48 protein-coding genes and 1 riboswitch (1 of these 49 running past the window's edge) are annotated in these 57,671 nt (G+C 72.7%); of the genes, 33 read left to right on the forward strand and 15 right to left on the reverse strand.

Annotated elements, in window-relative coordinates:
• Positions 1 to 176: 176 nt before the first annotated feature.
• The 3 genes from AC07BS_RS30020 to AC07BS_RS30030 all read right to left on the reverse strand — a co-directional run bounded on the left by AC07BS_RS30020 (position 177) and on the right by AC07BS_RS30030 (position 5,730).
• Positions 177 to 1,646, reverse strand: a complete 1,470-nt coding sequence (locus tag AC07BS_RS30020; RefSeq protein WP_478935084.1) for a maltokinase N-terminal cap-like domain-containing protein — start codon at positions 1,644 to 1,646, stop codon at positions 177 to 179.
• A 380-nt stretch (positions 1,647 to 2,026) separates the two neighbouring features.
• On the reverse strand, positions 2,027 to 3,739 hold the full coding sequence (gene treS / locus AC07BS_RS30025; RefSeq protein ID WP_478935085.1) for a maltose alpha-D-glucosyltransferase: 1,713 nt from the start codon (positions 3,737 to 3,739) through the stop codon (positions 2,027 to 2,029).
• Positions 3,736 to 5,730: an alpha-1,4-glucan--maltose-1-phosphate maltosyltransferase gene (locus tag AC07BS_RS30030; RefSeq protein WP_478642316.1), complete on the reverse strand. Its 1,995-nt coding sequence runs from the start codon at positions 5,728 to 5,730 to the stop codon at positions 3,736 to 3,738. The genes treS and AC07BS_RS30030 overlap by 4 nt, the downstream gene beginning before the upstream one ends.
• A gap of 659 nt (positions 5,731 to 6,389) precedes the next feature.
• Between AC07BS_RS30030 and glgP the strand changes: the two genes are divergently transcribed.
• Complete coding sequence (gene glgP, locus AC07BS_RS30035) at positions 6,390 to 9,017, forward strand: alpha-glucan family phosphorylase (RefSeq protein ID WP_478642313.1); 2,628 nt, start codon at positions 6,390 to 6,392, stop codon at positions 9,015 to 9,017.
• Between the two features lie 72 nt (positions 9,018 to 9,089).
• Here the strand turns inward: glgP and AC07BS_RS30040 are convergent, their stop codons facing one another.
• From AC07BS_RS30040 to glgX, 4 genes are all read right to left on the reverse strand, one after another.
• Positions 9,090 to 11,366 carry a M4 family metallopeptidase gene (locus AC07BS_RS30040; protein WP_478935086.1) on the reverse strand — a complete coding sequence of 759 codons (2,277 nt, stop codon included), beginning with the start codon at positions 11,364 to 11,366 and terminating at the stop codon, positions 9,090 to 9,092.
• A 271-nt stretch (positions 11,367 to 11,637) separates the two neighbouring features.
• Positions 11,638 to 13,458, reverse strand: a complete 1,821-nt coding sequence (locus AC07BS_RS30045) for an ABC transporter ATP-binding protein (protein WP_478935087.1) — start codon at positions 13,456 to 13,458, stop codon at positions 11,638 to 11,640.
• Entirely contained in the window at positions 13,455 to 15,257 is a 1,803-nt protein-coding gene (locus tag AC07BS_RS30050; protein ID WP_478935088.1) for an ABC transporter ATP-binding protein, read from the reverse strand. Before AC07BS_RS30050 ends, AC07BS_RS30045 begins: the two co-directional genes overlap by 4 nt.
• Positions 15,258 to 15,310: 53 nt before the next feature.
• Positions 15,311 to 17,560, reverse strand: a complete 2,250-nt coding sequence (glgX, locus tag AC07BS_RS30055; RefSeq protein WP_478935089.1) for a glycogen debranching protein GlgX — start codon at positions 17,558 to 17,560, stop codon at positions 15,311 to 15,313.
• A 184-nt stretch (positions 17,561 to 17,744) separates the two neighbouring features.
• Here glgX and AC07BS_RS30060 point away from each other — a divergent pair, with 184 nt between their 5' ends.
• From AC07BS_RS30060 to AC07BS_RS30085, 6 genes are all read left to right on the forward strand, one after another.
• The gene (locus AC07BS_RS30060) at positions 17,745 to 18,959 is read left to right on the forward strand and encodes a L,D-transpeptidase (RefSeq protein ID WP_478642303.1); all 1,215 of its coding nucleotides are present in this window, start codon (positions 17,745 to 17,747) and stop codon (positions 18,957 to 18,959) included.
• Positions 18,960 to 19,174: 215 nt separating this feature from the next.
• On the forward strand, positions 19,175 to 20,413 hold the full coding sequence (locus tag AC07BS_RS30065; RefSeq protein WP_478642301.1) for a L,D-transpeptidase: 1,239 nt from the start codon (positions 19,175 to 19,177) through the stop codon (positions 20,411 to 20,413).
• Positions 20,414 to 20,503: 90 nt separating this feature from the next.
• Complete coding sequence (locus AC07BS_RS30070; protein ID WP_478642299.1) at positions 20,504 to 21,271, forward strand: enoyl-CoA hydratase/isomerase family protein; 768 nt, start codon at positions 20,504 to 20,506, stop codon at positions 21,269 to 21,271.
• 277 nt (positions 21,272 to 21,548) lie between these two features.
• Complete coding sequence (locus AC07BS_RS30075; RefSeq protein WP_478642298.1) at positions 21,549 to 22,052, forward strand: ATP-binding protein; 504 nt, start codon at positions 21,549 to 21,551, stop codon at positions 22,050 to 22,052.
• Between the two features lie 231 nt (positions 22,053 to 22,283).
• On the forward strand, positions 22,284 to 22,835 hold the full coding sequence (locus AC07BS_RS30080) for an N-acetylmuramoyl-L-alanine amidase (protein WP_478643183.1): 552 nt from the start codon (positions 22,284 to 22,286) through the stop codon (positions 22,833 to 22,835).
• A 38-nt stretch (positions 22,836 to 22,873) separates the two neighbouring features.
• Positions 22,874 to 23,086 (forward strand): EF-hand domain-containing protein, encoded by a 213-nt coding sequence (locus tag AC07BS_RS30085; protein ID WP_478642295.1) that lies wholly within the window; start codon positions 22,874 to 22,876, stop codon positions 23,084 to 23,086.
• Positions 23,087 to 23,129: 43 nt separating this feature from the next.
• Here the strand turns inward: AC07BS_RS30085 and AC07BS_RS30090 are convergent, their stop codons facing one another.
• Positions 23,130 to 23,441, reverse strand: a complete 312-nt coding sequence (locus AC07BS_RS30090; protein WP_478642292.1) for a hypothetical protein — start codon at positions 23,439 to 23,441, stop codon at positions 23,130 to 23,132.
• A gap of 45 nt (positions 23,442 to 23,486) precedes the next feature.
• On the opposite strand from AC07BS_RS30090, the gene cutA reads away from it, so the two are divergent.
• Positions 23,487 to 23,813 (forward strand): divalent-cation tolerance protein CutA, encoded by a 327-nt coding sequence (gene cutA / locus AC07BS_RS30095; RefSeq protein WP_478642290.1) that lies wholly within the window; start codon positions 23,487 to 23,489, stop codon positions 23,811 to 23,813.
• An 83-nt stretch (positions 23,814 to 23,896) separates the two neighbouring features.
• Here the strand turns inward: cutA and AC07BS_RS30100 are convergent, their stop codons facing one another.
• The 4 genes from AC07BS_RS30100 to gcvT form a co-directional block, all read right to left on the reverse strand.
• Complete coding sequence (locus AC07BS_RS30100; protein ID WP_478642288.1) at positions 23,897 to 25,279, reverse strand: L-serine ammonia-lyase; 1,383 nt, start codon at positions 25,277 to 25,279, stop codon at positions 23,897 to 23,899.
• 236 nt (positions 25,280 to 25,515) lie between these two features.
• On the reverse strand, positions 25,516 to 26,778 hold the full coding sequence (gene glyA, locus AC07BS_RS30105; RefSeq protein WP_478935090.1) for a serine hydroxymethyltransferase: 1,263 nt from the start codon (positions 26,776 to 26,778) through the stop codon (positions 25,516 to 25,518).
• A 42-nt stretch (positions 26,779 to 26,820) separates the two neighbouring features.
• Positions 26,821 to 27,201 carry a glycine cleavage system protein GcvH gene (gene gcvH, locus AC07BS_RS30110; RefSeq protein ID WP_478935091.1) on the reverse strand — a complete coding sequence of 127 codons (381 nt, stop codon included), beginning with the start codon at positions 27,199 to 27,201 and terminating at the stop codon, positions 26,821 to 26,823.
• Positions 27,202 to 27,268: 67 nt separating this feature from the next.
• Positions 27,269 to 28,384, reverse strand: a complete 1,116-nt coding sequence (gcvT, locus tag AC07BS_RS30115; protein WP_478642282.1) for a glycine cleavage system aminomethyltransferase GcvT — start codon at positions 28,382 to 28,384, stop codon at positions 27,269 to 27,271.
• A gap of 168 nt (positions 28,385 to 28,552) precedes the next feature.
• A riboswitch (glycine riboswitch) is annotated at positions 28,553 to 28,657 on the reverse strand.
• Between the two features lie 176 nt (positions 28,658 to 28,833).
• Here gcvT and AC07BS_RS30120 point away from each other — a divergent pair.
• The 10 genes from AC07BS_RS30120 to AC07BS_RS30165 all read left to right on the forward strand — a co-directional run bounded on the left by AC07BS_RS30120 (position 28,834) and on the right by AC07BS_RS30165 (position 40,052).
• Positions 28,834 to 29,484, forward strand: coding sequence for an AAA family ATPase (locus AC07BS_RS30120; protein ID WP_478642279.1), 651 nt, complete (start codon positions 28,834 to 28,836; stop codon positions 29,482 to 29,484).
• Between the two features lie 69 nt (positions 29,485 to 29,553).
• Positions 29,554 to 30,327 (forward strand): enhanced serine sensitivity protein SseB, encoded by a 774-nt coding sequence (locus tag AC07BS_RS30125; RefSeq protein ID WP_478642276.1) that lies wholly within the window; start codon positions 29,554 to 29,556, stop codon positions 30,325 to 30,327.
• A 105-nt stretch (positions 30,328 to 30,432) separates the two neighbouring features.
• The gene (locus AC07BS_RS30130; RefSeq protein ID WP_478642274.1) at positions 30,433 to 31,221 is read left to right on the forward strand and encodes an enhanced serine sensitivity protein SseB C-terminal domain-containing protein; all 789 of its coding nucleotides are present in this window, start codon (positions 30,433 to 30,435) and stop codon (positions 31,219 to 31,221) included.
• A 287-nt stretch (positions 31,222 to 31,508) separates the two neighbouring features.
• Positions 31,509 to 32,507 carry an ABC transporter permease gene (locus AC07BS_RS30135; RefSeq protein ID WP_478642271.1) on the forward strand — a complete coding sequence of 333 codons (999 nt, stop codon included), beginning with the start codon at positions 31,509 to 31,511 and terminating at the stop codon, positions 32,505 to 32,507.
• A 133-nt stretch (positions 32,508 to 32,640) separates the two neighbouring features.
• Positions 32,641 to 34,413: an ABC transporter substrate-binding protein gene (locus AC07BS_RS30140; RefSeq protein ID WP_478935092.1), complete on the forward strand. Its 1,773-nt coding sequence runs from the start codon at positions 32,641 to 32,643 to the stop codon at positions 34,411 to 34,413.
• A gap of 161 nt (positions 34,414 to 34,574) precedes the next feature.
• On the forward strand, positions 34,575 to 35,573 hold the full coding sequence (locus AC07BS_RS30145; protein ID WP_478642267.1) for an ABC transporter permease: 999 nt from the start codon (positions 34,575 to 34,577) through the stop codon (positions 35,571 to 35,573).
• Positions 35,570 to 36,643, forward strand: a complete 1,074-nt coding sequence (locus tag AC07BS_RS30150; protein ID WP_478642264.1) for an ABC transporter ATP-binding protein — start codon at positions 35,570 to 35,572, stop codon at positions 36,641 to 36,643. Before AC07BS_RS30145 ends, AC07BS_RS30150 begins: the two co-directional genes overlap by 4 nt.
• Positions 36,640 to 37,704 carry an ABC transporter ATP-binding protein gene (locus AC07BS_RS30155; RefSeq protein WP_478642261.1) on the forward strand — a complete coding sequence of 355 codons (1,065 nt, stop codon included), beginning with the start codon at positions 36,640 to 36,642 and terminating at the stop codon, positions 37,702 to 37,704. Before AC07BS_RS30150 ends, AC07BS_RS30155 begins: the two co-directional genes overlap by 4 nt.
• 251 nt (positions 37,705 to 37,955) lie before the next feature.
• Positions 37,956 to 39,320 carry a M1 family metallopeptidase gene (locus AC07BS_RS30160; RefSeq protein ID WP_478643180.1) on the forward strand — a complete coding sequence of 455 codons (1,365 nt, stop codon included), beginning with the start codon at positions 37,956 to 37,958 and terminating at the stop codon, positions 39,318 to 39,320.
• 63 nt (positions 39,321 to 39,383) lie between these two features.
• Positions 39,384 to 40,052, forward strand: a complete 669-nt coding sequence (locus AC07BS_RS30165; protein WP_478642259.1) for a trimeric intracellular cation channel family protein — start codon at positions 39,384 to 39,386, stop codon at positions 40,050 to 40,052.
• Positions 40,053 to 40,087: 35 nt separating this feature from the next.
• On the opposite strand, the gene AC07BS_RS30170 is transcribed toward AC07BS_RS30165, so the two are convergent.
• Complete coding sequence (locus AC07BS_RS30170; RefSeq protein WP_478642257.1) at positions 40,088 to 40,687, reverse strand: TIGR03086 family metal-binding protein; 600 nt, start codon at positions 40,685 to 40,687, stop codon at positions 40,088 to 40,090.
• A 124-nt stretch (positions 40,688 to 40,811) separates the two neighbouring features.
• Between AC07BS_RS30170 and AC07BS_RS30175 the strand changes: the two genes are divergently transcribed.
• The gene (locus AC07BS_RS30175; protein WP_478642255.1) at positions 40,812 to 41,786 is read left to right on the forward strand and encodes a helix-turn-helix transcriptional regulator; all 975 of its coding nucleotides are present in this window, start codon (positions 40,812 to 40,814) and stop codon (positions 41,784 to 41,786) included.
• A 13-nt stretch (positions 41,787 to 41,799) separates the two neighbouring features.
• Complete coding sequence (locus AC07BS_RS30180) at positions 41,800 to 42,969, forward strand: cysteine desulfurase family protein (protein ID WP_478642254.1); 1,170 nt, start codon at positions 41,800 to 41,802, stop codon at positions 42,967 to 42,969.
• A gap of 99 nt (positions 42,970 to 43,068) precedes the next feature.
• Here AC07BS_RS30180 and AC07BS_RS30185 read toward each other — a convergent pair whose 3' ends face one another.
• Entirely contained in the window at positions 43,069 to 43,743 is a 675-nt protein-coding gene (locus AC07BS_RS30185) for an N-acetylmuramoyl-L-alanine amidase (protein WP_478642253.1), read from the reverse strand.
• 77 nt (positions 43,744 to 43,820) lie between these two features.
• Between AC07BS_RS30185 and mnmA the strand changes: the two genes are divergently transcribed.
• Positions 43,821 to 44,993, forward strand: coding sequence for a tRNA 2-thiouridine(34) synthase MnmA (mnmA, locus tag AC07BS_RS30190; RefSeq protein ID WP_478935093.1), 1,173 nt, complete (start codon positions 43,821 to 43,823; stop codon positions 44,991 to 44,993).
• Positions 44,994 to 45,012: 19 nt separating this feature from the next.
• Here mnmA and AC07BS_RS30195 read toward each other — a convergent pair whose 3' ends face one another.
• On the reverse strand, positions 45,013 to 45,300 hold the full coding sequence (locus AC07BS_RS30195) for a hypothetical protein (RefSeq protein WP_478642248.1): 288 nt from the start codon (positions 45,298 to 45,300) through the stop codon (positions 45,013 to 45,015).
• On the opposite strand from AC07BS_RS30195, the gene AC07BS_RS30200 reads away from it, so the two are divergent.
• From AC07BS_RS30200 to AC07BS_RS30255, 12 genes are all read left to right on the forward strand, one after another.
• A complete protein-coding gene (locus AC07BS_RS30200; protein ID WP_478642246.1) occupies positions 45,290 to 45,601 on the forward strand; it encodes a hypothetical protein in 312 nt (103 codons plus the stop codon). The two genes, AC07BS_RS30195 and AC07BS_RS30200, sit on opposite strands and share 11 nt — an antisense overlap.
• A 219-nt stretch (positions 45,602 to 45,820) precedes the next feature.
• The gene (locus AC07BS_RS30205) at positions 45,821 to 46,390 is read left to right on the forward strand and encodes an LOG family protein (protein WP_478642245.1); all 570 of its coding nucleotides are present in this window, start codon (positions 45,821 to 45,823) and stop codon (positions 46,388 to 46,390) included.
• Positions 46,391 to 46,638: 248 nt separating this feature from the next.
• Positions 46,639 to 47,337 carry an SDR family oxidoreductase gene (locus AC07BS_RS30210; protein WP_478642243.1) on the forward strand — a complete coding sequence of 233 codons (699 nt, stop codon included), beginning with the start codon at positions 46,639 to 46,641 and terminating at the stop codon, positions 47,335 to 47,337.
• A gap of 39 nt (positions 47,338 to 47,376) precedes the next feature.
• On the forward strand, positions 47,377 to 48,399 hold the full coding sequence (locus tag AC07BS_RS30215) for a methionine synthase (protein ID WP_478642241.1): 1,023 nt from the start codon (positions 47,377 to 47,379) through the stop codon (positions 48,397 to 48,399).
• Positions 48,400 to 48,430: 31 nt separating this feature from the next.
• Complete coding sequence (gene ligA / locus AC07BS_RS30220) at positions 48,431 to 50,662, forward strand: NAD-dependent DNA ligase LigA (protein ID WP_478642240.1); 2,232 nt, start codon at positions 48,431 to 48,433, stop codon at positions 50,660 to 50,662.
• A gap of 173 nt (positions 50,663 to 50,835) precedes the next feature.
• Positions 50,836 to 52,929, forward strand: coding sequence for a putative bifunctional diguanylate cyclase/phosphodiesterase (locus AC07BS_RS30225; protein WP_478642238.1), 2,094 nt, complete (start codon positions 50,836 to 50,838; stop codon positions 52,927 to 52,929).
• Between the two features lie 136 nt (positions 52,930 to 53,065).
• Positions 53,066 to 53,362 (forward strand): Asp-tRNA(Asn)/Glu-tRNA(Gln) amidotransferase subunit GatC, encoded by a 297-nt coding sequence (gene gatC, locus AC07BS_RS30230; RefSeq protein WP_478642237.1) that lies wholly within the window; start codon positions 53,066 to 53,068, stop codon positions 53,360 to 53,362.
• A 5-nt stretch (positions 53,363 to 53,367) separates the two neighbouring features.
• Positions 53,368 to 54,861 (forward strand): Asp-tRNA(Asn)/Glu-tRNA(Gln) amidotransferase subunit GatA, encoded by a 1,494-nt coding sequence (gatA, locus tag AC07BS_RS30235; protein WP_478642235.1) that lies wholly within the window; start codon positions 53,368 to 53,370, stop codon positions 54,859 to 54,861.
• Entirely contained in the window at positions 54,858 to 55,112 is a 255-nt protein-coding gene (locus tag AC07BS_RS30240) for a hypothetical protein (RefSeq protein ID WP_478642234.1), read from the forward strand. Before gatA ends, AC07BS_RS30240 begins: the two co-directional genes overlap by 4 nt.
• A gap of 24 nt (positions 55,113 to 55,136) precedes the next feature.
• Positions 55,137 to 56,645 (forward strand): Asp-tRNA(Asn)/Glu-tRNA(Gln) amidotransferase subunit GatB, encoded by a 1,509-nt coding sequence (gene gatB, locus AC07BS_RS30245; protein ID WP_478642232.1) that lies wholly within the window; start codon positions 55,137 to 55,139, stop codon positions 56,643 to 56,645.
• A gap of 206 nt (positions 56,646 to 56,851) precedes the next feature.
• Positions 56,852 to 57,445, forward strand: a complete 594-nt coding sequence (locus AC07BS_RS30250) for an AMIN-like domain-containing (lipo)protein (protein WP_478642230.1) — start codon at positions 56,852 to 56,854, stop codon at positions 57,443 to 57,445.
• A gap of 210 nt (positions 57,446 to 57,655) precedes the next feature.
• A protein-coding gene (locus AC07BS_RS30255) for an MMPL family transporter (protein WP_478642229.1) crosses the window boundary here: on the forward strand, positions 57,656 to 57,671 show its beginning. It continues 2,231 nt past the right edge of the window; 16 of the gene's 2,247 nt are visible here — the first part of the coding sequence; it begins with the start codon at positions 57,656 to 57,658; the stop codon falls past the right edge of the window.

A 57,671-nucleotide genomic window follows, 5' to 3' on the forward strand; every position in this document is an offset into this window, starting at 1 on the left:
TGCCCAGCGGCCACGGAATCGTCGGCAACGGCTGGTACTTCCGCGAGCTCGGCGACGTCCTGCTCTGGCGCCAGCACAACGCCCTGATCGGCGGGCCGGACGGCGGTCGTGCGGTCACGGGGGGTCCTTCCGGTCGTCGGGTTCCGGTCGTCAGGTGCCGGGCGGCGGCACGGCGGTCATACGGGGGTCCCGCCGGGACGGCCCTCCGCGAGCCGGCGGATCGCGGACAGCGGGACGGGCAGCCAGTCGGGGCGGTGGCGGGCCTCGTAGAGGACCTCGTAGACGGCCTTGTCCGTCTCGTGGGCGCGCAGCAGCCGGGGGTCCTCGCGCGGGTCGTCGTGGTGCGCCTCGGCGTAGCCCTCGCAGTAGGCGGTGCGGGCGGCCTCGGCCCAGCCCGGGCCGGGGGCGCGGCCCACCGCCGCCGCGTAGTCGAAGGAGCGCAGCATCCCGGCGATGTCCCGGGCGACCGGCTGCGGGCGGCGCCGCTCGGCCAGCGGGCGCGCGGGCTCGCCCTCGAAGTCGATGAGGGACCAGCGGCCGTCCTCGGGGGTGCGCAGCACCTGGCCGAGGTGGAGGTCGCCGTGGACGCGCTGGGCGTGCCAGGAGGGGCCGGCCGGACCGGGCGCGGTGAGGTCGTCGTAGGCGGCGCGGAGCGCGGCGCGGTAGGGGCGCAGCGCGGGGACGGCCTCGGCGGCGGCCTCCAGGCGCGCCGTCATGGCGGTGGCGAGCGCCGTGCGCCGGGGGGCGTCCAGCACGGTGGTGGGCAGTGCCTCGGCCAGCGCCAGGTGCACCTCGGCGGTGGCGTGGCCCAGGGCGCGCGCGGGGGCGGTGAAGTCGGCCCCCACGGCCAGGGCGCCGAGCGCCAGCTGCCAGCCGTCGGCGGAGCCCGCCAGATAGGGCTGGAGCACCCCGAGGGTCAGGGGTTCGCCGCCGGGGGAGAGCGGTTCGGCCTCGAACCAGGCGGCGGGGGCCGGGACCCGGGAGCAGCCGGCGTTCGCGAGTGCGCGGGGCAGTTCCAGGTCCGGGTTGACGCCCGGGCCGACCCGGCGGAAGAGCTTGAGGATGTACGTTTCGCCGTACACCGCCGAGGAGTTGGACTGTTCGGCGTCCAGCAGCCGGGGCGGGAGGTCCTTCGGAATGACCGCGTCCGGTTCGCGGGCGAAACGCAGCGGACCGAGCCGGCCCGGCATCCGCAGCCGCTCCAGGAGCAGGGCGGCCAGCCGGGGGTCGGTCAGGCCCTCGTAGACCGCGTGGCCGCGCAGCGGGCCGTCGGCGGGGCGGCCGACGAGCGCGGGTGCCAGGTGGGGCGGCAGCACGTCGCGGACGCCGAGCAGGAGTTGGTAGCAGTCCTCGCCGGCGCCCGGCTGCCGGGCGCGCAGCAGCAGGTGGATCAGGCCCGGGGCGCCGCCGGCCGGCCGGGGCAGCAGGTCGGTGGCGGAGACCAGGGCGAGGCCGGCGATGGGGCGGCCCTTCCCGGCGAACCACCGCTGCCGGGGCAGCCATTCCAGGAGCAGCGGTCCCAGGGAGTCGAGCAGCCCCGCGTCGGTGGGGGCGCGGCCCTGGTCGGTGGCGGGCGTGGCGGGGCCCGGCGGCGGCCCCGGGCGGGTGGCGGTGGCCTCCCGGTGCGGCGGTGCGGCGTCCGGCATGGCGTCGCGTCCTTTCCCCGGGGCACACGACGGATGGGGCACAGTGTCCCGGATTGCGGCTTCGGCCGGTGCGTGACGCGGGACGTGTCGGGCGAGGATCGTCCGTACGGTCAGCGCCTCGCGGCCCTGTCGGCGATGTCGTGCGGCGCCCGCGGCCGGGGCCGCGGACCGTGCGGTGCGTACGTACGTCGCCGCGTGCTGGTGCGGGCCGTGCGCCGGTACGAGGTGCCCCGGCGTGCCGGGCGCACGGCGTCCGGGCGGCGGCGGGCGGTCGCGGCGGGACGCCCGCCGCGCGCAGTAGTACGCGTGCCCAGGGCCGGGCGGCGGAAACCGCCGCCCGTGGTGCGCGGCCGGTGGAACGGCCGCGCACGGGGGCGCGCTCAGCGCGCGGTCGCCGCCGAGCCGTCACGGAGCCGGAACCAGTAGAAGCCGTGGCCGGCCAGCGTCAGCAGATACGGCAGCTCCCCGATGGCGGGGAAGCGCACCCCGCCGATCAGTTCCACCGGGTGGCGGCGGTTGAAGGCCCGCAGGTCCAGCTCGGTCGGCTGGGCGAACCGGGAGAAGTTGTTCACGCAGAGCACGAGGTCGTCGCCGTGCTCCCGCAGGAACGCCAGCACCGCCGGGTTGCTGGAGGTGAGCTCGGTGTACGAGCCCAGCCCGAACGCGGGGTTCTGCTTTCGGATCTCGATCATCCGGCGGGTCCAGTGCAGCAGCGAGGAGGGGCTGCTCATGGCCGCCTCCACATTGGTGACCTGGTAGCCGTAGACCGGGTCCATGATGGTCGGCAGATAGAGCCGGCCCGGGTCGCAGGAGGAGAAGCCGGCGTTGCGGTCGGGCGTCCACTGCATGGGGGTGCGCACCGCGTCGCGGTCGCCGAGCCAGATGTTGTCGCCCATGCCGATCTCGTCGCCGTAGTAGAGGATCGGCGAGCCGGGGAGCGACAGCAGCAGGGCGGTGAACAGCTCGATCTGGTTGCGGTCGTTGTCGAGCAGCGAGGCCAGCCGGCGGCGGATGCCGATGTTGGCGCGCATCCGCGGGTCCTTGGCGTACTCCGCCCACATGTAGTCGCGCTCTTCGTCCGTGACCATCTCGAGCGTGAGCTCGTCGTGGTTGCGGAGGAAGACGCCCCACTGGCAGCCGGAGGGGATGGCCGGGGTCTTGGCCAGGATCTCGGAGACCGGGTAGCGGGACTCCCGGCGCACGGCCATGAAGATGCGCGGCATGACGGGGAAGTGGAACGCCATATGGCATTCGTCCCCGCCCTTGGCGTAGTCGCCGAAGTAGTCGACCACGTCCTCCGGCCACTGGTTGGCCTCGGCCAGCAGCACCGTGTCCGGGTAGTGGGCGTCGATCTCGGCCCGCACCCGCTTGAGGAACTCGTGGCTGCGGGGGAGGTTCTCGCAGTTGGTGCCCTCTTCGGCGAAGAGGTACGGCACCGCGTCCAGCCGGAAGCCGTCGATGCCCAGGTCCAGCCAGAACCGCAGGGCGGCCAGGATCTCCTCCTGCACGGCCGGGTTCTCGTAGTTGAGGTCCGGCTGGTGGGAGAAGAAGCGGTGCCAGTAGTACTGCTTGCGCACCGGGTCGAACGTCCAGTTCGAGGTCTCCGTGTCGACGAAGATGATGCGCGCGTCCTGGTACTGCTTGTCGTCGTCGGCCCAGACGTAGTAGTCGCCGTACGGGCCGTCGGGGTCGGTGCGGGACTGCTGGAACCAGTCGTGCTGGTCGCTCGTATGGTTCATGACAAAGTCGATGATGACCCGCATACCACGCGCGTGCGCGGCGTCCACGAAGTCCACGAAGTCCGCGAGATCGCCGAACTCGGGCAGCACCGAGGTGTAGTCGGAGACGTCGTAGCCGCCGTCCCGCAGCGGGGACTGGAAGAACGGCGGCAGCCACAGGCAGTCGACGCCCAGCCACTGGAGATAGTCCAGTTTGGCCGTCAGGCCCTTGAGGTCGCCGATGCCGTCTCCGTCGCTGTCCTGGAAGGACCGTACGAGCACCTCGTAGAAGACGGCCCGCTTGAACCAGTCGGGATCCAGGTCCTTCGCCGGTGTGTCCTCGAAGGTGTCCTGGACGGGCTCATTGACGATCATGGTGTGGGTGACCCTCCGATCTGTGAGGACGGTCGCAGCGAGAACACGTGCGCGGGCGCGATCGAACGGCCCGGCTCCAGGCGCACATAGTTGTCCCTGCCCCAGTGATAGGTCTCTCCGGTGAGCTCGTCGCGCACCGGGAAGGACTCGTGCCAGTCGAGGCCGAGCTCCGGCATGTCCAACGAGACCGTCGCCTCCTGGGTGTGGTGGGGGTCGAGGTTGACGACCGTGAGCACGCAGGAGGGGCCGGACCGCTTGGAGTAGGCGATGACGGCGTCGTTGTCGGCGTCATGGAAACGCAGGTTGCGCAGCCGCCGCAGGGCGGGCTGACGACGCCTCAGCCGGTTGAGGACCGTGATCAGGGGGGCCAGACTGCTGCCTTCGCGTTCCGCCGACTCCCAGTCCCGCGGACGCAGTTGGTACTTCTCCGAATCGAGGTACTCCTCGCTGCCCGGGCGCTCCGGGACCCGCTCGCACAGCTCGTAGCCGGCGTAGACGCCCCAGGACGGGGAGAGCGTCGCGGCGAGCACGGCGCGCGCCTCGAAGGCGGGCCGCCCGCCGTGCTGGAGATGGGCGTGGAGGATGTCGGGGGTGTTGACGAAGAGGTTCGGGCGCATACAGGCGGCGGTGTCCCGCGAGAGCTCCGTGAGGTACTCCGTCAGCTCGTGCTTGGTGTTGCGCCAGGTGAAGTAGGTGTACGACTGCTGGAAGCCGATCGCCCCGAGCGTGCGCATCATGGCCGGCCGGGTGAAGGCCTCCGCCAGGAAGACCACATCCGGATCGGTCCGGCCGATCTCGGCGATGACCCGCTCCCAGAAGACCACGGGCTTGGTGTGGGGGTTGTCCACCCGGAAGATCCGCACACCGCGCTCCATCCAGAAGCGCAGCACCCGCAGCGTCTCGGCCAGCAGCCCGTCGAAGTCCGCGTCGAAGACCAGGGGATAGATGTCCTGGTACTTCTTCGGCGGGTTCTCGGCGTGGGCGATGGTGCCGTCGGCGCGGTGCCGGAACCACTCGGGGTGCTTGTCCACCCAGGGGTGGTCGGGGGAGCACTGGAGCGCGAAGTCCAGCGCCACCTCCAGCCGCAGCTCCCGCGCCCGCGTCACGAAGTGGTCGAAGTCGTCGAAGGTGCCCAGGTCCGGGTGGAGCGCGTCGTGCCCGCCCTCGGGCGAGCCGATGGCCCAGGGGCTGCCGACGTCGCCGGGACCGGCGGTGAGGGCGTTGTTGGGACCCTTGCGATAGGAGGTGCCGATGGGATGGACGGGCGGGAGATAGACGACGTCGAAGCCCATGGCGGCCACGGCCGGCAGCCGGTTCGCGGCCGTACGGAACGTCCCGCTGACCGGCCGCCGGCCCTCGCGCACCACGGCCCCCTCCGAGCGCGGGAAGAACTCGTACCACGCGCCGAACAGCGCCCGCTCGCGCTCCACCAGCACCGGCACCGGGCGGGAGGAGGTCACCAGCTCCCGCAGCGGGTACGCGGCCAGGGCCGCCGTCACCCCCTCTTCCAGCGCCGCGTCCAGCCGGGCCGCCGGCGGGCGCTCGGCGTCCCGCAGCGCGTCGACGGCGGCCAGCACCGCCTCCCGGCCGTCGCTCTTGGGCACCCCGCCCGCGGCCCGCTCCAGCAGCCGGGCGCCCTCCTCCAGCACCAGTTCGGTGTCGAGGCCCGCCGGGATCTTGATCAGGGCGTGCTCCCGCCAGGTGCGCACCGGATCGCCCCACGCCTCCACCGCGTACGTCCAGCGGCCCTCGGAGTCCGGGGTGACCTCCGCGCCCCAGCGGTCGGTGCCCGGTGCCAGCTCGCGCATCGGGGTCCACGGCCCGCAGCGGCCCGCCGGCCCGCGCAGCACCACGTTCGCGCCGACCGCCTCGTGGCCCTCGCGGAAGACCGTGGCCGTGACCTCGAAGGTCTCGCCCACCACGGCCTTGACGGGCCTTCGGCCGCAGTCGACGAGCGGGCCGAGGTCCAGGACGGGGATGCGACCGATCATGGGATCACCTGGAGATGCGACGGGAGTCCGGGCAGGTCAGGGCGTGCGTCCCGGCCGCGGCCGGGGAGGTGTTCCGTTCTTTCTATCCGCTCCGTCACGGGTCGCAAGGGTGCGGGCATGACTGCTCCTGTCCGCTTCACTCGGGTGGGCGGTGGGGCCGTGGAACAAACACTGCTGCCGTGCTGGGGGAGGGGAGGAAACACCCGCGCCCTGAGCAAGGCGTCGGATGGGCGTCTCTGTATACCGGGTGAGCTTTCCCACCGGGCCCGCCCGGGCATGCCCGGACCGTATGAACTACTCGTGCGTAGTTCCCGTGGCACCACGTGCGGAGGCCGGTCGTTCCTCCGTCACCCGTAGGGAGTCTCCCCGCTGGGCCGATCGCATGCAATGCGACGCACCACGGGAAACGCGACCCGGGCGGGGAACGCGCCACCTGACATCACCTTCGAAGGCCGCGACGCCCTGTGGCCTTGGAGTGTGCTGTTGTACGCGGGGCGTAAATTCGCCTCGTACGTTTGGCGGAGCCGTTTCGGTGACGACGGGGGCGGGCGCTCCGCACGCCGCCGCACCCCCCGGGGCGTCCGCCGTCGTGCGGCGGAAGAGGGCACTTGGCCGCGTGGGGCGGCACCGGCCCGCCCCCCGCCGCTACCGTCGTGACCGTGAAGGCCATTCGTCGATTCAGCGTGCGTCCCGTCCTTCCGGAACCCCTACGACCGCTCAGCGAACTGGCGCGCAACCTGCGCTGGTCCTGGCACCCCGAGACCCGCGAGCTGTTCCAGTCCGTCGACCCCGAGGGGTGGCGGGCCGCCGCGGGCGACCCGCTGCGGCTGCTCGGCTCGGTCCCCGCCGACCGGCTGGCCGTCCTGGCCGAGGACCGCCGCTTCCGGCGGCGGCTCGCGGCCGCCGCCGACGACCTGCACGACTACCTCACCGGCCGCCGCTGGTACCAGGAACAGCCCGCCGGACTGCCCGCGGCCGTCGCCTACTTCTCGCCCGAGTTCGGCATCACCGCCGCCCTCCCGCAGTACAGCGGCGGCCTCGGCATCCTCGCCGGCGACCACCTGAAATCCGCCAGCGACCTCGGCGTCCCGCTCATCGGCGTCGGGCTGCTCTACCGCCACGGCTATTTCCGGCAGTCCCTCTCCCGCGAGGGCTGGCAGCAGGAGCACTACCCCCTGCTCGACCCCAACGAGCTCCCGCTGTCCATGCTCCGCGAGACCGACGGCACCCCCACCCGCGTCACCCTCGCCCTCCCCGGCGGCCGCCGGCTGCTCGCCCACGTCTGGCAGGCCCGGGTCGGCCGGGTCCCGCTGCTGCTCCTGGACTCCGACGTGGAGGAGAACGGCCCCGGCGAGCGCGACGTCACCGACCGGCTCTACGGCGGCGGCAGCGAGCACCGGCTGCTCCAGGAGATGCTGCTGGGCATCGGCGGGGTGCGCGCCGTCCGGGCCTACTGCCGGCTGAGCGGCCACCCCGAGCCCGAGGTCTTCCACACCAACGAGGGCCACGCCGGCTTCCTGGGCCTGGAACGCATCCGCGAACTGGTCGAACAGGGCGCCGACTTCGACGCCGCACTGGAGAGCGTGCGCGCCGGCGCGCTCTTCACCACCCACACCCCCGTCCCCGCCGGCATCGACCGCTTCGAGGCCGGCCTGGTCGCCCGGCACTTCGGCGAGGGCGGCGAGCTGCCCGGCATCGACCCCGGGCGCGTCCTGGAGCTCGGCCGGGAGGACTACCCCGGCGGCCAGGAGGGCCTCTTCAACATGGCCGTCATGGGGCTGCGGCTGGCCCAGCGGGCCAACGGCGTCTCCACCCTCCACGGCGGGGTCAGCCGCGCGATGTTCGCCGGGCTGTGGCCCGGATTCGACGCCGACGAGGTGCCCATCACCTCCGTCACCAACGGCGTCCACGCCCCCACCTGGGTCGCCCCCGAGGTCTTCCGGCTCGGCGCCCGCCGGATCGGGCTCTCCCGGGCCGAGGACGCGCTGGCCGTCGGCGGCTCCGAGCGCTGGGACTCCGTGGCCGAGATCTCCGACGCCGACATCTGGGAGCTCCGCCGCACCCTGCGCGAGCAGCTGGTCGACGAGGTCCGCCACCGGCTGCGCGCCTCCTGGCGGGAGCGCGGCGCCGGCAGCGCGGAACTGGGCTGGATCGACGGAGTCCTGGACCCCGACGTCCTCACCATCGGTTTCGCCCGGCGCGTGCCCTCGTACAAGCGCCTGACCCTGATGCTGCGCGACCGTGAGCGGCTCACCGAGCTCCTCCTCCACCCCGAGCGCCCGGTGCAGATCGTCGTCGCCGGCAAGGCCCACCCGGCCGACGACAGCGGCAAGCGGCTCGTCCAGGAGCTCGTCCGCTTCGCCGACGACGCCGGGGTGCGGCACCGCCTGGTCTTCCTGCCCGACTACGGCATGGCCATGGCCCAGCGGCTCTACCCCGGCTGCGACGTCTGGCTCAACAATCCCCTGCGCCCCCTGGAGGCCTGCGGCACCTCGGGCATGAAGGCCGCGCTCAACGGCTGCCTCAACCTCTCGGTCCTGGACGGCTGGTGGGACGAGTGGTACGAGCCGGACTTCGGCTGGGCCATCCCCACCGCCGACGGGGCGGCCGTGGACGACGACCGCCGTGACGACCTGGAGGCGGCCGCGCTCTACGACCTGCTGGCGCAGCGGGTCGCGCCGCGCTTCTACGACCGGGGCGCGGACGGGCTGCCCGGACGCTGGATCGAGATGGTCCGGCGGACCCTGGCCACCCTCGGCCCCAAGGTCCTCGCCGGGCGCATGGTGCGCGAGTACGTCGAGCGGCTCTACGGTCCGGCCGCCGAGGCCCACCGGGCGCTGGAGCCGCACGCGGCGGCAGGGCTGGCCGCGTGGAAGGCCCGGGTGCGCGCCGCGTGGCCGGCGGTGGCGGTCGACCATGTGGAGGCGGTCTCGGAGGGCCCGCTCAACGGCCACGCCGAGCTCGGCGCCACGGTCTCGCTGCGGGTGAGCGTGACCCTGGGGGAGCTGGACCCCTCCGACGTGGAGGTGCAGGCGGTCGCGGGCCGGGTGGACCGCTCCGACCGGCTGACCGACACGGTCGCCTTCCCGCTCAAGGCCACCGGGGCCCCGGGCCTGGACGGCCGCCGGCTCTACGAGGGCCCGCTGACCCTCGACCGTACCGGGCCCTTCGGCTACACCGTACGCATCCTCCCGGCCCACCGGCTGCTGGCCCACGGGGCGGAGCTGGGCCTGGTGGCGGTGCCGTCCGGGACGACGGGCGAGGCGGCGGGGGTGTTGATGCGGTAGCCGAAAGAAGAGGCGCCGTCCGGGGGAGTCGCGCTCACCCCGGACGGCACCTGGTCCTCAGGAGGCCGGAAACTAGAAGCTGAGCTTCCAGCTGTTGATCGTGCCGTCGTCACCGGAGTAGACGTCCCGCACCTGGAGCTTCCAGGTGCCCGTGGCCGAGACGGCCGACGCGTCCACGGTGTAGGTCTCCTTGACGTCCGCGGCGGAGTCCCAGGCGTCGGAGTCCTTCAGGTTCCACGTCTTGCCGTCGGGGGCGACCAGGTCGATCGCCAGGTCACCGCGGTAGGTGTGGGTGATGTCGACGTCCACCTTCAGGGCGGAGGAACCGTTGCCGCTGCGGGTCACGACGATCGGAGAGGTGACCGCGGAGCCGGCGTCGGGGATCGCGACCGGGGTGGTGTTCTCGAAGACGCTGCCGCCGCCGGTGGTGTTCACGGTCCACTTGAAGGACGCGGTGCCGGTTTTGCCGCCCGAGTCCTTCACCGTCACGGTCACGTTGCTGGTGCCGGTGGCGGTCGGGCTGCCGGAGATCAGGCCGGTCGAGGAGTTGATCGACAGGCCGGCGGGCAGGCCGGTGGCCGAGTAGGTCAGGGAGCCCGTGGTGGAGCTGGACGCCTTGATCTGGAGCGAGACGGCGGTGTTGACGATCGAGGTCTGGTCGCCGGGGCTGGTGACCGAGACGCCGGTGGAGACCCGGCTGCCGACGCTGATGGCGGCCCAGGCGTTGGCGACGTTGTTGTAGGTCTCGCTGCCGGTGCCGAAGAGCTCGCCGGCGGCCCAGAGCGTGGCGTCGCGGGCGCCCGCGTAGTTGGTGTTGGACTGCATGCGCTGGGTCAGCGCCTTGAACCAGATCTTCGCGGCGTTGTCGCGGCCGATGCCGGTCACGGGCTGGCCGTCGGCGGTCGGGGAGTCGTACTTCACGCCGTTGATCGTCTTGGCGCCGCTGCCCTCGGAGGCCAGGTAGAACCAGTGGTTGGCCGGGCCGGAGGAGTAGTGGACGTCGATGCCGCCGAGGCCGGAGTACCAGGCGTCCTTGGAGCGGCCGTCCTTGCTGGGCTTGTCCATGTAGCGCAGCGGGGTGCCGTTGCCGTTGATGTCGATCTTCTCGCCGACCAGGTAGTCGCCGACGTCCGTGGGGTTGTTCGCCCAGAACTCGACGGCGGCGGCGAAGATGTCGGAGGTGGCCTCGTTCAGGCCGCCGGACTCTCCGCTGTAGGTGAGGTTGGCGGTGGCCGAGGTGACGCCGTGGGTCATCTCGTGCGCGGCCACGTCGATCGAGGTGAGCGGCTTGGCGTTGCCGGAGCCGTCGCCGTAGGTCATGCAGAAGCACTGGTCGGACCAGAAGGCGTTCACATAGCTGTTGCCGTAGTGGACCCGGCTGTACGCGCCCTTGCCGTCGCCCTTGATGCCGCTGCGGCCGTGCACGTTCTTGTAGTAGTCCCACGTCAGCTGGGCGCCGTAGTGGGCGTCGACGCCGGCCGTCGCGGGGTCGCTGGTGGTGCCGTTGCCCCAGACGTCGTCGGAGTCGGTGAAGAGGGTGCCGGTGCCGGACGTCCCCTTGTTGAGGTTGTACGTCTTGTGACCGCCGCGCGAGTTGTCGGTCATCGTGTACGACGGGGCGGTGCCGATGGTGACCTGGCCGCTGTACTGGCTGTTGCCGGTGCCCTGCTTGACGCCCTGGAACTCGAAGAGCTTCTTGCCGGTCGTCGCGTCCGTGATGACGTGCAGCTCGTTGGGCGTGCCGTCGTGCTGGAGGCCGCCGACGACGGTCTCGTACGCGAGGACGGGCGTGCCGTTCGCGGCCCAGACGACCTTGCGCGGCGCCCGCTCGGCCTTGTCGGCCTTGGAGCCCTGGGCGCGGGCGGACTTGACGGCGTCCTTCTCGGCGGTGGCGGCGGCGAAGGACGGCGCGGTCGTGGAGACGGCCATCCGCGCCTTGCTGGCCTTGGCCACGGTCTTCACCGTGCCGCCCTTGGTGGCGTCGACCACGAGGTCGCCGCCGAGCACGGGCAGGCCGTCGTACGTGCGCTCGTAGCGGGTGTGGACGGTCCCGTTGACGTCGCGGGTCACGTCGCGGACGACGAGCTGCTCCTTGGCGCCGAGGCCGAGGGTCTTCGCCGTCTCCGCCTTGGTGGCGTTGGCCTCGCGGATGAGCTCGGCGCGCTGCGAGGGGGTGAGCTTGGCGGGCGTCGCGCCCGGGTCGGCCTTGGCTATGAGCTGGCGGCCGGCGGTCCTGTCCGCCGCGTCGCGGGCGCCGGCCGTACCGGCCTGGGTTCCGACGGCGAGCATCGCGGTCACGGCCACGAGCGCGCCGGTGGCGACGGCACGTTTTGGGGGGGTGGGTCTCACACTGACTCCTTCTGCGGTGGCCACGACATCGGTGGGTGTGGCCGGTGGGCGGCCGGACGGCGCGGCGCGCCGTCCGGGCAGAGCACGGCAGAACACATGGAGAAAGGGGGGAAGGTGCTGGGGCTGCCGCGGGAAGGGTGGGGAATGTGGGGGTGCGCCGCGCCAGTCGAGGTGAAGAGTGCCACTGCTGCCCGGTGGGTGTCAGGGGCGCGTCAACAAGTTGGCCGGAATATGTCCGTTGGCCAAAGATCGATGTCCGTATAACGGGCGCTCAGACGAGGCTGTCCCGCCAGGCCCGGTGCAGGTCAGCGAAGCGGCCGCCCCCCGCGGCGAGCGCGGCCGGCGCGCCGTCCTCCACGATGCGGCCGTCGGCCATCACCAGCACCCGGTCCGCGATCTCCACGGTCGACAGCCGGTGCGCCACGATCACCGCCGTACGCCCCCGCAGCACCGTGCGCATCGCGCGCTGCACCGCCCGCTCGCCGGGGATGTCCAGCGACGACGTCGCCTCGTCCAGGATCAGCACGGCCGGGTCGGCCAGCAGGGCGCGGGCGAACGACACGAGCTGGCGCTGGCCCGCCGAGAGGCGGCCGCCGCGCTTGCGGACGTCCGTGTCGTAGCCGTCCGGCAGGGCGGTGATGAAGGCGTGTGCCCCGATGGCCCGCGCCGCCGCCTCGACGTCCGCGCGGCTCGCGTCGGGGCGGCCGAGGGCGATGTTCTCGGCGACCGTGCCGGAGAAGAGGAAGGCCTCCTGCGTCACCATCACCACCTCGCGCCGGAGCCGGTCGAGGGACAGCTCGCGCAGCGGTACGCCGTCCAGCAGGACGCGGCCCGCGGTCGGGTCGTGGAACCGGGCCAGCAGCTTGACGAGCGTCGACTTGCCCGCGCCCGTGGCACCGACCACGGCCACCGTCCGCCCGGCCCGCAGCGTCAGGTCCAGGCGCGGCAGCACCTCGGTGCCCGGGCGGTAGCCGAAGCGCACGCCCTCCAGGACCATCTCGCGGCCGGGCCCGTCCGGGCGCCGGGCGGGCGGCGCGGCGGGCACCGCCGGCTCCGGCACCGAGGGCCGCCGGGCCAGCAGCCCGGCGATCTTCTCCAGGGACGCGGCCGCCGACTGGTAGGAGTTGAGGAACATCCCCAGCCGGTCGATCGGGTCGTACAGCCGCCGCAGGTAGAGCACCGAGGCGGCGAGCACGCCCAGCGCCAGGCCGCCGCCGGCCACCCGGTACGCGCCCCACACCACGATCGCGGCCACGGCGGTGTTGGCCACCAGCCGGGACGTGACCACATAGCGGGCCATGGCCAGCGCGGTGTCGGCGTTGGTCCGCAGGTGGTCGGCGTTGAGCCGCTCGAAGCGCGCCTCGTTGACCGCCTCGCGGCGGAAGGCCTGTACGGGCCGGATGCCGTTCATGGTCTCGGTGAACTGCACGATGACCGCGGCGATCGCGGCCGAGCGCCGGCGGTGCACCACGATCGACCGCCGCCGGTAGCCGCGCACCAGCAGCCCCAGCGGGACGAGGGAGAGCAGCGCGGCGCCACCGGTGGCCGGGTCGAGGTACAGCAGCGTCGCGGTGACGTACAACATCGACAGGGCGACGCCGATCAGCTCCTGGAGGCCGTCGTTCAGCAGCTCGCGGATCGACTCCACGTCGGTGGTGGCCCGCGCGATCAGCCGGCCGGAGGTGTAGCGCTCGTGGAAGTCGACGCCGAGCCGCTGGCCGTGCCGGAAGATCCGGCCGCGCAGGTCCAGCAGCGCGTCCTGGCCGATACGCGCCGCCAGCCGGACGGAGGCGTACTGGAGCAGCCCGGCGGCCAGGGCGCACAGCGGATAGCCGGCCCCGGCGACGGCCACCGGCCCGTAGTCGTGCTGCCGTGCGGCGGGCACCCCCCGGTCGATGGCGTACGCGACCAGCAGCGGGCCCGCCTGGACGACGGCCTGCTGGAGCAGCAGCACCGCCACCGCCAGACGGACCCGGCCCCGGGCCGGGGCCAGCAGCGAGCGCAGCAGGGCGAACGAGGCGCCCCGGGGCACCGCGAGGGCGTCGCGGTCGAGCGGGTCGAGCGGGTCGGGGGGTCCGGGAGGGGCCGTCATGGGCGGTGCTCCGGGCCCGACATGAGCGCGGCGTACTCCCGGTTGCCCCTGAGGAGTTCGCGGTGGGTGCCCACCGCGGCGATCCGGCCCCCGGAGAGCAGCGCGACGCGGTCCGCGAGCAGCACCGTGGACGGCCGGTGGGCCACGACGAGGGCGGTGGTGGTGGCGAGCACCTCCCGCAGGGCCGCCTCGACCAGGGCCTCGGTGTGGACGTCGAGGGCCGACAGCGGGTCGTCGAGGATCAGGAAGCGCGGCCGGCCGATCACCGCGCGGGCCAGCGCGAGCCGCTGCCGCTGGCCGCCGGACAGGCTCAGGCCCAGCTCGCCGACCTGGGTGCGGTGGCCGTCGGGGAGGGCGTGCACGAAGCCGGCCCGGGCGACGTCCAGGGCCCGCAGCAGCTCGGCCTCGCCGGCGCCGGCCGCGCCCATCAGGACGTTCTCGCCGGCGCTGGCGGAGAAGAGGGTGGGTTCCTCGAAGGCCACGGACACCAGCTCGCGCAGCCGGGCCCGGGGCAGCTCGGTGATCTCCCGGCCGTCCAGGGTGATCCGGCCGGCGGTGACCTCGTGGAGCCGGGGGACGAGGGCGGTGAGCGTGGTCTTGCCGCTGCCCGTGGCGCCGACCAGGGCCATGGTCTCGCCGGGCCGGACGTGGAGGTCGACGCCGCGCAGGACGGGCGGGGCGGACGGCGGCGCGTCGGGGTAGCGGAACTCCACGCCCGTCAGCCGCAGTCCCCGGTCCGCCGGCCGTGCCCGGAGGGGAGCACGGGCCGGGTCACGGGCCGGCAGCGGGTCGGGCGGGGCGCCGGGGGCGTCCAGCACCTCGAAGAAGCGGTCGGCGGCGGTGGCCGCGTCATTGGTGATGGCGAGCAGGAAGCCGATGGACTCCACCGGCCAGCGCAGCGCCAGGGCCGTCGACAGGAACGCCACCAGCGTGCCCGCCGACAGCGCGCCGTCGGACACCCGCACCATGCCGAGCACCAGCGCGGCCCCGATCGCCAGCTCGGGCAGCACGGTGATCAGGCCCCAGAGGGTCCCCAGCAGCCGCGCCTTGCCCAGCTCGGCCTCCCGCAGCAGGGCGGAGTGGAGGGCGAAGGCGCGCTCCTGGCCGGGGTGCCGGCCGAAGCCCTTGACGACCCGGATGCCCAGGACGCTCTCCTCCAGGACCGTCGTCAGGTCCCCGACCCGGTCCTGGGCGGCGCGCGCGGCGCCGAAGTAGCGCTTCTCGAAGAGGGAGCACAGCACGATGAGCGGCACCACGGGCGCCAGCAGCACCAGCCCCAGCGGCCGGTCCTGCCACAGCAGGACGGCGAACCCCACCACGATCGTCACTCCGTTGACCAGCAGGAAGGTCAGCGGGAAGGAGAGGAACACCCGGATCAGCATCAGATCGGCCGTGGCGCGCGAGAGCAGCTGGCCCGACGGCCAGCGGTCGTGGAAGGCGACCGGCAGCCGCTGGAGCCGGTGGTGGAGCGCGGACCGCATCGCCGCCTCCACACCGGCCAGCGGCCGGGCCACGACGACCCGCCGCACCCCGAACAGCCCGGCCTCCACCGCCCCCAGCAGCGCCACCGCCAGCCCGCCCAGCCACACCCCCCGCGGGTCGCGGGCGGCCACCGGCCCGTCGACGATGCCCTTCAGGACCAGCGGGACGACCAGACCGGCGCAGGACGCCAGCACCGAGGCGAGCGCGGCCAGCAGCAGCCGGCCGCGCACCGGGCGTACGTACGGCCACAGGCGCGCCAGCGAGCGCACGGTGGACCGGCGCCCGCCGGGCGGCGGCCCTTCGCGGTTTCCCGTCATCAACAGGGGAGAGTACGACCGTCCGGCGGCGTCGTTCACGCCCTTTCCGGCCGTCACGGGACGGGCGGCGGCCCGGGCTCCCCGGCGTCGTGCACCACCCGCCACAGCAGCACCGAGCGGGCCCGGACGGAGATCCGGCCGCCGGCGTCCCGGCGCAGGCCGGGGGCTGTGCGCTGGTCCTCCAGGGCGGTGTTCACCAGGAGCTCGTAGGAGTCCGCCCAGGGCGGTCCCGGCAAGGTGAAGCGCAGGGGGCGCGGACCGGCGTGCAGCACGACGAGGAAGCTGTCACCGGTCACCGGCGCGCCCCGGTCGTCGCGCTGCGGGATGTCCCGGCCCGAGAGGTACATGCCGAGGGTCGCGGCGGGCGCGTACCAGTCGGCCTCGGTCATCTCCGTGCCGCTCGCGGTGAACCAGGCGAGGTCGCGCAGCCCGTCCGCGCCCCGCGGCCGGCCGGAGAAGAACGAGCGGCTGCGCAGCACCGGGTGGGCCCGGCGCAGCGCGAGCAGCCGGACGCACAGGTCGCGCACCGCACGCCAGCCCGGGTCGGCCGTCAGGGACCAGTCGACCCAGCCGGTCTCGTTGTCCTGGCAGTAGGCGTTGTTGTTGCCGCCCTGGGTGCGGCCCATCTCGTCGCCCGCCACCAGCATGGGCACGCCCGTGGACAGCAGGAGCGTCGTCAGCAGGTTGCGGATCTGCCGGCGGCGCAGGGCCAGCACCCTCGGGTCGGCGGTCGCGCCCTCGGCGCCGCAGTTCCAGGAGCGGTTGTCGGCGGTGCCGTCGCGGTTGCCCTCGCCGTTGGCCTCGTTGTGCTTGCGCTCATAGCTGACCAGGTCGCGCAGGGTGAATCCGTCGTGCGCGGTGACGAAGTTGACGGAGGCCCAGGGGCGCCGGCCGCCCCAGGCGTAGAGGTCGCTGGAGCCGGAGAGCCGGTAGCCCAGGTCCCGTACGTCGGGCAGGGCGCCCCGCCAGAAGTCGCGCACGGCGTCGCGGTAGCGGTCGTTCCACTCGGTCCACAGGGGTGGGAAGGCGCCCACCTGATAGCCGCCGGAGCCGACGTCCCAGGGCTCGGCGATCAGCTTGACCCGGCGCAGCACGGGGTCCTGGGCGATGACGGCGAGGAAGGGGGACAGCATGTCCACGTCGTGCATGGAGCGGGCCAGCGCCGCCGCCAGGTCGAAGCGGAAGCCGTCCACTCCCATCTCCGTCACCCAGTAGCGGAGCGAGTCGGTGATCAGGCGCAGGACGTTGGGCTGCACCACGTGGAGGGTGTTGCCGCAGCCGGTGTAGTCGGCGTAGCGGCGGGGGTCGGCCTGCAGCCGGTAGTAGCGGCGGTTGTCGACACCGCGCAGCGACAGCGTCGGGCCCAGCTCGCCGCTCTCCGCGGTGTGGTTGTAGACGACGTCGAGGACGACCTCGATGCCGGCGGCGTGGAGGGCGCGCACCATCCGCTTGAACTCGCCCACCTGCTGGCCGAGCGAGCCGGAGGCGGAGTAGCCGGAGTGCGGGGCGAAGTAGCCGATGGAGTTGTAGCCCCAGTGGTTCCGCAGACCCCTCCTCAGGAGGTGGTCCTCGTGGGCGAACTGATGCACCGGCAGCAGTTCGACGGCGGTCACGCCCAGGCGGACCAGGTGCTCCACGGCGGCCGGGTGGGCCAGTCCGGCGTACGTGCCGCGCAGGCGTTCGGGAACGCCGGGGTGACGCATGGTGAAGCCGCGCACGTGCAGTTCGTAGATGACCGTGTCGGGCCAGGGCGTCGCGGGCCGGTGGTCGTCGGACCAGTCGTCGTCGTCCGCGACGACCACGCCCTTGGGGACGTACGGCGCCGAGTCCCGCTCGTCGCGCACGGTGTCGGCGACGTGCTGCTGGGGCCAGTCGCGCACATGTCCGTAGAGCTCGGCGGGGAGCGGGCCGCGGCCGCCGCGGCCGGTGAACTCGCCGTCGACCGCGCGGGCGTACGGGTCCAGGAGCAGCTTCGCCGGGTTCCAGCGGGCGCCCGTCCAGGGGTCCCAGCGGCCGTGGACGCGGTAGCCGTAGCGCCGGCCGGGCAGCACGCCGGGCACGAAGCCGTGCCAGATCCCGTGGATCGGCTCCGCCAGCGCGTGACGCGTCTCGCCACCCCCGTCGGCGTCGTCGAACAGGCACAGCTCCACGGCCTCCGCGCCGCCGGCCCACAGCGCGAAGTTCGTCCCCGGGACGCCGTCGGCGCCCACGGTGAAGCGGGCCCCGAGCGGTTCAGGGACGCCCGGCCGCACGCCGGTGAACTCGTGGTCGTCACGGGGCTCCTGCTGGGCAGCGCTCGACACCTGCTCGCCTCCGGCGGCCTCCGGGCCGGCGCGCCGGACACCCGGCGTCCCGGGGCCGGGTGTCCGGCGTTTTCGTCCTTCTCCCCGTTCTTCCCAGATCCGCGCATGCGCTCACACGTGTGATCGGGCGCAGCATGCGAGTGCAGCGACGTTTCCCGCGGGCGGGCCGATCGTTGGGCCGGGTGTGACAGTTGCCCTCTCGCGTGCCCTCTCGCGTGCGGCACGGGGACTCGCCCTGCTGGCGACCCTGACCACGCTCGCCGGGTGCACCGTCGTCGCGCCGAAGACCCAGCTGATGGACGACGCGCGGCCGGCGAGCGAGCTGATCCGCATCACGCCCCGGGACCGCGCGGGGAACGTCCCGGCCACGGGGCGGTTCGAGGTGCGGACGCCGGAGGGGACGCTGGAACGGGTGACGGTCGCGGAGTTCCGTGACGGCGCTCGGCACCCGGTCCCGGGCCGGATCTCCGGGGACCGGCACAGCTGGCGGCCGGCGCCGGGCGGGCTCGGGCTCGCCGCCCGCTACACCGTGGACGTCGTCGCCCGGGACGCGGCGGGACGGCGTGCCGTCCGGCACAGCACGTTCACCACCTTTGTCCCGCAGCATCGTTTCATCGGATTCTTCACCCCCGAGCCCCTGACGACCGTGGGCACCGGAATGATCGTTTCTTTTGTGTTCAGCCGGCCCATCGCGGACCGGGCCGCCGTCGAGCGCGCCATCCGCGTCACCGCCCGGCCGGCCACCGAGGTCTCCGGCCACTGGTTCGGGGACTCGCGCCTGGACTTCCGGCCCCGCGCCTACTGGCGGCCGGGCACCGACGTCACCCTCGACCTCCGGTTGCGCGATGTGCGCGGGGCGCAGGGCGTGTACGGCAGCCAGTGGAAGACCGTGGGCTTCCATGTGGGCCGCAGTCAGGTCAGCACCGTCGACGCGGCGGCCCACACCATGACGGTGGTGCGCGACGGCCGGCGGGTGGCGACGGTGCCTGTGACGGCGGGCGGGGCGGGCAACGACACGTACAACGGCCGGATGGTGATCACCGAGAAGGCGCCCATGACCCGGATGAACGGGGACACGGTCGGCTTCGGCGGCGAGTACGACATCTCGGACGTCCCGCACGCGATGCGGCTCACCGCCTCCGGGACCTTCCTCCACGGCAACTACTGGGCCGACCCCGCCGCCTTCGGCACGCTGAACACCAGCCACGGCTGCATCGGGCTCCCCGACGTCCAGGGCGGGGGCGCGGCGACGCCCGCCGGCCGGTTCTACGACAGCTCGCTGATCGGCGACGTCGTGGAGGTCGTCCGCTCCCGGGAGCGCGTGGTCGCGCCGGACAACGGCCTCGGTGGCTGGAACATGCCGTGGGCCCTGTGGCGGGCCGGATCGGCGCTGGACTGAGCCCCGGTTTGACCTGGCCGGAAACAGCCGCTTCACTTCGGTCACCGCCCTCACCACAGGCGCACGGTTCGCATCACCGCCTCCCATTGGGACCGAACGGTGACATCCACCCGATCGGCGTTGTCGGTGACGTGTGGTTATCTATCGACAAAGCGCGGGATGCCGCGCCGGGGGCGCCGCGTGGCCGCGGGCCGTGCGAGGGGAGAAGAACCGTTGTGAAGGTGCAGCCGATATCGAGGAGCCGGGGCCGCCGCGCAGGGCTGTCCGCCCTGCTGCTCGGAACGGTGCTGACGCTGGTCAGTGCCTGTGACGGCGGCGGTTCGGACGACAAGGGCGGCGAGAAGGTCGCCAAGGGTCCCTCGGAAGCCGTGGTCAACATCGGACCCGCGGACGGTGCCAAGGACGTCGCCACCAGCGGCGCTCTCAAGGTGACGGCGGACAAGGGCAAGCTGACGTCGGTGAAGGTGGCCGACGGCAAGGGCAACACGATCGACGGGAAGATAACCGGCGGTGGCGCGGCCTGGGAGCCGTCCAGCCACCTCGCGGCCTCCACGAAGTACACCGTGGACGCGATCGCCAAGGACGGGAAGGGGCGTCCGTCCGCGAAGCACGCGGCGTTCACCACCCTCACCCCGCAGAACACGTTCGTCGGCTACTTCACGCCGGAGGACGGCAGCACCGTCGGTGTGGGCATGCCCGTATCGATCAATTTCAGCCGGGGCATCACCGACCCGAAGGCCGTCGAGCGGGCCATCAAGGTGACCGCCGAGCCGTCGGTTCCGGTCAAGGCGCACTGGTTCGGCAACGACCGCGTCGACTTCCGCCCGGAGAACTACTGGGCCGCCGGCACCAAGGTGACGGTCAACCTGAACCTCGACGGCGTCCAGGGCCGTGAGGGCGTGTACGGCTCGCAGAACAAGACCCTGAAGTTCACGATCGGCCGCAGCCAGGTCAGCACGGTGGACGCGAAGACCCACCAGATGACCGTCGTGCGGGACGGGAAGGTCCTCAAGACCGTCCCGATATCCGCCGGCGCCCCGGCCAACCCCACGTACAACGGCCAGATGGTCATCAGTGAGAAGCACGAGGTGACGCGCATGAACGGCGCCACCGTGGGCTTCACCAAGGGTGACGGCAAGGGCGAGTACGACATCCCGGACGTGCCGCACGCGATGCGCCTGTCCACCTCCGGCACCTTCCTCCACGGCAACTACTGGTCCGGCTCCTCGACCTTCGGCTCGGAGAACGCCAGCCACGGCTGCGTGGGCCTGGAGGACGAGCGCGGTGGCGGCGACCCGAACACCACGGCCGCCTGGTTCTACAACAACTCCCTCATCGGCGACGTCGTCATCGTGAAGAACTCCGATGACAAAACGATTAAGCCGGACAACGGCCTCAACGGCTGGAACCTCCCCTGGTCCGAGTGGGGCAAGAGCACTCCGCAGGAGAGCTGACCCCTCGTTCGAACCCTCGCGGCCCGGTGCCTCGCGTCTGTGACGCAGTGCACCGGGCCGCGGTGCGTTAACCGGCACTAACCTGGTGTCATGACTGTGCATCTAGAGGTCTCCGAGGGTGTCGGTACCGTCAGGCTGGACCGCCCCCCGATGAACGCGCTGGACATCGCCACCCAGGACCGGATCCGTGAGCTCGCCGACGAACTGACGCGCCGCGAGGACGTCCGCGCGGTGGTCCTCTGGGGCGGGGAGAAGGTGTTCGCGGCCGGCGCGGACATCAAGGAGATGCAGCACATGGACCACGCGTCCATGGTCGCCCGGTCGCGGGGCCTGCAGGACTCCTTCACCGCCGTGGCCCGCATCCCCAAGCCCGTGGTGGCGGCCGTCACCGGCTACGCCCTGGGCGGCGGCTGCGAGCTGGCGCTGTGCGCCGACTTCCGTATCGCCGCCGAGAACGCCAAGCTGGGCCAGCCCGAGATCCTGCTGGGCCTCATCCCGGGCGCCGGCGGCACCCAGCGGCTCTCCCGGCTCATCGGCCCCTCCAAGGCCAAGGACCTCATCTTCACCGGCCGTCAGGTCAAGGCCGAGGAGGCACTCGCCCTCGGCCTGGTGGACCGCGTCGTCCCGGCGGCGGACGTCTACGCCGAGGCCCACGCCTGGGCCGCCCGGCTCGCCGCCGGCCCGGCCATCGCCCTCCGCGCGGCCAAGGAGGCCGTCGACGCGGGTCTGGAGACGGACATCGACACCGGACTCGCCATCGAGCGCAACTGGTTCGCGGGGCTGTTCGCCACCGAGGACCGGGAGATCGGTATGCGTAGTTTCGTCGAGGATGGTCCCGGCAAGGCCAAGTTCGTCTGAAGCGCCGCCGGTTGAGGTGACATGCCCGGAGGCGTGGATTCCGGCGCATGCCTCGTGTGGGGGAATTCCGCGACGGGCGACCCGTCCCGTACGCGGCCTTCCTCCGCCCGCCCGGCGATCTTTTCCACGCTGTCGGTCGCCGCAGGTCAGTCCGGCTTTTCCAAAGGGACTGCGGCCACTGGCATATGTCGCCGGGCACCGCCGGAACCACGTCCTCCGGTGAACCGAATCCCTTCGTTCCACTCCCACCGGCCGGGATCGCGGCCATGATGGGGGCATGGCGGGCCTGGAGGGAACCGAACAGCCGCCGCAGCGGGTCGGTACGGCACCCGTGCGGTGGGCTCCGGCGGTGGACGACGACATCGCGCTCAAGGCGCTGGAGACGTTCGGCGACCCCACGCTCGGCGAGGTCCGGCTGCCCTCCCGCCCCGAGTCCGCCGTCGCCGCCCGGCGGATGACCCAGTCGGTCGTCCTCCACCACTGGGGGCTGTCGGAGCGGCTCACCGAGCACGCGGTGCTGCTGGTCTCCGAGCTCGTGGGCAACGCCGTCCGGCACACCGGCGCCCGGCACTTCGGGCTGCGGATGCTGCGCCGGCGCGGCTGGCTGCGCATAGAGGTGCGCGACCCCTCGCGGGGGCTGCCGTGCCTGCTGCCGGTGCGCGAGATGGACATCAGCGGGCGTGGCCTGTTCCTGGTGGACAAGCTCTCCGACCGCTGGGGGGTGGACCTGCTGGCCCGCGGCAAGACCACCTGGTTCGAGATGCGCGTGGCCGACCGCTGACGCCCGTACCGGGCCCCGGATACGAAGAGACCCCCATCGGCCGTCATGCGGCGGAGCGGGGGTCTCTTCGGGGGGCCGCGGAGAAATGGGGTGTGTTCCGCGGCGACAAGAACGACCTGGCTCGGGTCAATGAGGGTCGTTGGCTCGACTATGACACGCGGTGCGTTCAAGAACCAAAAGCGAAGGGCATCAATCCAAGGTGACCTGCGCCACCAGCCTTGAAATCAATGTATAAACCAGCGGTATTGCTTATGTTTATGTACCGCGCGTGTTGCAGGGAAGGCGCCCATGGAACCCTCCGGTTACCCGCCCACCCACTGGATCCCGGCGCACGGCGCCAACTACACCGTCGCCGACCGCCCCCGCTCCCATCCGGTCGCCCTCGTGGTCGTGCACGTGACCGAGGAGACCTTCCCCGACACCCGGCGGATCTTCCAGAACCCCCGGTCCAAGGTGTCGGCCCACTACCTGGTGGCCTCCGCCGACGGCTACGTCGGGCAGTTCGTCAGGGAGAAGGACATCGCCTGGCACGCGGGCAACTGGGACTACAACACCCGCAGCATCGGCATCGAGCACGAGGGCTGGACCGACCGCCCCGAGTACTTCACCGACGCCCTCTACCGGGCCTCCGCGCGGCTGACCGCGGCCGTCTGCGCCCGCCACGGCATCCCCGTCTCCCGGGAGACGATCATCGGCCACAGCGAGGTGCCCGGGGCCACCCACACCGACCCCGGTCCGTACTGGGACTGGGACCGTTATCTGGACCTCGTGACCGGCGGCTAATCTGTGCCGGTCCCACCAGAACGCAAGGGGAGGCCCTCATGGCTGACATCGAGGCAGCACGCACCGCTTTCAACCGGTTCGACGTCGACGGCGACGGGTTCATCACCGCCGCCGAGTACAAGAGCGTCATGGCCCAGCTCGGCGACTTCCACGTCACCGAGACCGTGGCGCAGGCGATCATCAACAAGAAGGACGGCAACGGCGACGGCGTGCTGTCCTTCGAGGAGTTCTGGGCCTCCCTGAACGACTGATCCCGGCGCCGGAGCCCTGGGGGATCTCTTCCAGGGCCCCGGGTCAGCGCCAGTTGCGACGCTGCGCGCCGGCCCGGCGCCGGCGGTCGTTGCACAGCAGACAGCGGCCCCAGCCCTGCGGCAGGGGATCCCGCACGTCCCCGTGGAGCGGGTCCACCGGCCCCCTCGGGTGCTCCGAGCAGCCCGTGGCGCCCATTCCGGCCCCCAGCGCACCCGCGGCCGTCAGGGCCCTGCGCAGGGCCTCCACGAGCTGCTCCGCCTCATGGCGGGCGGGCGCGGCGTCGTCGAGGGAGAACGCGATGTCGGAGGCGGTGGTGAGCGCGCTCCGGAGCTCGCGCAGGTCTGCGTGGTTCATGCCCCCGAGCCTACGGGCCCCCTCTGACAGCGGTACGGTCCCGGCATGTCCGAGCCCCAGTACCTCGCGGTGGTGACCACCACCGACAGCCGTGAGCACGCCGTCCGCCTCGCCGGCACCGCCGTCGGCAAGCGCCTGGCGGCCTGCGCCCAGATCGACGGGCCCGTCACCAGCGTCTACCGCTGGGAGGGGGCCGTGGAGACCGCCGAGGAGTGGCGGGTCGTCTACAAGACCGCCGCGGACCGCTACACGGCCCTCGAAGCCCACATCCTCGACGAGCACACCTACGACGTGCCCGAGATCATCGCCACCCCCGTCACCGCCGGCAGCGAGGCCTACCTGGGCTGGCTGCGCGAGCAGACCCGCGGATAGCGCGGAGCGCCGGGCGGACCGGATGTCTTCTCCGGTCCGCCCGGCGCTCACGGGCTCGGGCGTGTCAGCGGGTGCGGGTCAGGTCAGCACTCGATGACGTTGACGGCCAGGCCGCCGCGCGCCGTCTCCTTGTACTTGACCTTCATGTCGGCGCCCGTCTCCTTCATGGTCTTGATGACCTTGTCGAGGGAGACGTGGTGCCGGCCGTCGCCGCGCAGGGCCATGCGGGCGGCGGTGACGGCCTTGGCGGCCGCCATGCCGTTCCGCTCGATGCACGGGATCTGCACCAGGCCGCCGACCGGGTCGCAGGTCAGGCCGAGGTTGTGCTCCATGCCGATCTCGGCCGCGTTCTCGACCTGCTCCGGGGTGCCGCCGAGGACCTCGGCGAGACCGCCGGAGGCCATCGAGCAGGCGGAGCCGACCTCGCCCTGGCAGCCGACCTCGGCGCCGGAGATGGAGGCGTTCTCCTTGAAGAGCATGCCGATGGCGCCCGCCGCCAGCAGGAAGCGCACGATGCCGTCCTCGTCCGCGCCGGGGACGAAGTTCATGTAGTAGTGCAGCACGGCCGGGATGATGCCCGCGGCGCCGTTGGTGGGGGCGGTGACGACCCGGCCGCCGGCCGCGTTCTCCTCGTTGACCGCCATGGCGTAGACCGTGATCCACTCCATCGCGCGGGCCTGGGCGTCGCCCTCGGCGCGCAGCTGGCGGGCGGTGCTGGCGGCGCGGCGGCGGACCTTGAGGCCGCCGGGCAGGATACCCTCGCGGGCCATGCCGCGGGTGACACAGGCCTGCATGACGCGCCAGATCTCCAGCAGACCGGCGCGGATCTCCTCCTCCGTGCGCCAGGCCTTCTCGTTCTCCATCATCATCGCGGAGATCGACAGGCCGGACTCGCGGGACATGCGCAGCAGCTCGTCGCCGGTGCGGAAGGGGTACTTCAGGACCGTGTCGTCCAGGACGATCCGGTCCGCGCCCACCGCGTCCTCGTCGACGACGAAGCCGCCGCCGACCGAGTAGTAGGTCTTCTCCAGCAGCGGGGCGCCCGTCTCGTCGTAGGCGAAGAGGGTCATGCCGTTGGCGTGGTACGGCAGGGCGCGGCGGCGGTGGAGGATCAGCTGGGTCGACTCGTCGAAGTCGATCTCGTGGTCCGACCCGATCTCGGCGCCGAGGAGGCGCAGCCGCTTGGTGGTGCGGATGCGCTCGACCTCGTCGTCGGCGATCTCGACGTCGACGGTACGGGGGGAGTGGCCCTCCAGGCCCAGCAGCACGGCCTTGGGGGTGCCGTGGCCGTGGCCGGTGGCGCCGAGGGAGCCGTAGAGCTCCGCGCGCACGGACGTGGTCTGCGCGAGCAGCCCGTCCTTCTTGAGGCGTCCCACGAACATGCGGGCGGCGCGCATGGGGCCGACCGTGTGGGAGCTGGACGGGCCTATGCCGATCGAGAAGAGATCGAAGACGGAGATGGCCACGGTGGCAGCTCCTTCGGGTCGGTGGTACAGGGTGGTACAAGAGGTGGTACAGGTGGTGCGGGACGTGAGGGGAGGCGCCGCGCACACCCTTCAGTGTGCGTGATGCCGGCCGCTCGCCGCGGTGGGTGTTCTCACACCGCACGGGGCGCCGGGCCCCGGTCGTGACGCGGGGCACCGGACACACCTCGCAGCGTGCCCGGTGCCCCGCACCGACCGGTGAATCCCGTGCGTCGGTCCTACTTCAGACCGGGGTACAGCGGGTGCTTCGCCGCCAGGGCGGTGACGCGGTCCCGCAGCGCCTCGGCGTCGAAGCCGGGCTTGAGGGCCTCGGCGATGACGTCCGCGACCTCGCGGAAGTCCTCGGCCGTGAAGCCCCGGGTGGCCAGGGCCGGGGTGCCGATCCGCAGACCCGAGGTGACCATCGGCGGGCGGGGGTCGTTCGGGATGGCGTTGCGGTTGACGGTGATGCCCACCTCGTGGAGGCGGTCCTCGGCCTGCTGGCCGTCGAGCTCGGAGTTGCGCAGGTCCACCAGGACCAGGTGCACGTCCGTGCCGCCGGACAGGACGGAGACGCCGGCCGCGGCCACGTCGTCCTGGACCAGGCGCTCGGCCAGGATCTTCGCGCCCTCCAGCGTACGCTGCTGGCGCTCCTTGAACTCCTCGCTCGCGGCGACCTTGAAGCTGACGGCCTTGGCGGCGATCACGTGCTCCAGCGGACCACCCTGCTGGCCGGGGAAGACCGCGGAGTTGATCTTCTTGGCCAGCTCGGCCGTGGAGAGGATCACACCGCCGCGGGGGCCGCCCAGCGTCTTGTGGGTGGTGGTCGTCACGACGTGGGCGTGCGGCACCGGGTTGGGGTGGAGACCCGCGGCGACCAGGCCCGCGAAGTGGGCCATGTCGACCATCAGGTACGCGCCGACCTCGTCGGCGATCCGGCGGAAGGCCGCGAAGTCCAGCTGGCGCGGGTAGGCGGACCAGCCGGCGACGATCAGCTTCGGACGGTGCTCCTTGGCGAGGCGCTCGACCTCGTCCATGTCCACCAGGTTGGTCTGCTCGTCGACGTGGTAGGCGACCACGTTGTAGAGCTTGCCGGAGAAGTTGATCTTCATGCCGTGGGTCAGGTGCCCGCCATGGGCGAGGTTCAGACCCAGGATGGTGTCGCCGGGGTTGAGCAGGGCGAACATCGCCGCGGCGTTGGCCTGCGCGCCGGAGTGCGGCTGCACGTTGGCGGCCTCGGCGCCGAAGAGCGCCTTGATGCGGTCGATGGCGATCTGCTCGACGACGTCGACGTGCTCGCAGCCGCCGTAGTACCGGCGGCCCGGGTAGCCCTCGGCGTACTTGTTGGTGAGGACCGAGCCCTGGGCCTCCATGACCGCGACCGGAGCGAAGTTCTCCGAGGCGATCATCTCGAGGGTGGACTGCTGGCGGTGGAGTTCGGCGTCGACTGCGGCGGCGACGTCGGGGTCGAGCTCATGGAGGGAGCTGTTCAGAAGCGACATGAGTTCTTCCTGGACTTCCTGGCGGAGGAGGGGCGGGCGGGGTCAGCCTGCGGCGAAGGCCGTGTACTCGTCGGCGGTCAGCAGGTCCGCCGGCTCGTCCGTGATCTTCACCTTGAACAGCCAGCCGCCCTCGAAGGGGGCGGTGTTCACCAGCGAGGGGTCGTCCACGACGTCCCCGTTGGCCTCGACGACCTCGCCCGTGACGGGGGCGAAGAGGTCGCTGACCGACTTCGTCGACTCCAGCTCGCCACAGGTCTCGCCCGCGGTGATGGCGTCGCCGACCGCCGGGAGCTGGGCGAAGACGACGTCACCGAGCGCGTTGGCCGCGAACTCCGTGATGCCGACCGTGGCCACGCCGTTCTCGTCGGTGGCCGACAGCCACTCGTGCTCCTTGGAGTAACGCAGCTGCTGGGGGTTGCTCATGGCTTGATTCTCCTGTACGCGCGTGAGTGCTTGTGCAACGGGTCTTGACAGGTGAGATGAGAGGGGCTCAGCGGGCCCGCTTGTAGAAGGGCAGGGCCACGACCTCGTAGGACTCGTGGCTGCCCCGGATGTCCACGGACACCCCTTCCGTCCCCGGCTCCGCGTGCGCCGCGTCCACGTAGGCGATCGCGATCGGCTTGCCGAGGGTGGGGGAGGGGGCGCCGGAGGTGACCTCGCCGACGACGGAACCGCCGGCCACCACCGGGTAGCCGGCGCGCGGCACGCGGCGGCCGGTGGCCACCAGGCCGACCAGCTTGCGCGGCGGCGCGGTCGCGGCCCGCTCGGCGGCGGTCTCCAGCGCGGCGCGGCCCACGAAGTCGCCGTCCTTGTCGAACTTCACGACCCGGCCCAGACCGGCGTCGAACGGGGTGGTGGCGGTGGTCAGCTCGTGGCCGTAGAGCGGCATGCCCGCCTCCAGGCGGAGCGTGTCGCGGCAGGACAGGCCGCAGGGCACCAGGCCGGCCTCCGCGCCGGCCTCGGTCAGCGCCTGCCACAGCTTCTCCGCGTCGGCCGGGGCGACGAACAGCTCGAAGCCGTCCTCGCCGGTGTAGCCGGTGCGGGCGATCAGGGCCGGCACGCCGGCGACGGTGCCGGGCAGGCCCGCGTAGTACTTCAGGCCGTCCAGGTCGGCGTCGGTGACGGACTTCAGGATGCCGGGGGAGGCCGGGCCCTGGACGGCGATCAGCGCGTAGTTCTCGCGGTCGTCCCGGACCGCGGTGTCGAAGCCCGCGGCACGCTCGGTGAGGGCGTCCAGGACCACCTGGGCGTTGGAGGCGTTGGCCACGACCATGAACTCCTCGTCCGCCAGGCGGTAGACGATCAGGTCGTCCAGGATGCCGCCCTCGGCGTCGCAGATCATGGTGTAGCGGGCGCGGCCGACCGCCAGCGCCGAGAGGTTGCCGACGAGGGCGAAGTCCAGCGCGCGGCCGGCCTCGGGGCCCGTGAGGGTGATCTCGCCCATGTGGGAGAGGTCGAAGAGCCCGGCGCGGGTGCGGACGGCCACGTGCTCGTCGCGCTCGCTGCCGTAGCGCAGGGGCATGTCCCAGCCCGCGAAGTCGGTCATGGTGGCCCCCAGGGCGCGGTGCAGCGCGTCGAGGGCGGTACGGCGGGGGGCGTTCGTCATGGTCAGGCTCCCGGGCAGTCAGTCGCGGAGGAATACCTCGAAAGGCGGCCTCCCCATCTGTCATCGGAACCTGAGAGGTTCACCGAGAGCTCCAAGAGGGGCGTTCTCGGCTTGCACCTTGGGTGGGACCGTCACCGCTGCACGGCGGGGCCCGCTTTTCAGATCTGCCTCACCCGCGCGGTACGGGGCCTGAGAGATTCAAGGGAGGAACTTGCTCCTTCGGCGCCCGGCGAGCACGCTGCGTGCTCGCCGGGACTCTCCCGCGCGGATTCGAGCGGCCGGTATGCAGTTGGGTCGTGCGGTTGGTGCGTGGGGTGCTGCTGGCGCGCACATCATTGCACGTACGGGCGTGCGACGGACTGCCCCAGGTCCCATGAATTGGATTACCTTTTCTTTACGTTCCGTGGGTAGGGGGCCGGTGAACGGACGGGGGAGGGAAGGCGATCACAGTGCGTACGCGGACGGACGTGCCGGCGAAGGCCGATCAGGAGGCGCCGGCGGCGCCGGTGCGCCCCTCGGGGGTGCTCGACCTGCGTGGCCGGACCGCCGGCGACCTGCGGTATCCGCTCGGCGATCTGCTGGTGGTCTCCGGGCTGCCCGGCAGCGGCAAGTCCACCCTCATGCGCCGCGCGGTGGCCCCGGCGGACGGCCGGGGCGCGCCCGTGCGGCGCGTGGACTCCCAGGACTCACGCGAACGGGTGGAGCGCCGGGTGCCGGCCGGCCTGCCCTACGCGCTCTACCGGCCCCTCGCCAGAGCGCTCCACTACGCCACGCTGCGGCGGTCCGTGCGCGCCGGCCGGAGCGTGGTCGTCCACGACTGCGGCCAGCGCGGCCTGGTGCGCCGCTGGCTCGCCCGGGCCGCCCGCCGCCGGGGCGGCGCGGTGCACGTCCTGCTCCTCGCCGTCGACCCGGCGACGGCCCTGGCCGGCCAGACCGCCCGCGGCCGGGGCGTCCCGGCCCTCGCCTTCGCCCGCCACCGCCGCGCGATGTCCCGCCTGCTGGCCGAGGCCGCCGAGGGCCGGCTGCCGTCGGCCGCCGCCTCCGTCACCGTCCTCGACCGCCGCGCGGCCGACGCCGTACGGGTGATCGGCTTCGGCTGACCGCGCCCCGGACCGCCCGGCCGGGCCCCGGAACGCGACCGCCCGGCGCAGCCGTTAGGGTGCTGCGCCATGAGCATCCCCGGCATCAGCGAACCCCAGGGCGGGGCCCCCGCCTGGCCCGGCAACGAACTCGAAGCGGTGCTGGCCGCCTCGCTCGGCGTGCCCGGATCCGGTGAACGCATCGTCGAGGTGCTCGGCCGCAGCAGCGTGTGGATACCCCTGCCGGCCGGTGGCGGCCCGGAGAGCGCCGCCCTCGACCTGCCGGCGCTGGAGCTGGACGGCGCCGCCTATGTGCCGGTTTTCAGCTCGCACGCGGAGTTCCTGCGCGTGATGGGCGAGCAGGTGTCCTTCGCCGTCGCCCCCGCCGTGGAGTTCGCCCGCGGTCTGCCGCCGCAGGTCGGCATCGCCGTCAATCCCGAGGGCACGGTCACGGTGCCGCTGCCGCCCCCGGCCGTCGCCGAGCTGTGCCGGGCCGGTCGGACGGCCCTCGACGGCGCGGCGCCCGGCGGCCGGGTGCGGCTCTTCGAGCCCGACTGGCAGGAGGAGCCGACGGCCTTCCTCGCCGCGGCCGGCCTCGAGTTCGCCCGTGACCGGGACGTCGTCCGCACCGCCCGGCGCGCCCTGGCGAGCGTGGAGGGCGGGGCCCCCGCGCTGTTCGTGGGCGTCGAGCTGGAACTGCCCGACCCGGGCAGCCGGACCGCCGCCCTGGAGGCGCTCGGCCGGGCCCTGGCCGGGGCCCCCGTGGCCTGGCCCGTTCAACTGGTGTTCCTCGACGTCGCGCAGGATCCGGTGGTCGACTGGATGCGTGACCGGGTGCGCCCGTTCTACGACCGTGACCTGTGACGGTGCCGCCGCTCTCTTGCCCGCGGCCCCGGGCTCGTAAGCTGGTTGGATGACCGTACGGGGCGACGGGACCCGTAAGGCGGCCGAGAGAAGAGGCGGACCCAGGTGAGCGCGGGCGGGGAGAGCGGCGTGGAGCAGGTGCTGCGCCAGGTGGCGCCCGGCCGGTACGACACCTACGAGGCGCTGCTGGGCGCTCTCGCCGAGGGCCGGGTGTGGATGCTGCTGTGGCACGGTCAGGCCGGTGCGGCCGACGCCCAGTACGGCAACATGGAGGTCGACGGGCTGGGCTACGCACCCTGTGTGACCTCCGCGCAGGAGCTCGCCGCGAGCGGCTGGAACCGCGCCCACGAGGTCGTCTCCGGCCGGGCTGTGGCGGCCTCCCTCTTCCCCGACCGCTGGGGCCTGTGGCTCAACCCGCACGCGCCCGGCGGCGGCGTCGGCATCCCCTGGCTCGACCTGCGCCGGATGGCCGCCGGCCTGGACCGGCTGCCCGCCGGGCCGCTCCAGCTGAGCGAACCGGCCGTGGACATTCCGCAGTTCTACGCGCTGCTCGGGCAGAACGCCCACCGCACCCCCGTGGTCCGCGCGCTGCGCCGCGCCTGGGTGCAGCCCGCGCTCGGCACGCCGTATCTGGCGATCGGCCTCGACCTCTACGACACGTCCCCGGCGGCCGTGGAGTCGGTGCGGCTGATGATGCAGCAGTCGGTCGGCGTGGTCCCGGAGGGCCTGCCGGTGTCGACGGTGTCGATGGCGGACGAGTACGACCCGGTGGCGATGTGGATGCGCGCCAACGCCCGGCCCTTCTTCGACCGTGACGCCTACGGCGGCGCGCCCGCCCCGACGTCCGGCTACGGCTACCCGCCGCAGCAGGGCTGGCAGGCCGGCGCGTACTGACCGCTGGCGGACCCGGTCCGTCCGGATAACGGAAGCTTCCTCCGTACATCACGGTTGCGCATCCTTTGCCGACGACGTCTGGCGGGTGATCGGCGCCACATTGAAGACTCCCGCCAGCGAGGGCCGACGGCCCCCGCGCGCAGACCCGTCCTATCGCGTACGACCCGCTCCACGCGCACGTCCCCGTACCACCGCACGCATCGCACCACTCGCACAGTGAGGTGAACCTCCGCCGGTCGCGGAGGGCGTCGGGCCGGAGGTCGCCGGCCGAGAGGGGTCCACCACAGATGACGGCTCCACCGCACGACCCGGGCGCGGCCGGGGATGCCGCCCTCGACGTCGCCACCGCCGTGCCCGGCACGGCCATCGAGGGACGCTCCCCCTGGCGCATCGCCTGGATCCGGCTGAAACGGGACAGGGTGGCGCTGGCCGGCGGGGTCGTCGTGCTGCTGCTCGTCCTGGTCGCGGTCCTCGCCCCGCTCATCGTCGGGCTGCTCGGGCACCCGCCGAACGAATTCCATGAAGAAACGATTGATCCGTCCTTCAGCACCCCCAAGGGGGCCTGGGGCGGCATCAGCTCGGACTTCCTGTTCGGCGTCGAGCCGGGCAACGGCCGCGACGTCTTCAGCCGGGTCGTCTACGGGGCCCGGGTCTCCCTGCTGGTGGCCTTCCTCTCGGCGGTCGTCGCGGTGGTGCTCGGCACGGTGTTCGGGATCGTCGCCGGCTACTTCGGCGGCTGGGTCGACGCCGTCGTCAGCCGGGTGATGGACCTGCTGCTCGCCTTCCCCCAGCTGCTGTTCATCATCGCCCTGGTGTCGGTGGTGCCCAACTCACTGTGGGGACTGGAGGGTTCGGGCGTCCGGATGGCCGTGCTGATCTCGGTGATCGGCTTCTTCGGCTGGCCGTACGTGGGCCGCATCGTCCGCGGCCAGACCCTCTCGCTCCGGGAGCGGGAGTACGTGGAGGCGGCGCGCAGCCTGGGCGCCGGCCGCGGCTACATCCTCTTCCGCGAGCTGCTGCCCAACCTGGTGGCCCCCATCACCGTGTACGCCACGCTGATGATCCCCACCAATGTGCTCACCGAGGCCGCGCTCAGCTTCCTGGGCGCGGGCGTCAAGCCGCCGACCGCGTCCTGGGGGCAGATGCTCTCCAAGGCCGTCACCACCTACGAGGGCGACCCCCTCTTCATGATCATCCCGGGCGTGGCGATCTTCGTCACGGTCCTGGCCTTCAACCTCTTCGGCGACGGCGTGCGCGACGCGCTCGACCCCAAGGGCTCGCGCTAGGGGCTCGCGCCCCCGGCGCGCGGTCCCGCCCGCCTCCCGTCGTACACCGCCCCTGTCGTCCCGTCAGGAGGCCGTTTCCCGCACCCCGCCGGCCCGTCCCGGGGCGGCGACGAACCACGGAGGTCGCGACATCGTGGCAACCCAGAGAACATCCAGGCGCCGGTCGGCCGCGGGGGCGGCCCTCGTCGTCGCGGCCCTGGTCTCCACCGCGGCCTGCGGCGGTGGCGGCGGCTCGCACGGCAAGCACGGCGGCAAGGCCCCGGGCTACAACGCCGGCATCGACAAGATGGCCTCCGCCTCCGGCAAGAAGGGCGGCGAACTGCGCTTCATCGGCACCCAGGACGCCGACTCCTGGGACCCCCAGCGCGGCTACTACGGCTTCATGTGGGACTTCGCCCGCTTCTACACCCGCACCCTGGTCACCCCCAAGCCGGCGCCCGGCAAGGAGAGCCGCTCCGTCGTGGCCGACATGGCCACCGACACCGGCACCGTCTCGGCGGACAAGAAGACCTACACCTTCACCCTGCGCCCCGGCCTCACCTGGGAGGACGGACAGCCCATCACCACGAAGCACATCAAGTACGGCATCGAGCGCACCTGGGCGCAGGACAAGATCTCCGGCGGCCCGCTGTGGCTGATGACCACCCTGGACCCGGGCAAGGAGTACAAGGGGCCCTACAAGGACGACAGCCCCGACAAGCTCGGGCTGAAGGCCATCGAGACGCCCGACGACCGGACCATCGTCTTCAAGCTGCCCAAGCCCAACGGCGACTTCCTCCAGATGCTGGCCCTGCCCGCGGCGGCCCCGGTGCGCCCGGACAAGGACACCGCCGAGAAGTACGGCCAGAAGCCCTTCTCCAGCGGCCCCTACCGCTGGGTGTCGTACACCCCCAACAAGGGCATGGAGCTGGTCCGCAACGAGAAGTGGAAGGCCGACTCGGACCCCGTCCGCAAGGCGCTCCCCGACAAGATCACGCTCAAGCTCACCACCAACGCCGACGACATGGACAACCGCCTGATCGCCGGTGACTACGACCTCGACATCAACGCCACCGGCATGGGCTCGGCCGGCCGCCAGAAGGCCCTGCAGTCGAACAAGGCCAACGTCGACAACCCGCAGACCGGCTTCATCCGCTACGCCGTCTTCCCGAAGACCGTCGCGCCGTTCGACAACGAGCACTGCCGCAAAGCGGTGATCTACGCCGCCGACCACACCTCGCTGCAGACCGCGCGCGGCGGCCCCGACGCCGGCGGCTCCATCGCCACCGGCATGCTGCCGCCGGCCGTGGAGGGCTTCGACGGCGGCTACGACCCCTTCCAGCTGAAGCAGGGCAAGCCCGACGAGGCCAAGGCCAAGGAGGAGCTGAAGGCCTGCGGCAAGCCGGACGGCTTCAAGACCACCATCGCCGTCCGCAACAACAAGCCGCCGGAGATCGCGACCGCCGAGTCGCTCCAGGCGGCCCTGAAGAAGGTCGGCATCGAGGTCCAGATCGACCAGTACGACGGCGCCCAGACCCCCGGCATCATCGGCGCACCCAAGAACGTGAAGAACAAGAACTACGGCATCATCATCATGGGCTGGGGCGCCGACTTCCCCAGCGGCCAGGGCTTCCTCCAGCCCCTGGTCGACGGCCGGTTCATCCTGGACAGCGGCAACAACAACTACGCCGAGATCAACGACCCCGAGATCAACGGTCTGCTGGACCGGGCCATCGCGGAGAGCGACGTGGTCCGGGCCGGGAAGCTCTACCAGGAGGCCAACCGGAAGGTCACCGAGGGCGGCTGGTACCTGCCCTTCGTCTTCGAGAAGAACGTGATCTGGCGCAGCTCCCGGCTGACCAACGTCTACACGTCCGACGCCTACAACGGCCGCTACGACTACGCCGCGCTGGGCGTCGAGAAGTGATGGCGTGAAGTGAAGGCCGTGAAGTGATGGCCGTGAAGTGATGACCGTCCGTCCGCTCCGCCGGCGCACCCGCCGCCAGGCCCCGAAGGGCAGGTGAGGGCCGCGCGCGACGACCCCGGGGGCCCACCGCGGCCCCCGGGTCCGCCGCCGGGCCGACCGCAGTGTTCGCATACCTCCTCAGGCGGCTGTTCGCCGTCGTCGTGATGCTGCTGGTGGTCACCCTGGTGACCTTCGGCATCTTCTTCGCCATCCCGAAGCTCACCGGCACCGACCCCGCGCTGCTCTACGTCGGCAAGCAGGCGGACCCGGAGACCATCGAGGGCATCCGGAAGAAGCTGGACCTGGACCAGCCGGTCCTCGCGCAGTTCTGGCACTTCGTCTCCGGCATCGTGGCCGGCCGCGACTACACCGGCGGCGGCACCTCCGTGCACTGCGACGTGCCCTGCTTCGGCTACTCCTTCCGCACCGAGCAGGACGTCTGGCCGGTGCTCCAGGAGCGGCTGCCGGTGACGCTCTCCCTCGCCGCGGGCGCCTGTGTGCTGTGGCTGGTGGGCGGGGTGACCACGGGCGTGGTCTCCGCGCTCAAGCGCGGCAGCCTGTGGGACCGCGCCGCCATGACGATCGCCCTCGGCGGGGTCTCCCTGCCCATCTACTTCACCGGCCTGCTCTCGCTCGCCGTCTTCTCCTACGGACTGGGCTGGGTGGACGGCGAGTACACCGACTTCGCCGAGGACCCGGGGGCGTGGTTCGGCGGCCTGATCCTGCCCTGGATCACCCTCGCCTTCCTCTACGCCGCCATGTACGCCCGGCTGACCCGGGCCACCATGCTGGAGATCCTCGGCGAGGACTACATCCGCACCGCCCGCGCCAAGGGACTCCGCGAGCCGGTGGTCATCGGCAAGCACGCCATGCGCTCCACCCTGACGCCCGTGCTGACCATCCTCGGCATGGACCTCGGCGCCCTCGTCGGCGGCGCGATCCTCACCGAGACCACCTTCAACCTGCCCGGCCTCGGCCAGGCGGCCGTCAAGGCGATCAGCGACCGCGACCTCCCGCTGATCCTCGGGGTGACGCTCGTCGCCGCCTCCGCGGTCGTCCTCGCCAACCTCGTGGTGGACCTCCTCTACGCCGTGATCGACCCCCGAGTGAGGCTCTCGTGACGACCGCCCCCGCCGCCGGGACCGCCCCGGCCGCCTTCCTCGACGTACGCGACCTGCGCATCCACTTCCCCACCGACGACGGGCTCGTCAAAAGCGTCGACGGGCTGTCCTTCACCCTGGACAAGGGCAGCACCCTGGGCATCGTCGGCGAGTCCGGCTCCGGCAAGTCCGTGACCTCGCTGGGCATCATGGGCCTCCACACCGTCGGTCAGTACGGCCGCCGCAAGGCCAGGATCAGCGGCGAGATCTGGCTGGACGGCACGGAGCTGATGGGCGCCGACCCCGACGAGGTGCGCCGGCTGCGCGGCCGCGAGATGGCGATGATCTTCCAGGACCCGCTGTCCGCCATGCACCCCTACTTCACCGTCGGCGCCCAGATCACCGAGGCCTACCGGGTCCACCACGACGTCGACCGCAAGGCGGCCCGCAGGCGCGCCGTCGAACTGCTGGACCGGGTCGGCATCCCGCAGCCCGACCGGCGCGTCGACGACTACCCCCACCAGTTCTCCGGCGGCATGCGGCAGCGCGCGATGATCGCCATGGCGCTGGTCAACAACCCCGAGCTGCTCATCGCCGACGAGCCCACCACCGCCCTGGACGTCACCGTCCAGGCCCAGATCCTCGACCTCATCCGCGACCTGCAACGGGAGTTCGGCTCGGCCGTCATCATCATCACCCACGACCTGGGGGTCGTCGCCGAGCTCGCCGACGACATCCTGGTGATGTACGGCGGCCGCTGCGTCGAGCGCGGCCCCGCCGAACAGGTCTTCACCGCGCCCCGGCACCCGTACACCTGGGGCCTGCTGGGCTCGATGCCGCGCATCGACCGCGAGCGGACCGAGCGGCTGATCCCCGTCAAGGGCTCCCCGCCCAGCCTGATCAACGTGCCCCCCGGCTGCGCCTTCAGCCCCCGCTGCCCCTACGCCGACATCCCCGCGGGCGGGATCACCCGCACCGAGCGGCCCGAGCTGCGGCCCGTACCCGGCGCCGAGCGGCACCACTTCGCGTGCCATCTGCCGGACGAGGAGCGGATCCGGATCTGGACCGAAGAGATCGCACCGAAGCTATGAGGGACGAGGACGCCGTGACGAACGAAGCCGCACCCCTCCTGGCGGTCGAGGGCCTGGTCAAGCACTTCCCCATCACCAAGGGCGTGCTGCGCCGCCAGGTGGGCGCGGTGCAGGCGGTGGACGGCGTGACCTTCGACGTCCGGGCGGGGGAGACCCTGGGCGTCGTCGGCGAGTCCGGCTGCGGCAAGTCGACGATGGGCCGGCTGATCACGAGACTGCTCGAACCCACCGCCGGGCGGATCGAGTTCGAGGGCCGGGACATCACCCACCTCGGCACGTCCGGGATGCGCCCGATGCGCCGCGACATCCAGATGATCTTCCAGGACCCCTACTCCTCGCTCAACCCCCGGCACACCGTCGGCACGATCGTCGGCGCGCCGTTCCGGCTCCAGGGCATCAGCCCCGAGGGCGGGGTGAAGAAGGAGGTCCAGAGGCTGCTGGGGCTGGTGGGACTCAACCCCGAGCACTACAACCGCTATCCGCACGAGTTCTCCGGCGGCCAGCGTCAGCGCATCGGCATCGCCCGGGCCCTCGCGCTCAAGCCCCGGCTGGTCGTCGCGGACGAGCCGGTCTCCGCGCTGGACGTCTCGATCCAGGCCCAGGTCGTCAACCTGCTCGACGACCTCCAGGACGAGCTGGGGCTGACGTACGTCATCATCGCCCACGACCTGTCGGTCATCCGGCACGTCTCGGACCGCATCGCGGTCATGTACCTCGGCAAGGTGGTCGAGCTCGCGGACCGCACCGCGCTCTACAGGGCGCCCATGCACCCGTACACCAAGGCGCTGCTCTCGGCCGTGCCCGTGCCCGACCCGGGGCGGCGCGGCAGACGGGCGGGGGCGGCCTCCGGCGACGGCGGGGGGAGGATCCTGCTCAAGGGCGATGTGCCCTCGCCGATCGCCCCGCCCCCCGGATGTCGCTTCCACACCCGGTGCTGGAAGGCGACCGAGGTCTGCGCCCGGCAGGAGCCACCGCTGCTGTCACCGCGCCCGGGGCACGCCGTCGCCTGCCACCACCCCGAGCCCGTGCCCGACTCCGGAGCGCGAGGTGCGGTCACCTGAGAGTCATGCCAAGCTGAGACCGCGCGAGCACCGAGGGAGGGGAGGGTGCGGAGTCGGCGCGGCCGCCGCACACGGGCCCGCGCGGTCGAAGGGACGACTCCATGGCACTCTCCCCCGCGATACGGGCCCGGGCGATACGGGCCCGCGCGATCAGGACGGCACGGCGGCTGGGCGCGCTGCGGTACTCGATACCCGGGCGGGGGCCGGTCGGACTGCTGGCCCTCGCCACCGCGGCGGCGACCGCCTTCGGGATGGCCGCGCTCCCCGGCGCCCCCCGCCCGCCCACCGCGCCCCCGATGGGCCCCGGCGCCCGCGGCGCCGGCGACCCCTACTTCCCGGACCTGGGCAACGGCGGCTTCGACGTCCGCCACTACGACCTCGACCTCCGCTACGCCCCGGACACCGGCCGCCTCGACGGCCGGGCCACCCTCACCGCGCGGGCCACCCGCGGCCTGACCTCCTTCCACCTGGACCTGAAGCGGCTCGACGTCAGCTCGGTCGAGGTGAACGGACTGCCCGCCGCCTTCACCCGGGACGGCAACGAGCTGGCGATCCGCCCGATGCTCGCCCTGCCGAAGGGCAGCGGCTTCAGCGTCGCCGTCACCTACGGCGGCGTCCCCCGGCCGCTCAGCGGCCCCATCGTCTTCGGCTCCGGCTACGGCTGGATGAAGACCCCGGACGGCGTCTTCGTCGCCTGCGAGCCCGACGGGGCCTCCAGCTGGTTCCCGTCCAGCGACCACCCCTCGGACAAGGCGACCTTCGACATCCGGATCAGGGCGCCCAAGGGCCTGACCGCCGTCTCGAACGGCCGGCTCCTCGCCACCCACGACCGCGGCGCCACCACCGTCACCCACTGGCGCGAGTCCAAGCCCATGGCGACCTACCTCGCCACCGTCACCATCGGGAAGTTCGACGTCAAACGGGGTGTGACGCCCGGTGGCGTCCCCCTCTACGTGGCCACCGACCCGGCCCTGGCCGGCGGCGGGCTCGACGTCTACGGGCTGACCGCCGAGGCCACCGACCACTGGGCGCGCGTCTTCGGCCCGTACCCCTTCGAGGAGACCGGGGCGATCATCGACGACATGCCCGCGGCCGGCTTCTCCCTGGAGACCCAGACCAAGCCGGTCTACTCGGCCGTGCGCGACGAGTCCACGGTCGTCCACGAGGTCGCCCACCAGTGGTTCGGCGACTCCGTCTCGGTCGAGCGGTGGAAGGACGTCTGGCTCAACGAGGGCTTCGCCACCTACGCCGAGTGGCTGTGGGACGAGCACAAGGGGCGCAAGAGCACCCACCAGGCCTTCCTGGACGCCTACCGGTCGCGCGGCCCCGGCGACCCCTTCTGGCGGTTGGACATCGCCGACCCGCAGCGGGACACCCTGCTCTCCCGGGCCGTGTACTACCGCGGCGCCATGACGCTCCAGGTGCTGCGCGAGCGCATCGGCGACGCGGCGTTCTTCCGGCTGCTGCCCCGGTGGACCAAGCTCCACCGGTACGGCAACGTCCGTACCGCCCAGTTCATCGGCCTCGCCGAGGCGGTCTCCGGCAAGGACCTGGGCGGCCTCTTCCACACCTGGCTCTCCAGCCGTGACCGGCCCCCGCTGCCGGGCGGGCACTAGCCGGCGGGCAGGCCTGCCTGCCGGCTGGTCGGGGGGACCGTCCGCGGCGAGTAAGAATGTCTGGTGCTCTCCGATCTGTTCAGCCCCTCCGTCCAGCACTCGCTCGACCTCGCCGGGATCTTCGTCTTCGCCATCTCGGGCGCGCTGCTCGGCGTCCGCAAGAACTTCGACGTCTTCGGCATGGCGGTGCTGGCGGAGGTCACGGCCCTGGGCGGCGGGCTGTTCCGGGACCTGATCATCGGAGCCGTGCCGCCCGCCGCCTTCACCGACCGCGGGTACTTCTTCACCCCGATGATCGCCACCGCGCTCGTCTTCTTCCTCCACCCGGAGGTGGAGCGGATCACCAAGGCGATCAACGTCTTCGACGCCGCGGGCCTCGGGCTCTTCTGTGTGGCCGGCACGGTCAAGGCCTACCAGTACGGCCTCGGCCTCACCTTCGCCGCCACCCTGGGGCTCGCCACCGCGGTGGGCGGCGGCGTGCTGCGCGACGTCCTCGCCCACGAGGTGCCGTCGCTGCTGCGCTGGGACCGCGACCTCTACGCGGTGCCGGCCATGGTCGGCTCCACCATGGCGGCGCTGCTGATCCGCTTCGACGCGCTGAACGTCACCACGAGCATGCTCTCCGCCGCCACGGCCTTCGTCCTGCGCCTGCTGGCCATGCGCTACAACTGGCGGGCGCCCCGCGCCTGGCACCGGCGCAGCGCCGCCTCCGAGGACGGCGCGGCCGCCTGACGCCGGCGACGAAAGACCGGCGGCGAAACGTTCCCCTAGGCCTGCGGCGCCACCATGACGTCCCGGCCCAGCCAGGCCGCCAGCCGCGCGTACGCGTCCGCGCCCTCGGGCGCCGGGCGCACCGGACCGAAGGGCACGCCCTCGCCGCGCCGCTCCGGCGGCAGGACGCGGCGGGCCCACTCCAGCGCGTACTCCGCCGTCCCCTGGTCGAGGGCGAGGGGGTGACCCAGCGCGTGGGAGAGGTCCCAGGTGTGGGCCGCCACCTCCAGCACACAGCCCGAGGAGAGATAGGCCCGCCCCGGCAGCTTCCCCCACGGCACGGTCACCGGCGCGTCCAGCTTCGCGTCGTCCGCCCACGCCTCCTCGAAGCGCGCCCGGGCCTCGGCGAAGGCCGGGCCCCAGGCGTCGTCCGGCACCCCGGCGACCGCCTCCAGGGTCACGTCCTCGCCGGCGCGCCCCAGCTCCGCCGCGGCCCGTACGCCGCCCACCAAGTGCGCCAGCAGGCCCCGTACGTCGAAGTCCCCGCAGGGCGTCGGGTCGTCCAGCCGCCCGGGCGCCGCCAGGGCGATCAGAGCGGCGACCTGGTCGCAGGCGCGGGCGTACAGGGGGCGGGGGTCGGGATCGGTGGCGGTCATGGCTGCTCCCTCGGTGTGCGGACGGTGCCGGGCGCCGTGCGGCGCCTTCCGGTGAGCACAGCCTCGGTCCCCAACCTGACATCCGCCGTCAGGTTTTCCACCGGCCGGCGGCATTCTTGATCATGTGAAGTCCGACCGGCTGCTGTCGATCCTGCTCCTGCTCCAGACCCGGGGCCGGGTGCCCGCCACCGAGCTCGCCCAGCGGCTGGAGGTGTCCGTCCGGACCATCTACCGCGACGTCGAGGCGCTCTCCGCCTCCGGCGTCCCCGTCTACACCGAGCGCGGCCGGCGCGGCGGGATCGCGCTGCTCCCCGGCTTCCGCACCGACGTCACCGGGCTGACCGCCGACGAGGCCCGCGCCCTGTTCGTCCTCGCCGCGCGGGGCACCCACGCCGATCTCGGCCTCGACGGCGCCCTCGGCTCCGCCCTGCGCAAGGTCATGGCCGCGCTGCCCGCCCCCCACCGGCCCGCCGCCGAGGCCACCAGCCGGCGCATCCTCGTCGACCCGGTCCGCTGGATGGCCGGGCCCGGCCCGGCCGCCGACCTGGGCGACCTCCACACCGCCGTCCTCGCCGAGCGGCGGCTGCGGCTGCGCTACCGGCACGGCGGCGACTCCGGCCCCCGGACCTACACCGTCGACCCCTACGGACTCGTGGCCAAGGCCGGCGTCTGGTACCTCGTCGCCGACCGGCGCGGCCTGCCCCGGCTGTACCGCGCGGAACGGGTCGCCGCCGTCACCGTCACCGACGAGCCGGTCCGCCGCCGGCCGGGCGTGGAGCTCGCGGACGCCTGGGCGGCGCTGCGCCGCGAGGTCGAGGAACGGCCGGCCGAGGTGCTGGTCACGGCCCGGGTGCGGCGCTCCCGCCTGGACATGTTCCTGCGGCTGCTGGGGCCGCGGCTGACCGGGCCGCCGTCCGGGGACGACCCGGCCACCGTGGAGCTGGCGCTCTCCGACGTCCGGGACGGGCGGGCGCTGCTGCCCTTCGGCGCGGACGTGGAGGTGGTGTCCCCGGCGTCCGTGCGCGCCGACCTCGCGCGGGTGGCGGCGGCCGTCGTGGAGCGGTACGGCGACGGTCACGGGGCGGCCCCGGGCTCGTAGAATCGTGCCCACCATGGCCTACCTCGACCACGCCGCCACCACCCCGATGCTGCCCGAGGCGGTGCGGGCGATGACCGCCCAGCTGCCCCTCGCCGGTAACGCGTCCTCGCTGCACGCCGCCGGACGGCGAGCCCGCCGCACCGTCGAGGAGGCCCGCGAATCCCTCGCCGCCGCGCTCGGCGCCCGGCCCAGCGAGGTGGTCTTCACCGCCGGCGGCACCGAAGCCGACAACCTGGCCGTCAAGGGCCTCTTCTGGGCGCGCCGCGCCGCCGACCCGGCCCGCACCCGGGTCCTGGCCAGCCCGGTCGAGCACCACGCCGTGCTGGACGCCGTCGACTGGCTCGCCACCCACGAGGGCGCGACCGTCGAGTACCTCCCCGTCGACGCCCATGGCCGGGTGCACCCCGACGCGTTGCGCGAGGCGATAGCCCGCGACCCCGGCGACGTCGCCCTGGCCACCGTCATGTGGGCCAACAACGAGATCGGCACGGTCATGCCGGTCCGTGAACTGGCCGACGTGGCCGCCGAGTTCGACGTACCGCTGCACTCCGACGCCGTGCAGGCCTTCGGCCAGCTGGACGTCGACTTCGCCGCCTCCGGGCTGGCCGCCATGACCGTCACCGGACACAAGGTGGGCGGCCCCTACGGCGTCGGCGCGCTGCTGCTGGGCCGCCGGTACGCCCCCGTGCCGCTGCTGCACGGCGGCGGCCAGGAGCGCCACGTGCGCTCCGGGACGCTGGACGTGCCGGGCATCGCCGCGTTCGCGGTGGCGGGCACGCTGGCCGCCGAGCGGCGCGCGGACTTCGCCCGGGACACCGGCGCGCTGCGGGACCGGCTGATCGAGGGCGTACGGGCCGCGGTGCCGGACGCCGTCCTGAGTGGCGACCCGGACCCGGCGGGCCGCCTGCCCGCCAACGCCCACTTCGCCTTCCCCGGCTGCGAGGGCGACTCCCTGCTGCTGCTCCTGGACGCCCAGGGCATCGAGTGCTCGACCGGCTCCGCCTGCACCGCGGGCGTCGCCCAGCCGAGCCACGTCGTCCTGGCCACGGGCACGGACCCGGACCTGGCGCGGGGCACGCTGCGCTTCTCCCTGGGCCACACGTCGACCGACGCCGACGTCGACGCCCTGCTGGCGGCGATCGGACCGGTGGTGGAACGGGCACGGAGCGCGGGGCTGAGCTAGGTGGGCGCCCTGTGACCCGTCCGGCATTCAGCCCGTCCGGCGCGTGAGGACCGGGGTCCGGGACGGAGCCCCGGTCTCGGCAAGGGGCGGGGTGGGGGATCAGCCGCCCGCGGGGTCCTCCGCACGGGCCCGCCGCACCAGCCGCAGGTAGCGCTCCCAGTCCCAGTGCGGCCCCGGGTCGGTGTGGTCGGCCCCCGGCACCTCCGAGTGGGCGACGATGTGCTTCCGGTCCACCGGAATGCCGTAGCGGTCGCAGATCCCGGCGGCGAGCCGCGCCGACGCGGCGTACATCGCGTCCGTGAAGTCGCCGGGCCGGTCCACATAACCCTCGTGCTCGATCCCGACGCTGCGCTCGTTGAACGACCGGTTCCCGGAGTGGAACGCCACGTCCAGCTCGCGGACGGTCTGGGCCACGTGCCCGTCCCGCCGCACCACGTAGTGCGCGGCCGCCCGGTGGAGGGGGTCGCGGAAGACGTGGAGGGCGTCGTCGTAGCCGCCCTCGACGACGTGGACGACGATCCGGTCGACGGCGTAGTCGTCCGGCCGGGAGGCCCGCCGCCAGTTCGCCGAGGACGCGGCGACCCACTCGGCGCCGGGGTGGTCGACCGCCCCGTCCGTGCGGGGCCGCTCCCGTCCCGAGACGCGCCACCACCACCGCGCGAGTTCGTCCCGCCCCGCGTACCCGGCCGTGCCGGCCGTGACCAGGGCGCCGGCGCCGCCGATCAGCAGCGCGCGCCGGCCGACGCCGCGGCGCCGTTCCTCTTCCGTCTCCACCAGGGCGACCCCTCTCCCGACCGAAAACGCGTGCGACACCCCGTACGGTTCCGGGCACCCCGTACCCTGGGAGGGCTATGACTGCCACGCCTCTTCCTGAGTCCAGCCCCGGCGCACCCTCGGGCCCCCGCGACGGACGTCGCCTCCGTGTCCTCGCCGCCATGTCCGGCGGCGTGGACTCCGCCGTCGCCGCGGCCCGGGCCGCCGAGGCCGGGCACGACGTGACCGGTGTGCACCTGGCGCTGTCCGCCAACCCGCAGTCCTTCCGGACGGGCGCGCGCGGCTGCTGCACCATCGAGGACTCCCGCGACGCCCGCCGCGCCGCCGATGTGATCGGCATCCCGTTCTACTGCTGGGATCTGGCCGAGCGCTTCCGCGAGGACGTGGTCGAGGACTTCGTCGCCGAGTACGAGGCCGGGCGCACCCCGAACCCCTGCCTGCGCTGCAACGAGAAGATCAAGTTCGCGGCGCTGCTGGACAAGGCCCTTGCCCTGGGCTTCGACGCGGTGTGCACGGGCCACTACGCCACGGTCGTGCTCAACGAGGACGGCACCCGCGAGCTGCACCGGGCCAGCGACATGGCCAAGGACCAGAGCTATGTGCTCGGCGTCCTCGACGAGCGGCAGCTGGCGCACGCGATGTTCCCCCTGGGTGACACGCTCACCACCAAGGAGGAGATCCGCGCGGAGGCGGAGCGGCGCGGTCTCGCCGTGGCGAAGAAGCCCGACAGCCACGACATCTGCTTCATCGCCGACGGCGACACCCAGGGCTTCCTGGCGAAGCGCCTCGGCAGGGCCGAGGGCGACATCGTGGACGAGGCCGGCACCAAGGTGGGCACCCACGAGGGCGCCTACGGCTTCACCATCGGCCAGCGCAAGGGCCTGCGCATCGGACACCCGGCCCCGGACGGCAAGCCGCGCTACGTCCTGGACATCTCCCCGGTGAACAACACGGTGACGGTGGGCCCGGTGGAGGCCCTGGACGTCTCGGCCCTCACCGCCATCAAGCCCCGCTGGTGCGGCGTCGCCCCGGCCGGCCCCGGTACGTACACCGCCCAGCTGCGCGCGCACGGCGGCGAGACCGAGGTGACGGCGGAGCTGGTGGACGGCGAGCTGCGGGTGGCCTTCACCGAGCCGGTCCGGGGCGTCGCCCCGGGGCAGGCCATCGTGCTCTACGACGGCACGCGCGTCGTCGGCTCGGCGACGATCGCGTCGACGGTGCGGGCCGCGGGCGCCGCCCGCACCGCCTGAGGACCGCCGGCGCGGCGCGTCAGCTGCGTACGGACCGCGAGACGCTCGGGACCTCGCAGCGGACCGTGCCGGACGTGCCCGCCTTGGGCACGAACGGCTGGGAGACGTCGAGGGTGTCGCTCCGGCCCGGGCCCACGAACGGGATCGTCGGGTTGCGGGTGCCCAGCAGGGCGCGGTCCGGGCCGTAGAACTTCACCGTGAGGTGGTAGTCGTACTTCAGCGCGGCGCTGCCGTTGGTCGCCTGGATCTTGGCGGTGATGCCCAGGCGGTCGGTGTACTCGCAGCTGAGGATCTTGATGTCGCGCATCGCGTCGTTCCCGCCGCCGCCACCGGTCGTGGACGTGCTGCCCGACGTGCCGGAGGTGGTGGTGCCGGACGTCGTGCTGCCGCCGGACGTCGTGCCGCCCCCGAAGGAGCCGCCCGAGGTGCTGTCGCCGCCGGTGGTGCCCCCGGAGGTGGTGCCGCCCGAGGTGGTCGTGGAGGACCCGCCCGAGGAGGAGCTGCTGCTGCTGTGGCTGGAGCCGCCGAAGCAGCTGCCGCCGTGGTGCCCGCGGGCTCCGGTCAGGGCGACGACACAGATGCCGAAGACCGCGGCCGCACGGACATGACGAAGCTTCACGCTGAGGACTCCCCCGATGAATTGGCTTGTTTCCGCTCCGGATTGTCGAGCGCACGTCACGCTAACAACGGCCTTACAAGGCGCCAAATCACGGCGGTATCTGTGACACGGCAGCGACACAACCGCTCCCGAACCGCTACGGAAGAGCGCCGAAAACCGGTCATAGGGAAGAGTTCGCCCGGCTCGCCGCCGGGCGTACGGTGACCTCATGAACATCACTGTCTTCTGCTCCGCCGCCGACCTCGACGACCGCTACACCGTGCCCGCCCGGGAGTTCGCCCGGCTCATCGGCAAGGGCGGGCACACGATGGTGTGGGGCGGCTCGGAGTCCGGGCTGATGAAGGTGATGGCCGACGGCGTGCGGGAGGGCGGCGGCCGGCTGGTGGGGGTCTCGGTGGAGTTCCTCGCCGCGAAGGCCCGGGAGGACGCCGACGAGATGGTGATCACCGAGGACCTCGCCGCGCGCAAGGCGCTGCTGCTGGCGCGCGGCGACGCGATCGTCGTCATGGTCGGCGGGACCGGCACGCTGGACGAGGCGACGGAGATCCTGGAGCTGAGGAAGCACGGGCTGCACGACAAGCCCGTGGTGCTGCTGAACACGGCCGGCTTCTACGACGGCCTGCGGCAGCAGTTCCGGCGCATGGAGGAGGAGGGCTTCCTGCCCGTCCCGCTGGCCGACCTGGTCCTCTTCGCCGACGACCCGGCCGGGGCCATGGCCTGCCTGGAGGCCGCCGTGTCGGAGGAGGCCGCTCTGCCGGAGGGGCCCGGCCGCTCCTAAGGCCTGCCCAGGGGATCATGTGCACGAGCGCGGCGGGCCGCGCCGTCCGCACCACCGCCGCGCGGCGGCTTCCTCCATCGCCGGACGGGCTTGGTTTCGGTCCGGCTCAGCCGAAACCAGCCTGTCCGGCGCCTGAGGACGCGCCCGCAGGGCGCCCACCGCCGTAGGCGGCCTGACAGCCCGCTGCCGAGAGATCGGCCGGACATGGCCTGGGCGTCCGCGCGTCCGCGTTAGGGCAAGCTGGGGGCATGGCAACACATCTGATCACCGGTTCCGGGTCGGGCATCGGCGAGGCCGTCGCGCGGCGGCTGCACGAGCGTGGGGACGAGCTGTGGCTCGTGGCCCGGGACGCCGGCCGGGCCAAGGAGCTGGCCGCCCGCTTCCCCGGCGCCCGTACGCTCGTGGCCGACCTCGCGAACCCCGACCGCCTCTCCTGGGCACTCAGCCACCAGAGCGTGCCCGACCGCATCGACTCGCTGCTCCACATCGCGGGCGTCTCCGACCTGGGCGACATCGGCGAGCTGACGCCGAAGACCTGGAACCGCACCCTCGCGGTCAACCTGGTCACCCCGGCGGAGCTCACCCGTCTGATGCTGCCCCAGCTGCGGCTGTCCCGGGGCCACGTACTCTTCGTCAACTCCGGCGCGGGGCTCAACGCCCGTGGCGGCTGGGGCGCGTACGCCGCCAGCAAGCACGGTCTGAAGGCGCTGGCCGACTCGCTGCGCGCCGAGGAGCACACCCACGGCGTCCGGGTCACCAGCGTCTACCCGGGCCGGGTGGCCACGCCCATGCAGGCGGACGTGCAGCGGCAGGAGGGCGCGGAGTACACGCCGGACAAGTGGATCGACCCGGAGTCCATCGCCACGACGGTCCTGCTCGCGCTGGACCTGCCGCGCGACGCGGAGATCCACGACCTGACGGTGCGCCCGGGCTGGTCCGGGGCCTGACGGCCCGGCCGCCCGACCCCGGTCTCGTACTCTTCCTGGGTGAGCGAGAAGAAGAAGGCCCTGTGGGGCGCGGGTACCGCGACCGGCGTCGGCTCGATGCCCGGGACGGACGCCCGGGAGGCCGCGAAGACCGTCACCGGCTCGCTGGAGGCGCTGCCGCACCTGCCCGAGCTGCCGGCCCGCGGGCCCGGCGCGGACATGATCGGCCGGACGGCCGGGATGCTGGTGGACGTCTTCGCCCGGGTGGAGCCCAGCGGCTGGCGCGTCGGCGACCGGCCGGGACGTGACACCCGCCGGGCCCGCTCCTGGCTGGGGGAGGACCTCGACGCGCTGGAGGAGTTCACCCAGGGGTACGACGGCGTCCTCAAGGTCTCGGCCGTCGGCCCGTGGACCCTCGCCGCCGCGCTGGAGCTGCGCGGCGGCGAGGCGGCCCTGAGCGACGCCGGGGCATGCCGGGACCTCGCCGCCTCCCTCGCCGAGGGGCTGCGGAACCATCTCGCGGACGTGCGCCGGCGGGTGCCGGGCGCGCGCGTCCTGCTCCAGCTGGACGAGCCCTCGCTGCCCGCCGTGCTGGCCGGCCGGATCCGTTCCGCCAGCGGCTACCGCACCCACCGGGCGGTGGACCGGGCCGTCGTGGAGGGGGCGTACCGGGACCTCCTCGCGCTGACGGGCGAGGGCGCGGACGCCGGGACGATCGTCCATGTGTGCGCCCCCGGCGTGCCGTTCGACCTGCTGCGGCGCTCGGGCGTCTCCGGTGTGTCGTTCGATTTCTCGTTGATCACCGAGCGTGAGGACGATGCGATCGGTGAGGCGGTCGAGGCGGGGACGACGCTGTTCACCGGCATGGTGCCCGGCGTGGACGGCCCATTGTCCGACCCTGCCGGTAGCGTCATGGGTGTCAGGACGCTGTGGCGCAGGCTGGGGCTGTCGCCGGGGACTCTCGCCGAGTCCGTGGTGGTCACCCCGGCGTGCGGGATGGCGGGCGCCTCGCCCGCGTACGCCCGCGCGGCGCTCGCCCACTGCGTCCGGGCGGCGAGATCACTTGCGGACAACCCTGAGTGACGGCTCGGGGAAGCAACGGGAGGACGTGACGGTGGCTGTCGAACAGGACGGCAAGAAGCTCGCGGCGGGAGCCGCGACGCCTGCGGAGGCACGGGAGCGGCACGCTCTGCTGGCCGAGCAGGTCGAGGAGCACCGCTTCCGCTATTACGTGAAGGACGCCCCCGTCGTCAGCGACGCCGAGTTCGACGCGCTGATGCGCTCGCTGGAGCGGCTGGAGGAGGAGTTCCCGGAGCTGCGCACCCCGGACTCGCCCACCCAGAAGGTGGCCGGGGCGTACGAGGCAGCGTTTACGGCGTTCACCGCCGTCGAGCACCGCGAGCGCATGCTCTCCCTCGACAACGCCTTCGACGACGAGGAGCTGGCCGCCTGGGCCGACCGCGTCGCCCGCGACGTCGGCGAGGGCGCCGACTACCACTTCCTGTGCGAGCTCAAGGTCGACGGCCTCGCCGTCAACCTCACCTACGAGCACGGCCGTCTCACCCGCGCCGCCACCCGCGGCGACGGCCGTACGGGCGAGGACATCACGCCCAACGTCCGCACCATCGCCGAGATCCCCGACCGCCTCCAGGGCGACCGCGTCCCCGCCCTCGTCGAGGTGCGCGGCGAGGTCTACTTCCCGATGGAGAAGTTCCAGGAGCTCAACGCCGGCCTGGTGGAGGCCGGCAAGCCGCCCTTCGCCAACCCGCGCAACGCCGCCGCCGGCTCGCTGCGCCAGAAGGACCCGCGCGTCACCGCCACCCGGCCGCTGCACATGGTGGTGCACGGCGTCGGCGCCCGCGAGGGCTTCGACATCGACTGCCAGTCGCACGCCTACGAGCTCCTGCGCGAGTGGGGCCTGCCCACCGCCGCGCACGCCGAGGTCGTCGACTCCCTGGCCGGCGTGCGGAAGTTCATCGCGCACTACGGCGACCCCGAGGTGCGCCATTCGATGGAGCACGAGATCGACGGCGTCGTCGTCAAGCTCGACGAGATCCCGCTCCAGGGCCGGCTGGGCTCCACCTCGCGCGCCCCGCGCTGGGCCCTCGCCTGGAAGTATCCGCCGGAGGAGGTCAACACCAAGCTGGTGGACATCCGCGTCGGCGTCGGCCGCACCGGCCGCGTCACTCCGTACGCGGTCGTCGAGCCGGTCACGGTGGCCGGCTCCGAGGTCGAGTTCGCCACCCTCCACAACCAGGACGTGGTCAAGGCCAAGGGCGTCCTCATCGGCGACACGGTCGTGCTGCGCAAGGCCGGCGACGTCATCCCCGAGATCCTGGGCCCGGTCTCGGACCTGCGGGACGGCACCGAGCGGGAGTTCGTGATGCCGGCCCGCTGCCCCGAGTGCGACGCGGAGCTGCGCCCGATGAAGGAGGGCGACATCGACCTCCGCTGCCCCAACGCCCGGGCCTGCCCCGCCCAGATCCGCGAACGGCTGTTCTATCTGGCCGGCCGCAAGTGCCTGGACATCGAGAACTTCGGCTATGTGGCCGCCGCCGCGCTCACCCAGCCGGTGGAGCCCGCCGAGCCCCCGCTGCGCAACGAGGCCGATCTGTTCGACCTGACGGTCGAACAGCTGCTGCCCATCCGGTCCTACGTCCGCGACCCCGACACGGGCCTGCCCAAGCGGGACCCGGAGACGGGCGAGGAGAAGATCGTCACCTTCTTCGCCAACCAGAAGGGCGAGGCGAAGAAGAACACCCTGTCCATGCTGGCCAACATCGAGGCGGCCAAGCAGCGCCCGCTGTCCCGCATCCTCACCGGTCTGTCGATCCGCCATGTGGGCCCGGTCGCGGCCGTGGACCTCGCCCGCGAGTTCCGTTCGCTGGACCGGATCGCCGAGGCCACGGTCGAGGAGCTGGTCGCGGTCGAGGGCATCGCCGAGGCCACCGCGATCTCCATCAGGGAGTGGTTCGCCGAGGACTGGCACCGCGAGATCCTCGCGAAGTGGAAAGCCGCCGGCGTCCGGATGGAGGAGGAGGCCGCCAAGGACGAGGGGCCGCGTCCGCTGGCCGGACTCACCGTCGTCGTCACCGGGACGCTCACGGGCTACACCCGCGACGCCGCCAAGGAGGCGCTGCAGAACCTCGGTGCCAAGGTGACCGGTTCGGTCTCGAAGAAGACCGACTTCGTGGTGGTGGGTGACAACCCCGGTTCGAAGTTCGACAAGGCGATGCAATTGAAGGTGCCCGTGCTGGAGGAGGACGGCTTCGGCGTCCTCCTGGAGCAGGGCCCCGAGGCGGCGCGCGCGGCGGCCGTGCCCCAGGAGGACACCCCCGCGGAGTAATGCCCGCATAGTCAGTGGGCATTACCCCTACAGCGCGTACCAGATGGCCGCAGAAGGCCGGATCGCATTCGGGCAACCGCTGCCGATCGCTGCCCGCCGTGGCCTTCTGCGGCCTACTGTTGAGATGTGCGCCTGCCGTGGCGCGGGCACCGCCGGCTGTGAGAGGGACGGGCATGAAACCCACCGACAGCGCCGAACCGGAATCGCGGCTGCGCCGGCTCTCCCCGCCCGCGTTGCCCACGGTCTGCCTCACCCTGGCCGCCCTGGCGCTCGCGGCGGGCACCAGCCGCGCCGTCGGCTCCGGCCGGGCCCTCTTCCCCGGCGGCGCCGTCGGCTGGTCGCTGGCCACCCTCACCCTCCTCATCGTGGTCCACCTCGTCGCCCTGGGACGCGACCGCTGGTGGGGCGGCACCGGATCCGGCGCCGCCCTCACCCTGGCCGTCCTGCTGCTCTACGGCTGGCTCCCGGCCGTGCTCGTCAGCATCGCCGTGGTCGCCCTCGTGGCCGCCGCCCGCCGGCACCGCTGGCGGCAGGCCTTACTCCACGGGGCCGTCGACATCCTCGGCATCGCCGCCGCCGGACTCTCCCTCCTCGCCTGGGGCGTCAGCGCCTCCGTCGAGGACCCCTGGCTGCCCGACAGCTGGCAGCCCGCCGCCGCCCCCCGGATCGCCCTCGCGGCCTTCCTCTACCTCGCCGTCACCCGTGCCCTGCTGTGGTACTCGATGGCGCCGCGCGCCCCGCTCGCCAGCATCGCCCGCACCGCCCTGGCCCGGCAGGCGCTCGTCGGCATCGCCCTGCTCGGCATCGCCCCGCTCATCGCCGTCGTCGCCGACCACTCGCCCCTGCTGCTCCCGCTCTTCGCGGTGCCCCTCATCGCGCTGGACTCCACCCTCTGGATCGCCCGCGCCCGCGCCGAGGAGCAGTTGCGCGACCCGCTCACCGGCCTGCCCAACCGTCAGTGGCTGCTGGAGCGCACCTGGACCGCCCTCGACGAGGCGGAGCGGGCCGGTGAGCGGGCCGCGCTCGTCCTCATCGACCTCGACCGCTTCCGGTCCGTCAACGACACCCTCGGCCACCTCGCCGGCGACCGCCTCCTGCTGCAGATCGCCGAGCGGCTGCGGCTGGCCCTGCCGCGCGACGCGGAGGCCGCCCGGCTCGGCGGCGACGAGTTCGCCGTCCTGCTGCCCACCGCCGACTCCCTCACCAGCGCCCAGCGTGTCGCCCGCACGCTGGTCGCCGACCTCGGCTCGCCCCTCGACCTGGACGGGCTCACCCTCGTCCTGGAGGCCAGCGCGGGCGTCGCCGTCTACCCCGACCACGCCCTGGACGCCGAGGGCCTGCTGCGCCGCGCCGACGTGGCGATGTACCAGGCCAAGCGGGACCGCAGCGGGGTCGAGGTCTACGAGGCCCGCCGCGACGGCAACACCCCCGACCGGCTCGGCCTCCTGGGCGACCTGCGGCGCGCCCTGGACGCCGGCGAGGTCGAGCTGCACTACCAGCCCAAGGTCGGCTTCGACGGCCATGTGGAGGGGCTGGAGGCGCTGGTGCGGTGGGTGCACCCCGAGCGCGGCCGGGTATCGCCGGACGAGTTCATCGCCATCGCCGAGTCCTCCGGGCTGATGCCCCGGCTCACCGAGTACGTGCTGGAGACCGCGCTGAGCCAGGTCGCCAAGTGGCGGGCCATGGGCCTGGAGGTCCCGGTCGCCGTCAACGTCTCGCCGCGCGACGTTCACACCCCCGGGTTCGCCGGTTCGGTCGCCGCCCGGCTCGCCCGGCACGGCGTCCCGGCCGGGGCGCTCCAGCTGGAGATAACGGAGCACGTCCTCCTGGAGGACCCGCAGCGGGCCGCCGACACCCTCGCCGGGCTCACCGGCCACGGGGTGAAGATGTCCCTCGACGACTTCGGCACCGGCTATTCGTCCCTGGTCCACCTGCGCCGGCTGCCGGTGAGCGAGCTGAAGATCGACCGCTCGTTCGTCGCCCGGCTGGCGATCGACAACGAGGACGCCGAGATCGTCCGCTGCACCCTGGACCTCGCCCATTCACTGGGGCTGCTCGTCGTCGCGGAGGGCGTCGAGGACGACGAGACCTGGGAGCGGCTGCGCGACCTGGGCTGCGACGCCGTGCAGGGCTGGCTGGTGGCGGCGGCCATGCCGCCGGACGAGACCACCGCCTGGCTGCGGCTGCGCAACGGCTCCGGCTGGCGGCGCGACGAGGAGCCGCTGGCGGCCGGCGCCGAGCAGGACGCGGACCAGCCGGTGACCTGACGGAGGCCGCCCCGCGCCGGGTCCGCCACGCCCGGGGCCCGGCCAGGGGGAAACCGTTTCGCGGGCACACTCCCGCGCGCCATAGGATTGGGGCGAAAAGCCGTACCCACCATCCACCACCCTTGAGGATCGCTGCATGCCTGGCATCACGCGCGAGGAGGTCGCCCACCTCGCCCGGCTGTCGCGTCTGGAGCTGAAGGACGAAGAGCTCGACCACTTCGCCGAACAGCTCGACGTGATCATCGGCGCGGTCGCCCGCGTTTCCGATGTGGCCGACGAGGACGTACCGCCGACCTCCCACCCGCTGCCCCTGACGAACGTCATGCGGCCGGACACGGTCCGCCCGTCGCTGACCCCGCAGGAGGCGCTCTCCGGCGCCCCCGCCCAGGAGCAGCAGCGTTTCAAGGTGCCGCAGATCCTGGGGGAGGACTGAACCCCATGACGGAGATCATCAAGCTCACCGCCGCCGAGATCGCCGAGAAGATCGCTTCCGGCGAGCTCACGGCCGTCGAGGTCACCGAGGCCCACCTGGCCCGTATCGACGCCGTCGACGAGAAGGTCCACGCCTTCCTCCACGTCGACCGCGAGGGCGCGCTGGCCCAGGCCCGCGAGATCGACGCCAAGCGCGAGCGCGGCGAGAAGCTCGGCCCGCTGGCCGGTGTCCCGCTGGCGCTGAAGGACATCTTCACCACCAAGGGCGTCCCGACCACGGTCGGCTCCAAGATGCTCGAAGGGTGGATCCCGCCCTACGACGCGACGCTGACCAAGCGTCTCAAGGACGCCGGCGTCGTCATCCTCGGCAAGACCAACATGGACGAGTTCGCCATGGGGTCCTCCACCGAGAACAGCGCCTACGGCCCCACGGGCAACCCCTGGGACCTCACCCGCATCCCGGGTGGCTCCGGCGGCGGTTCCTCCGCCGCCCTCGCGGCCTTCCAGGCCCCGCTGGCCATCGGCACGGACACCGGCGGCTCCATCCGCCAGCCCGCCGCCGTCACCGGCACCGTCGGCGTCAAGCCCACCTACGGCGCGGTCTCCCGCTACGGCATGGTGGCGTTCTCCTCCTCCCTCGACCAGGGCGGCCCCTGCGCCCGCACGGTCCTGGACGCGGCCCTGCTGCACGAGGTCATCGCCGGCCACGACCCGCTGGACTCCACCTCCGTCGACGCCCCGGTCCCGCCGGTCGTCGAGGCGGCCCGCAACGGCTCCGTCGCCGGCATGCGCGTCGGTGTCGTCAAGCAGTTCCGCGGCGAGGGCTACCAGGCCGGTGTGATCCAGCGCTTCGACGAGTCGGTCGAGCTCCTCAAGGAGCTGGGCGCGGAGATCGTCGAGCTGGACTGCCCGTCCTTCGACCTGGCGCTCGCGGCGTACTACCTGATCGCGCCGTCCGAGTGCTCGTCCAACCTGGCCCGCTTCGACGGCCTGCGCTACGGCCTGCGGACCGGCGACGACGGCAGCCGCTCGGCCGAGGACGTCACCGCCCTGACCCGCGAGGCCGGCTTCGGCCCCGAGGTCAAGCGCCGCGTCATGCTCGGCACCTACGCGCTGAGCTCGGGCTACTACGACGCCTACTACGGCTCCGCGCAGAAGGTCCGCACGCTGATCTCGCGCGACTTCGACCGGTCGTTCGAGCAGGTCGACGTGATCGTCTCGCCGACCACGCCCACCACCGCCTTCGCGATCGGCGAGCGCGCCGACGACCCGATGGCGATGTACCTCGCGGACCTGTGCACCATCCCGACCAACCTGGCGGGCAACGCGGCCATGTCGTTGCCCTGCGGCCTCGCGCCGGAGGACGGCCTGCCGGTCGGTCTGCAGATCATCGCTCCCGCCATGAAGGACGACCGGCTCTACAAGGTCGGTGCCGCGGTCGAGGCCGCGTTCACCGAGCGCTGGGGCCACCCGATTCTCGAGGAGGCACCGGCACTGTGAGCACCGACACGAAGAGCGCGCTGAAGAAGGCCAAGGGCTTCAAGAAGTCCAAGGCCGGCACGTACCTGTCCATCGGCACCACCCTGTTCGGCGCCATCAGCGTCGCCAAGCAGGCGAAGAAGGCCCGTGGCGAGCAGGACACCCTCCAGCTCGTCGACGCGGTGGTCTCCGCCGCCGCGATCGCCACCGGCGTCGCCCTGCTCGTCCGCGAGCTGCGCCGCATGAACAGCGACGACGTCCTCGCGGGCTGAGCGGGACTGAGAGGTTAGTTTTCCGTGACCGTCACTGAACTGGTGTCGTACGAGGAGGCGCTCGCCACCTTCGAGCCCGTCATGGGCCTCGAGGTGCACGTCGAACTCGGCACCAAGACCAAGATGTTCTGCGGGTGCTCCACGGAGCTGGGCGCCGAGCCCAACACGCAGACCTGCCCCACCTGCCTCGGCCTGCCCGGCGCCCTGCCGGTCGTCAACGCGATCGGTGTCGAGTCGGCCGTGAAGATCGGTCTCGCGCTGCACTGCGAGATCGCCGAGTGGTGCCGCTTCGCCCGGAAGAATTACTTCTATCCGGACATGCCGAAGAACTTCCAGACCTCCCAGTACGACGAGCCCATCGCCTTCAACGGCTACCTGGACGTCCAGCTGGAGGACGGCGAGGTCTTCCGCGTGGAGATCGAGCGCGCCCACATGGAGGAGGACACCGGCAAGTCCACGCACGTGGGCGGCGCCACCGGCCGCATCCACGGCGCGCAGCACTCGCTGCTGGACTACAACCGCGCCGGCATCCCGCTCATCGAGATCGTCACCAAGCCGATCACCGGTGCGGGCGAGCGCGCCCCCGAGGTCGCCAAGGCGTACGTCGCCGAGCTGCGCGAGCTCATCAAGGCGCTCGGCGTCTCCGAGGCCCGCATGGAGATGGGCCAGATGCGCTGCGACGTCAACCTCTCGCTGATGCCCAAGGGCAGCGAGAAGTTCGGCACGCGCTCCGAGACGAAGAACGTCAACTCGCTGCGTTCCGTCGAGCGGGCCGCCCGCTTCGAGATCCAGCGGCACGCGGCCGTGCTGTCCTCGGGCGGCACGATCATCCAGGAGACGCGCCACTTCCACGAGGAGGACGGCAGCACCACTCCGGGCCGGATCAAGGAGGAGGCGGAGGACTACCGCTACTTCCCGGAGCCGGACCTGGTGCCCGTGGCCCCCGCCCGCGAGTGGGTCGAGGAGCTGCGGAAGGGTCTGCCCGAGCTGCCGCGCGTGCGCCGTAACCGGCTGCGCGAGGAGTGGGGCGTCTCGGCCCACGACATGCAGTCGATCCTCAACGCGGGCGCGGTCGACCTGATCGCCGCCACCATCGAGGCCGGTGCCGACGCCTCCTCCGCCCGTAAGTGGTGGATGGGCGAGCTGTCCCGCCGGGCCAACGAGGCCGGCGCGGACCTGGCCACGATGGCGATCACCCCCGCGCAGGTCGCCCGGGTGTGCGCGCTGGTCGCCGAGGGTTCCCTCAACGACAAGCTGGCCCGCCAGGTCATCGAGGGCGTCCTCGCGGGCGAGGGCGAGCCGGACGCGGTCGTCGAGGCGCGCGGCCTGAAGGTCGTCTCCGACGAGGGCGCGCTGGGCACCGCCGTGGACGAGGCCATCGCCGCCAACGCGGCCATCGCGGACAAGATCCGCAGTGGCAAGGTGGCGGCCGCGGGCGCGCTCGTGGGCGCGGTCATGAAGGCCACCCGTGGCCAGGCGGACGCGGCCCGCGTCCGTGAGCTGATCCTGGAGAAGCTCGGCGTCGAGGGCTGATCCCGGCGCGGCCGGCCCGGCCGCACACACGCACGACGGCCGTCCCCCGCACGGGGGGCGGCCGTCGCGCGTGCGGTGACGCCGGGCGCCCGGGGCCGTCGCGTATGGCCGAGATTCGCCGGTACGCCCTCCGCCGGGGAAAACGGTCCGGCATGATCGCGGCAGTGCGGCCGTCAGGGGCCCGCACGCGAGGTATGGGGGTTGCGATGCGACGGTTGAGCACGGGACTGGCCGCGCTGCTGCTGGCGGGAGCGGGGATGACGGCCGTACTGCCGGCGGGCCCGGCCGCGGCGGCCGCACCGGTGGCGCGGACCGCCTCGGAGGCCTGCGGCACCGGCTGGGGAAGCCTGCCCAAGGTCGCCACCGACAGCAAGTACCAGCCGCTGGGGAACATCAGGACCGGTCGCCACGCCTGCTTCGACCGGATGGTCTTCGACGTCCTGGGGTCCGGCACCGGTGCCCCGGTCGGCTACCACGTGCGGTACGTCGACCGGCTGCGGCAGGACGGCTCCGGCGAGGTCGTCCCCGTCGGCGGCGGGGCGGTCCTGGAGGTCCGGGTGGCGGCGCCCAGCTACGACCCGGCGACCGGCCGGCCCACGTACCACGCCAAGGCGCGGCAGCCGCTGCCCGGGGTGGACCTCACCGGCTACCGCACCTTCCGGGACACCCGTTTCGCCAGCAGCTTCGAGGGCGACACCCAGGTCGGGCTGGGCGTCCGTGCCCGGCTGCCGTTCCGGGTGTTCCAGGAGGGCGACCGCGTCGTGGTGGACGTCGCCCACGACTGGAACGGCCTCCGCTGACGGAGGGTCCGCCGAGGGCGTTCCCGGGGGTGCGGAACGCCCTTGTCACCCCCTGTGTGGCTTAACCCACAAAGGGGACAAATGATCTTTTCCGGCTGTCACAGTAAGGCGCCGGGGTACCCGTGAAGGGTCCCTCCTGCCCCACACAGCCCTGCGGTCGGAACCACGGGTCCTTCCCGGAGAACGACGCGATGACCGGGAAGCGGCCAGATGACCTCACTCGCCC

The organism is Streptomyces sp. NPDC044063 (assembly GCF_056434285.1).

Coding starts and splice junctions, on each gene's coding strand:
- AC07BS_RS30020 (WP_478935084.1), bottom strand. CDS start 1,646: ATGCCGGACGCCGCACCGCCGCACCGGGAGGCCACCGCCACCCGCCCG.
- treS (WP_478935085.1), bottom strand. CDS start 3,739: ATGATCGTCAATGAGCCCGTCCAGGACACCTTCGAGGACACACCGGCG.
- AC07BS_RS30030 (WP_478642316.1), bottom strand. CDS start 5,730: ATGATCGGTCGCATCCCCGTCCTGGACCTCGGCCCGCTCGTCGACTGC.
- AC07BS_RS30045 (WP_478935087.1), bottom strand. CDS start 13,458: ATGACGGCCCCTCCCGGACCCCCCGACCCGCTCGACCCGCTCGACCGC.
- AC07BS_RS30050 (WP_478935088.1), bottom strand. CDS start 15,257: ATGACGGGAAACCGCGAAGGGCCGCCGCCCGGCGGGCGCCGGTCCACC.
- AC07BS_RS30070 (WP_478642299.1), top strand. CDS start 20,504: ATGACTGTGCATCTAGAGGTCTCCGAGGGTGTCGGTACCGTCAGGCTG.
- AC07BS_RS30075 (WP_478642298.1), top strand. CDS start 21,549: ATGGCGGGCCTGGAGGGAACCGAACAGCCGCCGCAGCGGGTCGGTACG.
- AC07BS_RS30085 (WP_478642295.1), top strand. CDS start 22,874: ATGGCTGACATCGAGGCAGCACGCACCGCTTTCAACCGGTTCGACGTC.
- AC07BS_RS30090 (WP_478642292.1), bottom strand. CDS start 23,441: ATGAACCACGCAGACCTGCGCGAGCTCCGGAGCGCGCTCACCACCGCC.
- cutA (WP_478642290.1), top strand. CDS start 23,487: ATGTCCGAGCCCCAGTACCTCGCGGTGGTGACCACCACCGACAGCCGT.
- glyA (WP_478935090.1), bottom strand. CDS start 26,778: ATGTCGCTTCTGAACAGCTCCCTCCATGAGCTCGACCCCGACGTCGCC.
- gcvH (WP_478935091.1), bottom strand. CDS start 27,201: ATGAGCAACCCCCAGCAGCTGCGTTACTCCAAGGAGCACGAGTGGCTG.
- gcvT (WP_478642282.1), bottom strand. CDS start 28,384: ATGACGAACGCCCCCCGCCGTACCGCCCTCGACGCGCTGCACCGCGCC.
- AC07BS_RS30125 (WP_478642276.1), top strand. CDS start 29,554: ATGAGCATCCCCGGCATCAGCGAACCCCAGGGCGGGGCCCCCGCCTGG.
- AC07BS_RS30135 (WP_478642271.1), top strand. CDS start 31,509: ATGACGGCTCCACCGCACGACCCGGGCGCGGCCGGGGATGCCGCCCTC.
- AC07BS_RS30155 (WP_478642261.1), top strand. CDS start 36,640: ATGAGGGACGAGGACGCCGTGACGAACGAAGCCGCACCCCTCCTGGCG.
- AC07BS_RS30160 (WP_478643180.1), top strand. CDS start 37,956: ATGGCCGCGCTCCCCGGCGCCCCCCGCCCGCCCACCGCGCCCCCGATG.
- AC07BS_RS30170 (WP_478642257.1), bottom strand. CDS start 40,687: ATGACCGCCACCGATCCCGACCCCCGCCCCCTGTACGCCCGCGCCTGC.
- AC07BS_RS30180 (WP_478642254.1), top strand. CDS start 41,800: ATGGCCTACCTCGACCACGCCGCCACCACCCCGATGCTGCCCGAGGCG.
- mnmA (WP_478935093.1), top strand. CDS start 43,821: ATGACTGCCACGCCTCTTCCTGAGTCCAGCCCCGGCGCACCCTCGGGC.
- AC07BS_RS30200 (WP_478642246.1), top strand. CDS start 45,290: ATGTCGCGCATCGCGTCGTTCCCGCCGCCGCCACCGGTCGTGGACGTG.
- AC07BS_RS30195 (WP_478642248.1), bottom strand. CDS start 45,300: ATGCGCGACATCAAGATCCTCAGCTGCGAGTACACCGACCGCCTGGGC.
- AC07BS_RS30205 (WP_478642245.1), top strand. CDS start 45,821: ATGAACATCACTGTCTTCTGCTCCGCCGCCGACCTCGACGACCGCTAC.
- AC07BS_RS30210 (WP_478642243.1), top strand. CDS start 46,639: ATGGCAACACATCTGATCACCGGTTCCGGGTCGGGCATCGGCGAGGCC.
- AC07BS_RS30225 (WP_478642238.1), top strand. CDS start 50,836: ATGAAACCCACCGACAGCGCCGAACCGGAATCGCGGCTGCGCCGGCTC.
- gatC (WP_478642237.1), top strand. CDS start 53,066: ATGCCTGGCATCACGCGCGAGGAGGTCGCCCACCTCGCCCGGCTGTCG.
- gatA (WP_478642235.1), top strand. CDS start 53,368: ATGACGGAGATCATCAAGCTCACCGCCGCCGAGATCGCCGAGAAGATC.
- AC07BS_RS30250 (WP_478642230.1), top strand. CDS start 56,852: ATGCGACGGTTGAGCACGGGACTGGCCGCGCTGCTGCTGGCGGGAGCG.